The organism is Streptomyces echinatus, from assembly GCF_014203595.1.
Lineage (GTDB): Bacteria > Actinomycetota > Actinomycetes > Streptomycetales > Streptomycetaceae > Streptomyces > Streptomyces echinatus.
Genome location: NZ_JACHJK010000014.1, coordinates 1 through 57,671 on the forward strand (window position 1 = coordinate 1; position 57,671 = coordinate 57,671).

24 protein-coding genes and 2 pseudogenes (1 of these 26 running past the window's edge) are annotated in these 57,671 nt (G+C 74.4%); 14 read left to right on the plus strand and 12 right to left on the minus strand.

Annotated elements, in window-relative coordinates; translation table 11 throughout:
- Positions 1-210, plus strand: a pseudogene (locus tag FHS34_RS31620) (IS5/IS1182 family transposase); the annotation flags it as partial.
- Positions 211-680: 470 nt separating this feature from the next.
- Here the strand turns inward: FHS34_RS31620 and ku are convergent.
- Positions 681-1,589 (minus strand): non-homologous end joining protein Ku, encoded by a 909-nt coding sequence (gene ku / locus FHS34_RS31625; RefSeq protein ID WP_184971839.1) that lies wholly within the window; start codon positions 1,587-1,589, stop codon positions 681-683.
- Between the two features lie 431 nt (positions 1,590-2,020).
- Between ku and FHS34_RS42820 the strand changes: the two genes are divergently transcribed.
- Positions 2,021-2,992, plus strand: coding sequence for a hypothetical protein (locus tag FHS34_RS42820; protein WP_184971841.1), 972 nt, complete (start codon positions 2,021-2,023; stop codon positions 2,990-2,992).
- An 84-nt stretch (positions 2,993-3,076) separates the two neighbouring features.
- Here FHS34_RS42820 and FHS34_RS31635 read toward each other — a convergent pair.
- From FHS34_RS31635 to FHS34_RS31645, 3 genes and pseudogenes are all read right to left on the minus strand, one after another.
- Positions 3,077-3,608 (minus strand): annotated as a pseudogene (locus tag FHS34_RS31635) (GNAT family N-acetyltransferase).
- Positions 3,609-3,969: 361 nt separating this feature from the next.
- Positions 3,970-4,524 carry a PaaI family thioesterase gene (locus FHS34_RS31640; protein WP_184971843.1) on the minus strand — a complete coding sequence of 185 codons (555 nt, stop codon included), beginning with the start codon at positions 4,522-4,524 and terminating at the stop codon, positions 3,970-3,972.
- Between the two features lie 121 nt (positions 4,525-4,645).
- On the minus strand, positions 4,646-4,945 hold the full coding sequence (locus FHS34_RS31645; RefSeq protein ID WP_184971846.1) for a putative quinol monooxygenase: 300 nt from the start codon (positions 4,943-4,945) through the stop codon (positions 4,646-4,648).
- Positions 4,946-5,082: 137 nt separating this feature from the next.
- Here FHS34_RS31645 and FHS34_RS31650 point away from each other — a divergent pair, with 137 nt between their 5' ends.
- The 5 genes from FHS34_RS31650 (at position 5,083) to rox (ending at position 12,764) form a co-directional block, all read left to right on the plus strand.
- Positions 5,083-6,042 carry a GlxA family transcriptional regulator gene (locus FHS34_RS31650; RefSeq protein ID WP_184971847.1) on the plus strand — a complete coding sequence of 320 codons (960 nt, stop codon included), beginning with the start codon at positions 5,083-5,085 and terminating at the stop codon, positions 6,040-6,042.
- A 93-nt stretch (positions 6,043-6,135) separates the two neighbouring features.
- Positions 6,136-8,922: a SpoIIE family protein phosphatase gene (locus tag FHS34_RS31655; protein ID WP_184971849.1), complete on the plus strand. Its 2,787-nt coding sequence runs from the start codon at positions 6,136-6,138 to the stop codon at positions 8,920-8,922.
- A 123-nt stretch (positions 8,923-9,045) separates the two neighbouring features.
- Entirely contained in the window at positions 9,046-9,798 is a 753-nt protein-coding gene (locus FHS34_RS31660; protein ID WP_184971852.1) for a GntR family transcriptional regulator, read from the plus strand.
- Between the two features lie 53 nt (positions 9,799-9,851).
- Positions 9,852-11,129 carry an MFS transporter gene (locus FHS34_RS31665; protein ID WP_184971854.1) on the plus strand — a complete coding sequence of 426 codons (1,278 nt, stop codon included), beginning with the start codon at positions 9,852-9,854 and terminating at the stop codon, positions 11,127-11,129.
- 207 nt (positions 11,130-11,336) lie between these two features.
- On the plus strand, positions 11,337-12,764 hold the full coding sequence (gene rox / locus FHS34_RS31670) for a rifampin monooxygenase (RefSeq protein WP_184971856.1): 1,428 nt from the start codon (positions 11,337-11,339) through the stop codon (positions 12,762-12,764).
- 8 nt (positions 12,765-12,772) lie between these two features.
- Here rox and FHS34_RS31675 read toward each other — a convergent pair whose 3' ends face one another.
- Positions 12,773-14,977: an FUSC family protein gene (locus tag FHS34_RS31675; protein WP_225817649.1), complete on the minus strand. Its 2,205-nt coding sequence runs from the start codon at positions 14,975-14,977 to the stop codon at positions 12,773-12,775.
- 320 nt (positions 14,978-15,297) lie between these two features.
- Here FHS34_RS31675 and FHS34_RS31680 point away from each other — a divergent pair, with 320 nt between their 5' ends.
- The 3 genes from FHS34_RS31680 (at position 15,298) to FHS34_RS31690 (ending at position 19,672) form a co-directional block, all read left to right on the plus strand.
- Entirely contained in the window at positions 15,298-16,512 is a 1,215-nt protein-coding gene (locus tag FHS34_RS31680) for a glycosyltransferase (protein ID WP_184971860.1), read from the plus strand.
- Positions 16,513-16,649: 137 nt separating this feature from the next.
- Complete coding sequence (gene helR, locus FHS34_RS31685; protein ID WP_225817650.1) at positions 16,650-18,830, plus strand: RNA polymerase recycling motor ATPase HelR; 2,181 nt, start codon at positions 16,650-16,652, stop codon at positions 18,828-18,830.
- Between the two features lie 68 nt (positions 18,831-18,898).
- Positions 18,899-19,672, plus strand: a complete 774-nt coding sequence (locus FHS34_RS31690; RefSeq protein ID WP_184971862.1) for a class I SAM-dependent methyltransferase — start codon at positions 18,899-18,901, stop codon at positions 19,670-19,672.
- 24 nt (positions 19,673-19,696) lie between these two features.
- Here the strand turns inward: FHS34_RS31690 and FHS34_RS31695 are convergent, their stop codons facing one another.
- Positions 19,697-20,056 carry an excisionase gene (locus FHS34_RS31695; RefSeq protein ID WP_184971864.1) on the minus strand — a complete coding sequence of 120 codons (360 nt, stop codon included), beginning with the start codon at positions 20,054-20,056 and terminating at the stop codon, positions 19,697-19,699.
- A gap of 69 nt (positions 20,057-20,125) precedes the next feature.
- On the opposite strand from FHS34_RS31695, the gene FHS34_RS31700 reads away from it, so the two are divergent.
- Together FHS34_RS31700 and FHS34_RS31705 are read left to right on the plus strand one after the other, a co-directional pair.
- Positions 20,126-21,097 carry a Clp protease N-terminal domain-containing protein gene (locus FHS34_RS31700; RefSeq protein WP_184971866.1) on the plus strand — a complete coding sequence of 324 codons (972 nt, stop codon included), beginning with the start codon at positions 20,126-20,128 and terminating at the stop codon, positions 21,095-21,097.
- 13 nt (positions 21,098-21,110) lie between these two features.
- Positions 21,111-22,223 (plus strand): FAD-dependent oxidoreductase, encoded by a 1,113-nt coding sequence (locus FHS34_RS31705; RefSeq protein WP_184971868.1) that lies wholly within the window; start codon positions 21,111-21,113, stop codon positions 22,221-22,223.
- An 87-nt stretch (positions 22,224-22,310) separates the two neighbouring features.
- On the opposite strand, the gene FHS34_RS31710 is transcribed toward FHS34_RS31705, so the two are convergent.
- From FHS34_RS31710 to FHS34_RS31720, 3 genes are all read right to left on the minus strand, one after another.
- Positions 22,311-23,180 (minus strand): NlpC/P60 family protein, encoded by an 870-nt coding sequence (locus tag FHS34_RS31710; RefSeq protein ID WP_184971870.1) that lies wholly within the window; start codon positions 23,178-23,180, stop codon positions 22,311-22,313.
- A 166-nt stretch (positions 23,181-23,346) separates the two neighbouring features.
- Entirely contained in the window at positions 23,347-27,195 is a 3,849-nt protein-coding gene (locus tag FHS34_RS31715; RefSeq protein ID WP_184971872.1) for an nSTAND1 domain-containing NTPase, read from the minus strand.
- A 177-nt stretch (positions 27,196-27,372) separates the two neighbouring features.
- Positions 27,373-27,741, minus strand: coding sequence for a hypothetical protein (locus FHS34_RS31720; protein WP_184971874.1), 369 nt, complete (start codon positions 27,739-27,741; stop codon positions 27,373-27,375).
- Between the two features lie 466 nt (positions 27,742-28,207).
- Here FHS34_RS31720 and FHS34_RS31725 point away from each other — a divergent pair, with 466 nt between their 5' ends.
- Together FHS34_RS31725 and FHS34_RS31730 are read left to right on the plus strand one after the other, a co-directional pair.
- Complete coding sequence (locus tag FHS34_RS31725) at positions 28,208-29,002, plus strand: SDR family NAD(P)-dependent oxidoreductase (RefSeq protein ID WP_184971876.1); 795 nt, start codon at positions 28,208-28,210, stop codon at positions 29,000-29,002.
- A 668-nt stretch (positions 29,003-29,670) separates the two neighbouring features.
- Positions 29,671-32,457 carry a helix-turn-helix transcriptional regulator gene (locus FHS34_RS31730; protein ID WP_184971878.1) on the plus strand — a complete coding sequence of 929 codons (2,787 nt, stop codon included), beginning with the start codon at positions 29,671-29,673 and terminating at the stop codon, positions 32,455-32,457.
- Positions 32,458-32,813: 356 nt separating this feature from the next.
- Here FHS34_RS31730 and FHS34_RS31735 read toward each other — a convergent pair whose 3' ends face one another.
- The 3 genes from FHS34_RS31735 to FHS34_RS31745 all read right to left on the minus strand — a co-directional run.
- Positions 32,814-38,234, minus strand: a complete 5,421-nt coding sequence (locus tag FHS34_RS31735; protein ID WP_376773122.1) for a type I polyketide synthase — start codon at positions 38,232-38,234, stop codon at positions 32,814-32,816.
- 24 nt (positions 38,235-38,258) lie between these two features.
- Positions 38,259-53,720, minus strand: coding sequence for a type I polyketide synthase (locus tag FHS34_RS31740; protein ID WP_184971881.1), 15,462 nt, complete (start codon positions 53,718-53,720; stop codon positions 38,259-38,261).
- Positions 53,721-53,787: 67 nt separating this feature from the next.
- On the minus strand, positions 53,788-57,671 hold the 3' portion of the coding sequence (locus tag FHS34_RS31745; protein ID WP_184971883.1) for a type I polyketide synthase. The gene runs 865 nt beyond the window's last position; only the last 3,884 of its 4,749 coding nucleotides appear in the window; its start codon lies off the right edge, out of view; it ends in the stop codon at positions 53,788-53,790.

Here is a 57,671-nt window from a genome sequence, read left to right on the forward strand (position 1 = left end):
GACCAGCGCAGACACCGCCATGCCCGCGGTTCTCGCGGCGGCCGGCCCACCGGCTTCGACCGCGAGCGCTACAAGAAACGCAACACCGTCGAGCGGGCCATCAACCGCCTGAAAGGCTTCCGCGCCGTCGCCACACGCTACGAGAAACGGGCCTACACCTACCTCGGTACCGTCACCCTCGCAGCCCTGATCATCTGGCTTCGCACATGATCCGAGAAACAGCGCCTAGTCCACGAGGTCGCCGGCGTATCCGCGGCCGGCCCAGACCTGGGTGGTGACGTGGGGAGTCGAAGGTGCTTGCAAGGCGTTCGGACGACCGCCCGTGCCCGGGCACTCCGCCCGCTCTCCCCGCTGCATCGCTGCCACCCCCTGCCGGGTCCGCCAGAGCCTCCGACAACGCCGTGACCTGAACCGACCCGAGCGGAACAAGAACGCCCAGCAAGCTGGCGAGCACAGCCACTGGCAGCACCGCTCCGATCGCACCTGGCACGGGCCGGCGCCATCGGCGCCGACCGGGACAGCGCGCTTCGGACCCTCACCGAAGGGGCTCCCCTGCCCGCGCTATCGGCCAGACAACACAGCGGGGACACCTCAGCCGTCCCCGCTAGCATCCGGTCCACGGCAGGCGCGTCGTCCAAAGCCTCTCGGGCGGGTGGGGACACCCCCACGCCTGCCACATCTCAGGCAGTCCTCGGACGGCGTCCAGTCGTCTTCTTAGCCGTGGTCTTCTTGGCCGGCTGCTTCTTCGCGGCCGCCTTCCTCTTCGGCTTCGGCAACTCGTGCACCTCGGCAGGCCCGGCGTCGTCACCCCGGGACGCCCTGGCCTTCGACACCGACTCCTGCAGTGCGGCCATGAGGTCCAGGACCGGGGCCGGCTGCTCCGGCTCCGGCACCTCCGGCAGAGGCTTCTCCTCGCGCTTGGCCTCGATGATCTGCGCGACGGCCTCGGTGTAGCGGTCTCGGAACTCCTCCCCCTCGAGCCGATCGACGGTCATGGTGTCCATCAGGGCCAGTGCCCCCTCGATCTCGGCCTCGGACACCTCGGCCGGCGGCGGGAGCAGTTCAGCGGGGTCGCGGATCTCGTCGGGCCAGCGCATGGCGTGCAGGACCAGGACGTCGTCGCGGATGCGCAGCAGCCCGAGGCGCTCGCGGCCGGACCATGCGTACTTCGCGACGGCCACCTTGGCCGAACGGCCCAGCGCCTCCACGAGCAGCCTGTAGGGCTTCGCGGCGACCTGGCCGGCGGGCTGGAGGTAGTAGCCCTCGGCGATCCGGATCGGATCGATGCTGGCCAGGGGCACGAACGCGTCGATCTCGATCGCCTTCGCCGTCGGCAGAGGCAGGTTGCTCAGGTCCTCGTCCGTGATCGGGATGACCTGCGTCCTGGTCAGCTCATACCCCTTGCCGATCTCCTCCTGGGACACCTCGCGGTCCTCCAGTTCGCACACCTTGCGGTAGCGGACCCGGCCGCCGTCCTCCAGGTGGTACTGGTGGAAGTGGATCGAGTGGTCCTCGGTCGCCCCGACCACGTTGATCGGCACCGTGACCAGGCCAAAGGAGATCGCACCGGACCAGATCGTTCGGGGCATGGCACACCCTTTCGCACTCACCCCGAGCACCACCAGGCTATGAACGCCACAGGCCACCCGCACCCGCGGCGGCAGCCGCGTGTAACCCAAGCAAATCATTCGGGCGACCGACAGGAGCAGGAAGCCGGCCCCGTCAGTGCCGATCAGGCCCCACTCCCGTCGTCTGGACGTGAGACGTGCTGCCGGGGCCCGCGCACTTCACGAGCGGTAGGACGGCAGCCGGCTGACGTTCTCCAGGGACGGCCGGTTGCGGTTTCATGGTCGGTGATCGAGGCCTGTGCCCCTGCCGCATTCCCCCGGTGGGGGGAGGCGGATCGTTCAGGTGGTTGATGCCGCGCTGTCCCGGGTGGTGCGACGTTCGGAGCATGAGCGGAGACGGACTGGGATTGAGGGCGCTGTGGCGTGTGGGGTGGCAGGAATGGCCTCGTCGGGTGGGCCCGACGACCGTGGTCTGGGGGGGGGTGGCGTATTCCGCTTTCGGCCTCTCCTGTGCACTGAGCGGGACGCCGGTCTTCCATGGCGGTGGTGTCCCGGCGTCGTCCACGCTCAACTGGTTCGTTGTGGCGGTGGGAGCGGTGGCGGCTGTGGTCGGTGCTGCGGTGGTGCGGTACGGGCTGTCGCCATGGCTGCGGGTGTTGCTCTGGACGGTCTGCGTCCTGGCAGGGATCGCTGCGTTCAGCTTGCTGATGGACCTGATCACGCTGATGTTCGGTCAAGGCGTGGACAGTTGGGTTGCTGCCACGAACCATGCGCTGGCAGCCATCGGTGTGTTGCTGCTCACGGCAACCGCCCGCTCCCGCCATCGTTCACCCAACGGGGCCTGTGCGCCTGCGCCGTCCTGCGCTCCCGCGCGCGTCCAGATCGCTGCCGCCGCCGGAACGGTTGCCTTCGTGCCCTACAGCGCCATGAAGTTGTTCTGGGCGTTCGGAGGAACGTTCGCCGGGACGAGCATCGAGGAGATCCTCGTGATCTCCAAGCGCAACGGCGCCTCCGAGTTCTGGCTCACCCTCGAGTCCTGGGGCTTGGACGCCACCGTACTGCTGGCCGCACTCGGTGTCCTCCTCCTCTGGGGCCTGGTCCGCCCATGGGGGCAGGTCTTCCCGCGCTGGACGCTGCTCCTGCACGGCCGGCGCGTTCCCCGCTGGCTTCCCATGGCCCCGGCGCTGATCGGCGCCGCCACCCTCGCGCCGTACGGGCTGCTCGGGATCGGTTACTGCGCTCTGGCCACGGTCGGTGCGGTGACGATGCGGCCGGGCGACTTCCCCTCCTCGGGAGACGCCTTGTCGGTCAGCTGGATCGGCATGACCGCGTTTGCCGTGTACGGCGCTGCTCTGGCCATCGCCGCCCGCTCGTACTGGCTACGGACCCGTCCTGTCGGCCGGGTGCCTGCTCAGGCCGAGTGATCTCCGCGGGCGGCCGGCTCTTCGCCAACCGGCCGCCTCAGGGACAGTGGCCGGCTGTCTCATGGTGATCGACGGCTGGGCGGTTCATGCCTGGAACTCGGTGAGGTCGATGCGTGAATGCGCAGGGGGTAGCCGTACACCGGGTGTGTCGTCTCCCGCTCGGGCGCCATGCCGAGCTTGCGGATGACGTTCTCGGAGGCGTTGTCACCCACCCGATTGAGGCTGATGACGCGGTCCGGGCCGCGGTCCTGGAGGGCGAACTCCAGCGTGGCGTGGGCGGCTTCGGAGGCGTATCCCTGGCCCCAGAACTGTGAGCCGATCCGCCAGCTGATCGCCACGGCGGGCATCACCTCCGGCAGGAACTCGGGCACGGACAGTCCCGTGAAGCCGATCAGTTCGCCCGAGGCCGGCAGCTCGACGGCGAAGAGTCCGAAGCCTTCCTCGTCCCACTCCTGCTCCCACCGCTCGATGTCCTCGGCCGTGTGGTCCAGGTCGCGCACCGAGCCGTCGTCGATCCAGCGCATGACTCGGGGGTCCGCGTTGATGTCCGCCATCGGCACGAGATCGTCGTCGTGCCAGCTACGGAGGAGGAGGCGGGTGTGCGGGGTTCGGTCATGCGCCCGTCCTGCCGAAGGCAACGGCCTCATCGGTAATCCGGAGCTCCCGCGCTGCTGCTGAACCACACAGCGCGAAGCCGCCCGCACCGCGCACCGTGACCCCGACCAAGCGTCCGTACCAGCCGCCGTCACCAGCGCGGCCGCCCCGGACGACGCGCGCGCCACCACCGTCGGCGACTCGCTGACCGTCGCCCGGTACCACCCCCGGCGGGGTCGTGGACGCGGGAGGCGTTACCGCTCGTCTCGGACACCGGTGGGTGCGACGTACCCGCGGGCGGCGCGGCCGAATGGATCGACGTCCTCTTCCCACGGCCGGGTGCGGTGCCGGCCGGATGCCGTGCCGGTAGGGTGCCGTGCCGATCAGGCCGTGCCGGGGACCGTGAGGACGGCGCAGGTGGCCGTTCCGTGGGCGTACAGCTTGCCGTCGGCCGCCCCGACGATCCGGGCTTCGGCGGTTGCCGTCGTGCGGCCCACGTGAACGGCCCGGCCCTCACAGCGCAGCGTCGGCGTGGTGGCCGCCACCGGCCTGACGAGGTGCACGCCGAGCTGGACGGTGGTGTAGGCACGGCCGGCCGGCAGCGCGGTCAGCACGGCGGTGCCGAGGGCGGAGTCGAGGAGGGTGGCCATATAGCCTCCGTGGACCGTGCCCATGGGGTTGAGCAGGTGCTCCCCGGGCTCGCCCTCGAAGACCGCCAGCCCCTCCTCCACCGCCACGAGCCGGAAGCCGAGCGTCCCGCAGATCGGGGCTTCCGGCAGCCGTCCGTCCAGGCTCATGCCGGCCAGCTGGATGCCGGTGTGCCCTCCGGCGGCCGCGTAGCCCCGCTGGGGCTGCCAGGTGTGGGTGCGCGAGCGGGTTCCGGCGGGCGGCGTGGTGGCGGCGGGCGTTTCGGCGGTGAGGGCGCGGTGCTGCGTCATGGTGCGGTCCGTTCTTCGGCGGGCCCGTCGTCGGGCCGGGTGTCGTGCGGTGGGGGGCCGGGCGGCAGCACGCTGACCGTGTGCCGCCCGGCGGCGGGATCGGGACGCTCTGTCCCCCGGATCAGGGCAGCTTGACCGCGAGGAGATCGACCGGGCGGATGTCCGGTGCCTCGCTGAGCATGGTCGCCGCGGCCTCCGTCAGCGCGGCGGCGATCCTGCCCCGGAGGTGCCCCTGACGTCCCTCCTCGTCGTCGAACGTGTCGAAGACGCCGAAGGTGGTGGGGCCCTGCCGGAACGCGAACCAGGTGACGGTGTGCTCCTCCTGCCGTGCGAGCTGCAACGCGCCCCGCAGCAGGTCCTCCACCTTGTCGGCGTACTCAGGCCTGGCCTCGATCCTGGCCAGCAGTCCGAGCTGGGTCATGGCGCACTCCCGTGGTGTGTGGTCGTCGTGGGCGGTGCCGGTACCGGGCACCGGATCTTGTCCGGACACCGAGAATCTAGGCCGCCGCGACCGCCGCCCCCAGTGTCGCGAACGACGCATCCGATATCGTTTCCGTCATGGACGTGGCGGTGCTGGCATACGACGGTGTGTTCGACTCCGGACTCGCCGCCCTGCTCGACGTGCTCGACGGGGCGAACGCGATGCGCGGGGAGCTGCCCGAGCCCCCGCCCGCCTGGACGGTCACCAGGATCGGCTTCCGCCGACGGATCCGTACGGCCGCCGGGCATCTGGTCGAGACCGCACCGGTGGCCGCCGCGGAGGGCGCCGATCTGCTGCTGGTGCCCGCGCTGGCCGAGCGGCGGCCGGACGCGCTCATCGCCCATGTCTCCGGCCCGGACGCGATGCCCGTACGGAGGCTGGTGGCGGCCGCGCGTGAGCGCCGTACACCCGTCGCGTCCGCCTGTACGGGCACCTTCCTGCTCGCGGAGTCGGGGGTGCTGGACGGGCGGCGTGCCACGACCAGCTGGTGGCTCGCGCCCTACTTCCGCAAGCGCTACCCGGCGGTCACGGTCGACGAGACGCGTATGGTCACCGTCTCCGACGGCGTGACCACGGCAGGTGCGGCGTTCGGGCATGTCGACCTGGCGCTGGCGATCGTGCGGATGACGAGTCCGGCCCTGGCCGATCTGGTGGCCCGCTACCTGGTCGTCGACGAACGGCCCTCCCAGGCGGCGTACACCATCTCCGCGGCCCTCGCGCAGAGCGACCCGACCCTCGCGGCCTTCGAGCACTGGGCCCGCACCCATCTGGACCAGCCCATCTCGATCGCCGAGGGGGCGCGGGCGGTCGGCGTCAGCGAGCGCACGCTGCAGCGGGCCGTGCGCCGCACCCTGGGCACGTCGCCCGTCGGCTTCGTCCGGGACCTGCGGGTCGAGCGCGCCGCCCATCTGCTGCGGACCACCGATCTGCCGCTGGACGCGATCGCCCGCAAGGTCGGCTACGAGCACGCCAACACGCTGCGCATCCTGCTCCGTGAGCGCACCGGGGAGACGGCGAGCGCCCTGCGGCGGCGCTGAGGGCCGGCATGCCGGGGCACCCCGAGGGAACAATGCGGCCATCAGCGGTCATACCGGTCGCCCGTGACGGAGCTCCAGTGCTAGAAAAGGGAGATGAGCGGACGTTCCCGCCGCCCATGGGCGAGAGCGGCACCGCCGCCCGGCACACGGTGGCCATCCGAGCCGTCCCGTGGCCGAAGGCCGTGGCCGCTGCGCGGACGCCGCCTCAAGCCGTCCCTGAGCGTCCGCACGCTCGCCGCGCAGGTCTTCCTGTTCCAGGCACTGATCATGCTGATGCTGGTCGCGGTGGGCGCGGCCGCCCTGGTGGTGCAGGGGCGCTACGACGCCGAGCACAGTGCCATGGACCGGTCCCTGGCCGTGGCGGAGTCGTTCGCCCATGCCCCCGGTACGGCGGTCGCGCTGCGGTCCCCGGACGCCAGCGCCCTGCTGCAGCCGCAGGCGGAGCAGGTGAGGAAGGGATCCGGCGTCGACTTCGTCACCGTCCTGGACAGGCACGGCGTCCGGGTCACCGACCCCGACCCCGCCCTGATCGGCACGAAGGCCCAGGGCGTCGGCCGTGCCGCCGCAGGCGAGACGTTCACCGAGACGTTCCACGGCCGGCCCGCCGACGCCGTCCGCGCGGTCGTGCCCGTGAACGATCCGAGCCGGCGCGTGGTCGGCATGGTCACCGCCGGGATCGAGTACGCCAATGTGGGTGAGGTGCTGAACCGGCAGCTGCCGTTGCTGCTGGGCGCGGCGGCGGGAGCGCTCGTGCTGGCGATGGGCGGGGCGGCACTGGTCAGCCGGCGGTTGCTGCGGCAGACCCACGGCCTCGGCCCGGTCCAGATGACCCGGATGTACGAACACCACGACGCCGTGCTGCACGCGGTGCGCGAGGGGGTGCTGATCGTCGGCGGCGACGGGCGCGTCCTGCTCGCCAACGACGAGGCGCGCCGGCTGCTGGACCTCCCCGAGGACGCCGACCGGCGGCAGGTGCCCGAGCTCGGTCTGGGGCCGGTGCCGACGCGCTTGCTGGTGGCGGGCGAGGCCGTGTCCGACGAGGTCGTCCCGGTCGGGGACCGGCTGCTGGCCGTGAACGTCCGGCCCACCGCCCCGTACGGCGGCGGCCAGGGCCTGGTCGCCACCTTCCGCGACACCACGGAGCTGAGGGCCCTGTCCGGGCAGGCGGAGGTGGCGCGGGGCAGGCTGTCGTTCCTGTACGAGGCGGGCGTGCGGATCGGCACCACCCTCGACGTACGGCGGACGGCCGAGGAGCTGACCGAGGTGGCGGTCCCCCGCATGGCCGACGTCGTCTCCGTGGAACTCCTCGACGCCGTGCTGCGCGGTGAGGAACCCACGGGCGCGGTGCACGCGATGCGGCGTACCGCGGTGCGCGCGGTGCGGGCCGGACACCCCCTGCAGCCGGTGGGCGACGTGATCCGCTTCGTGATGGCCGACACGCCGATGGTGGCGGCCCTGCGCCGCGGCAAGGCCGTCCTGGTGCCGGACCTGGGCACCGCCCAGGACTGGCGGGCACAGGACCCCGAGGGGGCGCAGGCGGCGCTGCGCTACGGCATCCACTCGATGGTCTCGGTGCCGCTCCGGGCCCGCGGGGTGGTCCTCGGCATGGTCAACTTCTGGCGTGGTGCGGGCTCCCCCCGGTTCGAGGAGGAGGACGTCGCCGTGGCCGAGGAGCTGGTGGCCCGGGCCGCCGTCGCGATCGACAACGCGCGCCGGTACTCGCGCGAGCACGCGATGGCCGTGACGCTGCAGCGCAACCTGCTGCCGCTGGGCCTCCCGGAACAGGATGTGCTGGAGATCGCCTCGCGCTATCTGCCGGCGCAGTCCGGGGTGGGCGGCGACTGGTTCGACGTCATCCCGCTGCCCGGGTTCCGGGTGGCGCTCGTCGTCGGCGACATCGTGGGACACGGGATGCAGGCCGCGGTCACCATGGGCCGGCTGCGCACGGCCGTACTGAATTTCTCCTCACTGGACCTGGCCCCGGACGAGTTGCTCGGCCGCCTCGACGAGATGGTGACCCGGCTGGACACACAGTCCGCGGACGCCGACGACGACCGGGTCCCGCTCACCGGTGCCACCTGCCTCTACGTCGTCTACGACCCGGTCGGCGGGCACTGCACCCTCTCCCGTGCGGGGCACCTCGCGCCCGCCGTGGTGGATCCCGAGGGCGGGGTGTCCTTCCCCGACCTGCCCCTGGCGCCGCCGCTGGGCGTGGGCGGGCATCCCTTCGAGGCCGGCGAGCTGGACCTGCCGGAGGGCAGCCGTCTCGTCCTGTTCACCGACGGTCTGATCGAGAACCGGGGACGGGACATCGACGAGGGCATCGAGATGCTCTGCTCGACCGTCGCCCGGACGGACCGGACACCGGAGGAGACGTGCCGCGCCCTCGTGGAGAGGATGCTGCCCGAGCACCCCAGTGACGACGTGGCGCTGCTGGTCGCCCGCACCCGGCTGCTCAATCCCTCCTGCGTCGCGGCCTGGGACGTGCCGTTCGATGTGACGGCCGTGCCCCGGGTCCGCGGCGAGGTGACCCGGCGGCTCGCCGACTGGGGGCTGGAGGAGGTGTCGTTCACGACGGAGCTGATCCTCAGCGAGCTGCTCACCAACGCGATCCGCTACGGCGCCCCGCCGGTGCGGGTACGGCTGCTGCTGGGCCGCACCCTGGTCTGCGAGGTGTCGGACGGCAGCAACACCTCGCCCCGGCTGAGACAGGCGGCCACCACGGACGAGGGAGGCCGCGGCCTGTTCCTCGTGTCGCAGTTCGCGGACATGTGGGGGACCCGCTATGTGACCCGGGGCAAGGTCATCTGGGCCGAGCAGAGCCTGGACCGCGCCGCGGAACCGGACCCGGCGGTCCTGTTCGACGTCATGGGCCTCTGACCGGCCCGGCGCATGGGTGCCGAGCGTATTGCTGCTCCAGCAGCTTTTCCCCGGTGCAGTAGCTTGCCAACACCCCCTGGAGACACCAGGTGAGGGGCAGCAGAGCCACCGGAGGATCCGCCCATGACCCGCGAGGCACCGTACCTTGCCGTGGCCGGCGTGCTGCGCGCGCGGATCCTCGCGGGTGAGTGGGAGGTCGGCGGACGTCTGCCGTCCCGGGCGCGGTTCGCCGAGGAGTTCGGGGTCGGGCGCAACGTCCTGCAGAGGGCCATGGACCGTCTGATCAGCGAGGGTCTCCTCGAAGGGCGGGCCGGCTCGGGCACCTATGTGCGGGTGCCGCCCGAGCGTCTGCGGCTGATCCGCTCGCGGCACCGCGAACGCCGGGGCGTCTGCCGCCCGGACCCGAGGGAGCGGGGCAGGGCCGACGCCTGGGACGCGCACAGCCAGGTGCGGGTTCCCGCCCCGGAGGCGATCGCCGAGCGGCTGGCCGTCGGCCCCGGGGAGCTGTGCGTCACCACGTACTACGAGTTCCTCGCCGAGGGACACCCCGTCCAGCTCTCCGAATCCTGGGAGCCGATGGCGATCACCGGCGGCACGCCGATCGTGCTGCCCGAGACGGGCCCGCTGGCCGGCAAGGGGGTGGTCGAGCGCATGCGCTCCATCGGCGTGGTCGTCGAGACCGTGGCCGAGGTGCCGCGCCCGGCTCGTGCCACCCCGGCCCAGGCGAACCTTCTGGGGATCGGCGTCGGGGACCTGGTGCTGCGGATCGAGCGGACCCTCTACGACACGGACGGACGGCCCGTGGAAACCGCGGACATGGTCATTCCCGACGCGCGACGCGAAGTGGTCTACGAGTTCGGGGTCGACCGCCCGTAGCCCCCGGCGCCTTCACTCAAGTGACCTTTTGAGAACGGCAGTAGGAGACACGCATGTCCACATCGTCCCGGCCGGGACTCCTGCACGACCCGGACTTCGGGCGTCTGTTCGCCGCCACCGCGCTCGGCCGACTGGGCGATCGCATCCTCTTCCTGGCCCTGCCCCTGGTCGCCATCGAGGCGTTGGGCGCCGACGAGTTGCGGATCGGGGCACTGGCCGCGATGACCACGGCGGGCTCGCTCCTGGTCGGGCTGCCGGCCGGTGCGTGGGTGGACCGCGTGCGGAAACGGCCGGTGATGATCAGCACCGACCTCGTGCGCGCGCTGGTGCTCTCGACGATACCGGTGGCGTGGTGGGCGGGCCTGCTCACCATCTGGTGGCTGTACGCGGTCGCCCTGGTCCATGGCGTGCTGACCGTCTTCTTCGACGTCGCCTACGTCAGCTGTCTCCCGCACCTGGTGGGGCGCGACAAGCTGGTGGAGGCGAACTCGAAGCTCTCGGCGATACGTTCGGTGACCAGTATCAGCGGGCCGACGGTGGCAGGGCCCCTGGCCGGCCTGGTGGGAGCCCCCGCGACGGTCCTGGCGAGTGCGGCCGGGATGGCCGTGTCCGGGCTGCTCGCGCTCTCCATCCGCACCCGCGAGCCGAGGCCCGAGCCGGGTGAACACCCCCGGCTGGGGCGGGAGATCAGGGAGGGACTCCGTTTCGTCCTCCGGCACCCCGCCCTGCGTGCGGTCATGGTGGGGGACGCGATATTCAACCTCTTCCTGGTCATGTACCAGACCATGCTGCTGGTGTTCCTGGAGCGGGAGTTGGGCCTCCGGCCCTTCGGTGTCGGCCTGGTCCTGTCGGGAATGGGGTGTGGTGCCCTGGCGGGCGCGCTGCTGGCGAGGAGGGTCTCGGCCCGCGTCGGGCTTGGTCCGGTCATCTGGCTGGCGTCGCTGGTCACGTGTCCGCTGACCGCTCTGATGCCGTTGGCACGACCGGGCTGGAGCGTGTACGTGGCCGCGGTCGGGCTCGCGCCTCTGTCGCTGGGGGGAGTCGTCCGCGTCGTGGCCCAGTCGAGCCTGCAGCAGGCCCTGACGCCGGATCGGCTGCTGGGCCGGATGAGCGCGACGGCCCGGTTCGTGTCCTGGGGCGGCATCCCGCTGGGCGGACTCCTCGGCGGGGCCTCGGGCACCGCGTTCGGGGCGACGGCCACCCTGTGGGCCGGGGCCGCGGGAATGACGCTGAGCGCACTCCCCGCCTTCCTGTCGCCGCTGCGCACCATGCACACCTTGGCCACGGACAAGACAGACAAGGCGGACACAGCCCCGGAGTCCGTCCGCTGAGCACTGCCGCGGACCGAGGGCGGCACATGGAAAAGGCAAGGAGGGTGTCCGCTCCTTGCCACTCTCAACGTATAGCGCACGGGGGGCCTTGCGGCAAGGCCCGGGGCCTGCCGCACAATCTGCGGTCGAAGCCAGAACCTGCGGACATCAGGGATTCACGGAGCACCCGCGCCGGGTCGACGTGTGGGTCTCGGAACGGGCGTTGTGATGATTGACGTGATCGTGGTCGGCGGCGGACCGACCGGCTTGATGCTGGCCTGCGAGCTGCGGCTGCACGACGTGCATGTGGTCGTGCTGGAGAGGCTGACCGAGCCGACCGGGGAGTCCCGCGGACAAGGTCTGCACACCCGCAGCGTGGAGCTGATGGACCAGCGCGGCCTCCTGGACCGGTTCCTCGCGGTCAGTGAGAAGTTCCAGGTCGGCGGCCTCTTCGGCGGCGTCCAGAAGCCCTGGCCGGACCAGCTGGACACGGCGCACCCGTACGGCCTCGCCACCCCGCAGCCGGTCACCGAACGGCTGCTCCACGAGCGTGCCCTGGAACTGGGCGCCGAGATCCGGCGCGGCCGCGAAGTGGCCGGGCTCAGCCAGGACGAGGACGGGGTGACCGTCGAGCTGGCGGACGGCACGCATCTGCGCTCGCGCTATCTCGTCGGGTGCGACGGCGGCCGCAGCACGGTGCGCAAGCGACTCGGTGTCGCCTTCCCCGGCGAACCGGCCACGGTCGAGACGCTGCTGGGTGACATGGAGCTGACCGGGGACCCGGCGGCGATCGCCGCCGCCGTCGCGGAGGCCCGCAAGACCCAGCTCCGCTTCGGCGCCTCTCCGCTCGGGGACGGCAGGTACCGTCTCGTGGTGCCCGCCGACGGCGTGGCCGAGGACCGTGCGACCGCGCCGACCCTCGACGAGTTCAGGCAGCGGCTGCGGGACTTCGCCGGCACCGACTTCGGCGCGCACTCGCCGCGCTGGCTCTCCCGGTTCGGCGACGCCACCCGGCAGGCCGAGAGCTACCGGACCGGCCGTGTGCTGCTGGCCGGCGACGCGGCGCACATCCATCCGCCGACCGGTGGGCAGGGACTGAACCTCGGCGTCCAGGACGCGTTCAACCTGGGCTGGAAACTGGCCGCCGCGGTGAACGGCTGGGCGCCGGAGGGACTGCTCGACAGCTACCACACCGAACGGCACCCGGTGGCGGCCCGCGTGCTGGAGAACACCCGCGCGCAGATGACGCTGCTGGGTGCCGGCCCGGGGGCGACCGCGCTGCGCGAGTTGTTCTCCAGGCTGATGGACTTCGAGGAGGTGAACCGGTACGTGACCGGGCTGATCACCGCGGTCGGGGTCCGCTACGACCTCGGCGAGGGCCACGAACTGCTCGGCCGGCGCCTGCGGGACGTGCGGCTGAAGCGGGGGCGTCTCTACGAGCTGATGCACGGCGGACGCGGGCTGCTGCTCGACCAGACCGGCCGGCTGTCGGTGACGGGCTGGGCGGACCGGGTGGACCATGTCGTGGACGTCAGCGAGGAACTGGACGTGCCGGCGGTACTGCTGCGGCCGGACGGCCATGTCGCGTGGGTCGGCGACGAGCAGCGGGAGCTGCTCGGCCGACTGCCCGAGTGGTTCGGCGCCCCCGTCGGCTGAGCGCCCGGTCAACGCCCGTCGGCCCCTCCCGGGCCGGCCTCGGGGGTGTGGTCGGCGTGCGCGATGCGTCTCAGGTCGGTCATGAGCGAGCCCAGCCATGCCACGGTGGCGTAGTACCGTCGCGGAGCGCCGGGCGGCTCGGCGGAGAAGGCCGCCAGGGCCGGATCGATCAGCGGTACCGACGTGGCCGGGGTGTCCTCCCCCGGGTCCAGCGCCGCCGAGACCAGCAGCATCCGCCCCGCCACCCGTTCCCCCAGCGTGCCCGCGGACTCGGCCGCCGCCGGGCTCAACTCGGCGAGCGGCGGCTCCAGCATGCGGGCGCTGCCCCACAGGGCGTGGTGTCCGGTGATCAGCGTCTCCTGCCAGTCGACCACGTGTGGCGGCCCCGCCCGCCGCCCCCGCCCCCCGAGGGCCGGGGGCTCGCTCTGCAACTGTGCGTACGCGGACTCGGCGAGGATGACGGCACGTTGCAGCGACCGGCGCCCCGGCACTCCCGACGGGGCGGGCGACGCGGCGCCGCCCGCCACCGAGGCGCTGGTCGCGACCACGATCTCCGCCGCCCTGCGCAGGAGTTCCGCCCCTGCCCGGCGCATCTCGTCATGGGCGCCCCGAGGCCAGGCCAGCACGCCGAAGACGGCGCCGATCGCACTGCCGACCAGCACGTCGAGGATCCTGACCTCCGCCAGCCGCCACGTCGGCTGCGCCAGCTGCGCGAAGACCAGTGCCACGGTCACGGTGAACAGTCCCTGTGCCCAGCCCATGCCCTTGACCGGTCCCACGGTGAAGGCGAACAGCATCAGCAGCGGCAGCAGGACGGCGTAGACGGCGGTGCCGGAACCCGCCAGGATCAGTATTCCGGCGCTCACCAGGGCCCCGGCAAGCGTGCCGGCGAGCGCCAGACGGATGGTGCTCCACGTCGCGCCCAGCGTGGTGCGGGTGAGGGTGAGGGTCGCCAGCGTGGCCCAGAACCCGTGCGGCAGGGTGTCCACCCCGGCCACGAGCCTGGCCGCGGTCAGGGCCAGGGCCATGCGCACCGCGTTCTGGAAGAACACCGACCTGCGCCCGGCGTGGCCGTGCATCCGGTGCCACCACAGGACGGGGTCCGGGCTCCTGGCGTACCAGAAGTGGCCCACCGGCAGCTCCACCGTGGCGTGCCGGCCGCGCACCGCCAGATCGGCCGCCGCGCCCATCGCCAGCGCCGCGTCGGCGATCTCCAGCACGGCCGCGTGGCGTCGCAGGACGGCGGGCGGCAGGCCTGGCGCACACATGGTCCCCCCGGGCGGGAGCGAGCCGTGCGCCCTGGTGGCAGCCGTCCCGGCGGACGCCTCCGACAGCCGTTCGCGTGCCGCGGCCAGCGCCTCCTGCTCCGCCGAAGGGGAATCTCCGGCCCGCAGACAGGCCGCGGTCGCCGCCGCGAGTGCCGCCACGGCCCGCAGCACGGCGGTCACACCGAGTTCCGCTTCCCGCACCGGCCCGGCGGTCGCATCGGGTGCCGTCTCCTGCCTCGCCGCCGGCCCCGCCCCCGGCCCCGCGGGCAGCTGGGCCAGTCTGCTGAGCAGGGTGCGGATGGCCAGACCCGTGTGGGTGAGGGCGCGGTCGCGTACCCCGGGACCGGCCGGGCGTTCCGCCTCCGGCACGTTGAGCGGCCGAAGCGCCTGGCCCGCCGCCCGGGCCGCCCGGACGTCCGTGTCGGTCAGGGCGTAGGGGGGTGCCGCGAGCCGGGTGGCGCAGTGCTCGGCGTTCAGGGCCGTCCGTGCGGCCCGCTCCCGGTACGGGAGCGGGGCGGGCTCGCGGAAGAGCAGCGCCTCGGCGGCCACGAACAGCACCGCTCCCGTGGTCGTGCCGATCAGCCGGTCGCCGAGCGAGCCGGGATCGTAGGGCGGGAAGGACGGCAGGATGTAGAGGAGTTGAAGGCCGGGGGCCGCCCCGGCCAGGCGTGGCCCGCCCACGGCGGAGAAGGCCAGCGTGAAGCCGACCACCAGCATCCCGACGGCCGCGGTCCAGGTCCGCACCGACAGATAGGTGCCCACGGTCACCAGCACCCAGCACACCGGCAGCAGGCGGAGTATCACCGCCGCCTGCTGCCGCCCGGTACCGGGAATCCTGGAGAGACCGCCCAGCGCCACCACGGTGAACAGCGCGTAGATCGCCGCCACCGGGCGGTCGAAGCCGTAGCGGAAGAGATAGAAGCACCCTCCGGCGACAAGGGTCACACGCAGCGCACGACGGCCAGAGGCGGCGTACGCCGCCGGCAGCCGAGCACCTGGAACACCCCGCATCTCTTCAGGATCACCCACCACACGGCATCCGGCATTTCTGATCACCGGTGCGCGACGCGAAGGCGGAGCGTGAAGGCGGCCGTGAAGGCGGGACGAAGTCGCTCGGCACGGGACGAAAAACAAAAGGCAAGGAGGTAACCCACTCCTTGCCACTCTCAACTTATAGCGCACCGGGGGGCTTGCGGCAAGGCCCCCGTCGTACCGCAGAATCATCGGCCGAGGCCGGGAAATCGCAGAAATGGGGGCTTTACGACGTGCGTGTTCTTCTGTCGACGTATGGGTCGCGTGGGGACGTCGAACCGCTGGCGGGACTCGCGGTGCGCTTGCGGGAACTCGGCGCGGAGGTACGGGTGTGCGCGCCGCCGGACGAGGACTTCGCACAGCGGTTGGCCGGTGTCGGCGTGCCCCTGGTGCCGGTCGGCCCTTCGGCGCGCGCGCTGACGAACGCGGCACCGTCGCCCTCCTCCCTGCCCCGGCGCGCCGCCGAGCTGATCGCCGGTCAGCTGGACGGGGTCACGGCGGCGGCCGAGGGATGCGACGTGCTGGTGGCGACCGGTGTGCTGCCGGCCGCCGCGGGCGCGCTGTCGGTGGCCGAGAAGCTGGGCATCCGCTCCGTGTCCGTGACCTTCCAGCAACTCACCCTGCCCGCGCCGCACCGCCGGCCGCTGGCCTACCCGGGCCGGCCGCTCCCGCCGGAGGTCACCGACCCCCGGGTGCTGTGGGACCTGGACGCCCGGAGCGTCGACGCGCTGTTCGGTGAGGCGCTCAACACGAACCGGGCATCGATCGGCCTGCCACCGGTGGCCGGCGTCCGTGACTACGTCATCGGCGAGCGGCCGTGGCTGGCGACGGATCCGGTCCTGGACCCGTGGCACGAGACTCCGGACCTCGACGTCGTACAGACCGGCGCGTGGATCCTGCCCGACCCGCGGCCGCTGCCGGCCGGCCTGACGGCGTTCCTCGACGCGGGCGCGCCCCCGGTGTACGTGGGCTTCGGCAGCATGCCGATGCACGCGTCGCCGGACGTCGCCGAGGTCGCCATCGAGGCGGTCCGGGCGCAGGGCCGCCGCGCGGTCGTGGGGCGTGGCTGGGCGGACCTGTCCCGGATCGACGACCAGGACGACTGCTTCGTCGTCGGCGAGGTCAACCAGCAGGCGCTGTTCGGCCGGGTGGCCGCCGTCGTGCACCACGGGGGCGCGGGTACGACGACGACGGCCACGCGGGCCGGCGCGGCCCAGGTGGTGGTGCCCCAGGCGGCGGACCAGCCGTACTGGGCCGGCCGGGTGGCCGAGCTGGGCGTCGGCGTGGCGCACGACGGCCCCACTCCCACCCTGGCCTCCCTGACCGCGGCCCTTCGGGCGGCCCTCGCCCCCGGGACCCGCGCACGAGCGACCGCCGTGGCCGGCCGGGTCCGGGCCGACGGCGTGTCGGTGGCCGCTCGGCTGCTCCTCGACGGCGTGGGCCGGTAAGGCCCGCACGTGACGGCGTGAACAACTCCGCGCGAACCACCCCGCGTGAACCTCTCGCGCGAACCACCCGGGCGTGCCGAGCCACGACCCGGAACCCGTGACCTGAAACCGCGATCGGCCTCATCGGAGCCATTGACGTGCATCGTTCCCTGACCAGGACCAACCGTTCCCTGACCACCAGCGCCTTCGATCTTCCCGACCGCCTCTCCCCCAAGGCCGACCCCGCGCTCATCGCCGCCGACGAGAAACACTTCGCGGCCGTCGCGCAGTGTCTCGACGAGTCGATCGCCGAACTGGCCGGCCGCCTCGACGCCGAGCGCAGGGCACCCGGCGGGAAGGGCCGGCAGGCCATGGACCGGGACGCGGAGATCCACCGGCTGACCGCCCGGCTGCGCACCCTGCGCCGCTTCGGCCTGGACCTGTGCCTCGGACGCATGGTCACCGCGGACAGCCCCGAGCCCGTGTACGTCGGACGGCTCGGCCTCACGGACGGTACGGGGCGTCGGCTGCTGGTCGACTGGCGCTCGCCCGCGGCCGAGCCGTTCTTCGGGGCCACCCACGCCAACCCGATGGGGCTGGCGAGCCGCCGCAGGTACCGCTGGACGGACGGCCGGATCAGCGACTACTGGGACGAGGTGTTCACCGCCGACGGGCTGGTCGGGCACGCCGCGCTCGACGACCAGTCCGCCTTCATCGCCAGCCTGGGCGGCAACCGTTCACCGCGGATGCGGGACGTGCTCGGCACCATCCAGGCCGACCAGGACGCCATCATCCGGGCGGGATCCCACGGCGCCCTGGTCGTGGACGGCGGTCCGGGTACGGGGAAGACCGTGGTGGCCCTGCACCGCTCCGCCTACCTGCTGCACTCCGACCCCCGGCTCGGACACCGCCGGGGCGGCGTGCTGTTCGTCGGTCCGCACCGGCCGTACCTCGCCTACGTCGCCGATGTCCTGCCCAGCCTCGGGGAGGAGGGCGTGCAGACCTGCATCCTGCGGGACCTCGTCGCCGAGGGGGCCGGGGCGGCGGTCGAGGCCGACCCGGACGTGGCCCGCCTGAAGTCGTCCGCGGCGATGGTGAAGGCGATCGAGACGGCCGTGCGGTTCTACGAGGAGCCGCCCACCGAGGGCATGACGGTCACCACCCACTGGTCCGACATCTGGCTGAGCGCCGACGACTGGGCCGTGGCGTTCGAGGCGGCGGAGCCCGGTACCCCGCACAACGAGGCGCGCGACCAGGTCCTGGAGGAGCTGCTCACGATCCTGATGGACAAGCACGAAGGGGACGCCTCACCCGAGCTGCTGCGCAGGTCGCTGCTGCGGAACAGGGAACTGCTCACGGCCTTCGACCGGGCCTGGCCGCTGCTGGAGGCGGCCGACCTCGTGGGAGACCTGTGGTCGGTACCCGCCTACTTGCGGTTGTGTGCCCCCTGGCTCGGCCGTGACGACGTCCGGCTGTTGCAGCGTGCGGACGCCCGGGCGTGGACGGTGTCCGACCTGCCGCTGCTGGACGCGGCACGGCAGCGGCTCGGCGACCCGGAGGCGGCACGGCGCAAGCGCCGGCAGGAGGCCGTCCTCGCCGCGCAGCGCGACCGTATGGCGCAGGTCGTCGACGCGCTGATCCAGGCCGATGACGACGGTGAGGGCCTCGTGACGCAGCTGCGCCGGGAGGACCTGCGGCGCAACCTGGTCGACGAGTCCGAGTTGTCGGCGGTGTCGGCCGTCGAACCGGACCTGCTGGCGGGGCCGTTCGCGCACATCGTCGTGGACGAGGCGCAGGAACTGACCGACGCGGAATGGCAGATGCTGCTGCTCCGCTGCCCGTCCCGGAGCTTCACCATCGTCGGGGACCGCGCCCAGGCCAGGCACGGGTTCACGGAGTCATGGCGGGAACGGCTCGAACGGGTCGGGTTCGGCCGGATCGGCCTGGCCTCCCTGAGCGTCAACTACCGGACGCCGGAGGAGATCATGGCGGAGGCCGAGCCGGTCATCCGGGCCGTGCTGCCGGACGCCAACGTACCGGCGTCCATCCGTGGCAGCGGCGTTCCCGTCGTGCACGGGCCGGTCTCCGATCTGCGCCCGGTTCTCGACGGCTGGCTGGACGCCCATGCCGACGGGATCGCCTGTGTCATCGGCGATCCCGCGTTCCGCGGCACGTCACGTGTCCGTTCGCTGTCCCCGGAGCTGTCGAAGGGACTCGAGTTCGACCTGGTCGTCCTCGTCGACCCGGAGAAGTTCGGCGAAGGCGTGGAGGGAGCGGTGGACCGCTACGTCGCGATGACACGAGCGACCCGGCAACTCGTCGTCCTGCACAGCTCCTGACCGTCCACGAGGAAGAGCGGCCCCGCGAACGCTGCCCGGGTGGATCACTTGACGACTAGCCTGCGACGATGGAATGCGTCGGCGATGTACCCGAGAACTCCGTCCCGTCCCCGGGGCGGGACCAGGTGAACGACTACGACGGTTTCGCCGAGGCGTACTCGGCGGAGAACGAGAACAGCCTCGTGAACGCGTACTACGAGCGGCCGGCGATGCTGGCCCTCGCCGGAGACGTGGCCGGCCGTCGGATCCTGGACGCCGGCTGCGGCTCGGGCCCCCTGTCCGCCGCGCTGCGCGACCGTGGCGCGGTCGTGACCGGAATGGACGTCAGCGCCGGGATGCTGGCGCTGGCCAGGCGGCGGCTGGGTGACGACGTGGCCCTGCACCTGGCCGACCTGAGCGACCGTCTGCCGTTCGCCGACGGTGCGTTCGACGACGTGGTCGCGTCGCTGGTGCTGCACTACCTGGAGGACTGGGGGCCCGCGCTGGCCGAGTTGCGGCGGGTGCTCAGTCCCGGCGGCCGGCTGATCGCGTCGGTGGAGCACCCTTTCGTGGCCTACACGTTCACAGACCCCCGTCCCGACTACTTCGCGACCACCAGCTACACGTTTGACTGGACGCTCAACGGCCGGACCGCCCCCATGAGGTTCTGGCGCAAGCCGTTGCACGCGATGACCGACGCTTTCACCACCGCCGGCTTCCGCCTCGCCGCCCTCAGCGAGCCGCAGCCCGACCCGGCCGCCCGCGAACTGTTCCCCGACGGCTTCCACGACCTGGCGACCAGGACCTGCTTCCTGTTCTTCGTCCTGGAGGTGCCCCCGTCGGCCACCGGCTCCGACGACTAGCGCGGGGCATCGGCGGCGGTGACGTCACTTCCGCTCCAGCGCGGCCAGCCGCAGCTCGAGCTGGTCGACGCGGTGCCGTAGCAGGGTGACCTGGGCCTCCAGGCCGACTTCTCGTTCCGCCCTGCGCTGGATGCGCGGTGACGCGGCGGCGCGCTCGATCACCGCGTCCAACTGGACCAGCCGCTGCGGGCCGTTCGGGCCGTCCACCAGCCGGGACCGGATCTCGCCATTGCGGTACCAGGACCGCAACGCCGACCGGGAGACGCCGGTTTCGGCTTCCGCCTTCGCCAGCGTGACCCAGGGTGTCTCCTCCAGCCGCTCGAACAGCTCCAACTCCTCCCGCCAGCGCGCGAGTCGGTCCTCCCAGTTTGACGGTGTCTCCATCAGACCCCTCCCTCCGGCACGGTGACCCTGTCAATAACACTGTATTGACAGGGTTGCGAGCATGGAAGCATGACATTCGAGCGGTTCACGGTGAAGGCCCGCCGGGCGGTCGTCACGGCCCAGGAGCAGGCGAGGGAGCTCAAGCACGACCACATCGGCACGGAGCACCTCCTGTTGGGGCTGCTGGAGGTGCCGGACAGCACGGCGGCGAGGGTGCTGCACGGGCTCGGGTACGACAAGGAGACGGCGCGGGCCGACATCGCCGCGGTGGTCGAACCCGGTACGCGGGAACGGAGCGGCCACATCCCGTTCGCGCCGGGCGCTAAGAGGACGCTGGAGCTCGCCCTGCGCGAGGCGCAGCAGTTGCACCACACCGACATCGGTACGGAACACGTCCTGCTCGCCCTTGTCAGTGAGGGTGAGGGCGTCGGCGCCAAGGTGCTCGCCGAACGGATCGTTCCGGTCAGCAGGATCCGTGCGGCGGTGCTGGCCTCGTCGGAGGGATCGCAGGACGTCGCGGGCGGCCCGTGGCCGGCCGGCACGGCTGCCACCGAGGACACCCTGTCCGCCGCCGGCGCGCTCGCCGGTGGCGCGCCGGTGGGCAGCCATCACCTCCTGGAGGCGATGCTGCGGGCGGAGAACAGCATGGCGGCCAGGGTGCTGCGCGAACTCGGCGTCGACCCGGACGCGGTCGCCGCCAAGATCGACGAACTGGATCCGGAGACGACCACGGACGCGAACCCGGAGGAAGCCGCCGCGCGCGAGATGGAACTCCGGCTGGTCGACGGGGAGGTGCATCTGATCCTGCGGGACCCGGCGACGGTCACGATCGCCCAGCAGGTCACCGAACTGTCCGGCGGCCCGGTCACGGGCGTCGGGCCGGTCGCCGGCATGTTCGTCCCGCTCTGGCGGTCGACCAACCAACTGCTGCTGCAGATCCGGCGCGTGCTGCAACCGGAACCCGGAGCCGTGGACGGGCCCGCTGAGAGCAAGGCGGCCGAGATCGTGCGCACGGCGCTCGCGCCCCGGCTCCGCCGGTGAATCGGAGGCGACCATGACCATCAGCATCATCGGAGCCGGTCTGGGCGGCTTGGCCCTTGCCCGTGTGCTGCACCTGAACGGCATCGACGCCGTCGTGTACGAACGTGAGGCGTCGCGCGGCGCACGCGGTCAGGGCGGCATGCTCGACGTGCACTCGGGGACCGGGCAGCGGGCGTTGCGCGAGGCCGGCCTGATCGACCGGTTCCACGCGATCGCCCGTCGCGAAGGCCAGGACCTGCGCCTTCTGGAGCCGGACGGCACCCTGCTCCTCCAGGAGGACACTCCCGACGACGCCCCGGCGGATCGCCCCGAGGTCGACCGTGCCGATCTGCGCGACCTGCTGCTGGATGCGCTGCCCGGGCACGCGGTGCGCTGGGGACACGCGTTGGAGCACGCCGAGGACGGCCTGTTGCGTTTCGCCGACGGCAGCAGTGCGTCGTACGGCCTGCTGGTCGGTGCCGACGGCGCGGACTCCCGGGTCCGCCCGCTGCTCACCGACGCCCGGCCGGCGCACACCGGCCAGAACGTCGTCGAGCTCGGTATCCCCGACGTCGACCGCACCCGTCCCGATCTCGCGGCGATGGTCGGACGCGGCAACTACTGGGTGCTCGGCGACGGGCAGTCCCTGTCGGCGCAGCGCAACGGCGACGGCCGGGTACGCGTCTACCTCGGGTTCCGCACCGCCGAGGACTGGTTCGGGACCAGCGGAATCCCGTTCGACGACCCCGCCGCGGCCCGGGCGCGGCTGATCGAGCTTTTCGCCGGCTGGGACCCACGGTTCACCGCGCTGATCGCCGCCTGCGACGACACGGTCCTGCCACGGCCGATCACCACGCTCCCCGTCGGTCTGACCTGGCCGTCGCGGCCGGACGTCACGCTGCTCGGCGATGCCGCGCATCTGATGCCGCCGGTGGGTCAGGGCGCCAACATGGCGTTGCTCGACGGCGCGTTGCTCGGCCTCGCGCTCGCCGCGCACCCGGACGACCTTCCCGCCGCCGTCAAGGAGTACGAACGCGAGATGTTCGAACGCGCCGGCGCTGCCGGCCGGCAGTCCGCGCGCGTCCAGGAGATCCTGATGGCGCCGGACGCCGGCCGGAGAATGCTCGCGTTCTTCCAACCGGGCTGAAGACAACCGCGGACACCCGGGCGACCGGCTGCCCGGGCGGCGCGATCAACCGCCGTTCCGGGCCCCGGCCGTCTCACGGAACGTGTCTCAGGGCGCGCAGGTGGGTACGCCGTCCAGCCAGGCCGGGCCCTGGATGTAGATGTTGGTGACCCAGGCTCGGTAGTCGGGGAGGTAGGACCAGGCGTCGTTGGTGTAGCCCTCGGCGGTGACGACCTCGGCGTGCTTCTGGCAGGCGACCCGGACGGTGGTCGGGCCGGGGAAGGCGTAGACGCGGGCGGCCCTGACGGAGGGCTGGGCCTTGGTCCAGACGCCGGTGCCCCAGGTGCGGAAGACGGGTCCTTCGACGGTCCCGGTGTTGACGCGGACGGCTCCGAAGTAGTCCCCGCCGAGGCGTACGTCACTGACCATCAGCTTGGTGCCGGACTGCCGGGCCTCCACCATCTTTCCCGCGCCGAGGTAGAGGGCGATGTGGTGCAGGTCCGCCGCACTGCCGTAGGCGAGCAGGTCGCCGGGGCGCAGCGGGGCGAGGCCGTCGGCCGCGGTGAAGCGGTCGGCGGTGCGATGGGTGTAGTACTGGGCGCTCGCGTCGCCGTTGAGGATGTCGGCGCCGGTGGCCTGGGCGTAGGCGTAGCGGACCAGGCCGGAGCAGTCGAAGCCGAGGCGTTCGGGGTCGTGCTCGCTGGCGGGGTCGGTCGGGTCCACCTTGCCGTAGGTGGGGCCGGGCTGGGGGCCGTGGCCGCCGGCCCAGGTGTACCAGACGCCGGCGGCGACCTGCCGGCAGGCGGCGTCGACGGCGCGTTCGGCCGCCGCGGTGGCGCCCGGGGCGAGGACGCCGCAGCCGGCGTCCGCCGCCCGGGCCGGCCGGGCGAGGGGGTCGGCGGCGGTCGCCGACGTCGTGAGGAGAAGTGTGGTCAGCAGGGCGATGAGTGTGCCGATGGCGCCGGTTCGCCGGAGCATGGCGGAACCCCCGTTTTTCTGTGGTGAGGTCGTCCGGTGAAGCTGGGATGCGGTGGTGCGGGCACAGCCTGCCCGGCCGCGGTGCGCCGGTCCCCGGTGCCGCGGGGCCCTGTTCGGCCGGGCAACGGGCAACGCCCGGGAAACCGCGTCCGAGCAGGGCGGTTGCTCAGTGCGCCGGGGACGCCGGCCCGTCGGGTGCGGGCTCGCCGGGGAACAGGGCCCGGCGCGTCGCCGGGCCCATGTCCCGCTCCAGGCGGCAGATCTCCGTCAGCCGGGCCCGGGTGTCCAGGCTCCACAGCCGTACCGTGCCGTCGTTGCTGCTGCTCGCCACCGTCCGCCCGTCGGGTGCGAAGGCCACGCCCCACACCGCGTTGGTGTGCCCGGTGAGCGTGGCCCACGGCCGCCGTCCGGGCACGTCCCACAGCCGTACCGTACGGTCGTTGCCGCTGCTGGCGAGCAGCCTGCCGTCCGGTGAGAACGCCAGGCCGCGCACCGAGCCGGCGTGGCCCGTCAGCGAGACCAGGAGCCGGTGCCGGGCTGTGTCCCACAGGCGTACGATGCCGTCGTTGCCGCAACTGGCCAGCGTGTGGCCGTCGGGGCCGAAGGTGACGCCGCGGACGGCGCCGGTGTGACCGGTCAGCGTGGCCAGCCCGCGGTGCGTGCGCGCGTCCCACAGACGGACCGTCAGATCGTCGCCGGCGCTGGCCAGCGTGTGTCCGTCGGGACTGAACGCGACGTCGTTGACGTAGTCGGTGTGGCCGGTGAGGACGGCGAGCGTGCGGCGGCCGGGGACGTCCCAGAGGCGAAGGGTGCGGTCGGCGCCCGCGGAGGCGAGCGTACGGCCGTCCGGTGAGAACGCCAGCGCGAACACGGCTCCGCGGTGGCCGTGCAGCACGGCGCGCGGGCGACGGGCGGCCACGTCCCACAGCACGATCGTGCCGTCGGAGCCGGCGGAGGCGAGCGTGCCGCCGTCCGGTGTGAACGCCACGGTGGTGACGCTTCCGCGCGAGCCCGCCAGGGTCGTGGGCCGGCCACGGCCCCGGGCCGGATCCCACAGCCGCACGGTGTGATCCGCGTCTGCGGTGGCGAGCAGCCGCCCGTCGGGGCGGTAGGCGACGCCCGAGACCTCGGTGAAGGGGCGTGCCGCCAGGATCCGGCCGCGCAGGTCCCACAGGACCACGGACTGGTCGAACCCGCCGGTGGCGAGCAGGGTGCCGGTGGTGTCGACGGCCACGGACATCACGTAGTCGGTGTGGCCGGTCAGGGTCGTGACGAGCCGTCCGCTGCGGACGTCCCAGAGTCTGGTGGTGCCGTCGCCGCTCGCGCTGATCACCGTGGTGCCGTCGGGGGTGTAGGCCACGGCGTTGACGTCGTCGCTGTGCCCGGTGAGCGTCGCCGTGGCCCGGCGGCGCGCGACGTCCCACAGCCGTACCGTCCGGTCCACTCCCCCGCTGGCCAGGCCCTGGCCGTCGGGGGTGAAGGCCAGGCCGAGCACCTCGTCGGTGTGGCCGCGCAGGACGGCCGCCCGCCGGGCGCTGCCGGGGTCCCACAGCCGGACGGTCCGGTCCGCGCCGGCCGAGGCGAGCAGCCCTCCGTCCGGGGCGAACGCGAGCGCGTCGACCTGGCCGGAGTGGCCGGTGAGGCGGGCCGTCCGGCGGGGCGTCCCGGCCGTGTCCCAGAGCTGGACGGCTCCGTCGGCGGCGGCGACGGCGACGGTGTGGCCACGGGGGCCGAAGGCGACCGCGCGGGCCGCCCGGGTGTCCGCCGGCAGGAGGGTGGCCCGGGTGGAGCGGCCCGGCGACCACAGTCGTACCGGCCCGGCGGTCGCCGTGACGGCGAGGGTACGGCCGTCCGGGGCGAAGCTGATGGAGCGGATCCGGCCGGGGACGGTCAGCGTCGCGGTCGTCCGGTGGTCGGTCAGGCGCCACAGGCGGACCGTGCCGTCGGAGCTGCCGGTCGCCAGCAGGTGGCCGCCCGGCGCCAGGGCGACCGCGTTGACCGGGCCGTGGTGTCCGTCGAGCCGGGCCGCGAAGGGCTCGGCCTGGGTGCTCAGCAGGGCACCGCGGGCGGTGGCGGTCGGCTCCGTGCGGTAGGCCTCCGCGGCGAGCAGCATGGAGGCCTCGGGACGGCCCCCGGCCAGCAGGGTGGAGCGGGCGGCGAGGGCCTGGGAGCGGGCGAGGCGTTCCTGGGCGAGTGCGTCGGACCGCTGCCGGTAGGCGAGACCGCCGACGGCCAGGGCGCAGCCGAGCAGGACGACGAGGGTGGCCACCAGCGCCTGGCGCAGACGTACCTGACGCCGGGCCAGGCGCCGCCGGGTCTCCTCCTCCGCCCGGCTGGCGCCCAGGAACGCCTTCTCGACGGGGCCCAGCGGACCGAGGCCGTCCCGTTCTCCGGTCCAGGACCGTACGCTGTCCAGCCGTGTGCCGCGGTAGAGCGCGGACGGGTCGCGGCCCTCGCGCTCCCATTGGGCGGCGGCGTGGGCGAGTTGCTGGCGGACGAGGAGCCCGGCCCGGTCGGCGTCGATCCAGGCCCGCAGCCGGGGCCAGCTGTGCAGCAGGGCCTCGTGCGTGATCTCGACGCTGTCGCTGTCGACGGTGACGAGCCGGGCGCGGACGAACACGTCGAGGGCGGTGTCGGCGCCCTCCGCGTCGGCGAGCTGGCTCATGAGCGAGGCACGGCCGACCCGGCGCCGGGTGGTGCCGGTGCCGTCGGACACCCGCACGAGCCGGGACAGGATGCGCCGGATGGTCTGCTGCTCGGCGGGGTACAGCTGGGCGAAGGCGTCCTCGGCGGTGCGCGCCACGGCTCCCTGGATGCCGCCGGTGCTCTCGTACCCGGCGACGGTCAGTGTGTCGGCCTCGCGGTGGCGCCAGGTGGCCAGCAGGGCGTGGGAGACGAGGGGGAGCACGCCGGAGGGGATGCTCTGGGAGCCTGGTTCGCCGGTCAGCCCGGCGTCCCGCAGCAGCACGGGGATGAGGCCGGGTTCGAGGCCGATGCCGGCGAGTTCGGCGGGGCGGGTGATGGACTGGCACAGCTCGGCCGTGGTCATCGGCGGCAGTACGTGGAGTCCGTCGGCGAAGACGGGGGCGAGTTCCGGAAGGTCGAGACATCGGCCGGAGAAGTCGGCGCGTACGCCGAGGACGACGACCGCGGGGTCGTATCCGGGTGCCGGCGGCGGTGCCGCCAGGGTGCGCAGGACGCGAACGAAGGCGCGTCGTTCGGCCTCGTCGGGACAGAGGGTGAACAGTTCCTCGAACTGGTCGACGAGCAGGACGAGCCGGGGCGGGGGCGGTGGCCTGCGTCCGGCGGGGGCCGTGTCCGCGCGGGTGCGGGCGGCGGTCAGGAGGGTCTCGGGCCGCTCGCCCAGCCGGGCGGCGGTGAGGCCGAGGTCGCCGCCGAGGATCTTGGCGGTGCGTTCGAGCAGTTCGTCCAGCGGGTGGGCGGTGGGAGTGAGGGTGATCACCGGCCAGCGGTCGGCGCCCGCCATCGGAAAGCCGCCGGGGCGCCGGAGCGCGGGTACGAGACCGGCGTTGAGCAGGGAGGACTTGCCCGCGCCGGAGGGCGCGACGAGCAGCAGCGGCCCGTGTCCGATCCTGCCGAAGACCCGTTCCACGAGCGCGTCCGTGGCCCGCTCCCGGCCGAAGAACCGGCCGGCGTCCTGGGTGGTGTACGCGGACAGGCCGGGGTAGGGGCAGGCGGGGCCGGTGACATCGTTGCCGTCACCGGGCCGGGCCGGGCGCGGTGCCGCTACCAGGCGCAGCAACTCGCCCTCGGCGTCCAGGATCTGGTCGCAGCGGCGGGCGACGTCGACGGTGGCGCGCTTCGCGCCCGTCTCGATCTTGCTGAGATACCCCTTGCTGTAGTGGGTCTGTCTGGCCAGGTCGGCGAGCGACAGACCGCGTTGCTGCCTCAGTCGTCGTAGTTGTGCGGGGAAGGACGGTGTGGTCGGCACCGTCCGGTCCCCGTCGTTGTCGTTCCGGTTGCCGGTGTCGGCTCCCTGTTGCGGCTCCCCCAAGGCGTCCCCCATGGCAAGCGTGCCCAGGCCGTGAGACGGCGGAAGCCCAGGTTACTGCGGGGGTACGACAGGTGGCCCAGCCATCCGTACGGAGTGGCCGAAAACGAGCTTCCGGAACCGCGGTTGCGGTTCCGGAAGCTCTCCCCCGTGGCGCCCCTCAGTCAGCCGTGGGTGGGGTCACGGCCGGTTGAGGGTGATGGAGTTGATCGGCGTGAGGTCGGCGTACACGCCCGTGCTCTCGGCGATGGGGTTGCCGCAGCCGGCGCCGTTGTAGCCGGTGCACAGGCTGGCGGTCGCCCCGCCGTACTGGTTGTTGAGGACCCAGTGGCGGCCCACCTGGTTGCTGAGGTTGTGCGGGCCGTAGCTGTAGAGGACCAGGCTCGGCGACTGGGCCGGGTTCTGGTTCTGCGGGTAGACGCAGACCGCGCCGTCCGGGCAGCCCGCCCAGGGATCGCCCGCCGGCTTGGCGTGCGCCGCGCCGGTCATCGCCACCACCGCCGCCGCCGCGGTCGCGAACGCGGCAGCGCCGCGCGTCATCTTGCGCATGAGTTCCCCCTTGCAGTTCTCCTGCGTCGTCGCAGGTCGTGCTTGGCGTTGACGGCATCAGCGTGTCCGCCCGGGCCGCCGTGCGTCGACGGGTTTCCCGTCGCCCGTCGCCTCCGGTGCGGGGAAACCGTGTCCTACCAGGGAAGCCGGAGTGCTCGGGCAACCGGGTGAGGCGGGGGCGCCGTCGCTCTCCGGGGCCGCGCCGGCCCGACCGGGCGGGGCCGGCGACCGCGGGTCCGGCGTCCGCGGGTCCGACCCGGACGCGCCGTTTCCCGACTCGCGGGATGAACAATCACACGTGCACCCTGGTCCGGGCGGGGCCGCCGTCGGTCGTGGGCGGTCTCGCCGTCGGTGGACACGGCCGAACGGCCGATCGCGCTCGCGTCCGCCGCCCGTTCCGCGTGCCGGGCCGCCACACTTGACGGGCCGTGACACCCACGCGCCCACGAAGGGAACCCGTCCGCCCATGCAGATCGATCTGACAGGACGCACCGCGCTGGTCACCGGCTCGACCCAGGGCATCGGCGCGGCCATCGCCGTCGCCCTCGCCCGGGCCGGCGCCCGCGTGGGCGTCAACGGCCGGGACGAGCGGAGGGTGGCCGAGAGCGTCGAGAGGCTGGCGCGCCAGGCGCCCGGCGCGGAACTGGTGCCGGTGGCCGCCGATGTGTCCCACGACGAGGGTGCGGCCCGGGTGGCGGAGGTGCTGCCGCAGGTGGACGTCCTCGTCAACAATCTGGGTGTCTTCGGTGCCGCGGACCCATTGGAGATCACCGACGACGAGTGGCGGCGCTATTTCGAGGTGAACGTCCTCGCCGCCGTACGGCTCACCCGGCTGTATCTGCCGGGCATGACCGAGCGTGGCTGGGGGCGGATCCAGTACGTCGCCAGCGACTCGGCGGTCGTCATCCCCGCCGAGATGATCCATTACGGCATGTCGAAGACGGCACTGCTGGCCGTGAGCCGCGGCTTCGCCAAGAAGGCCGCGGGCACGGGCGTGACGGTGAACTCGGTCATCGCGGGACCCACGCACACCGGCGGCGTCGAGGACTTCGTATACGAGCTCGTCGACCGGGAACTGCCCTGGGAGCAGGCGCAGCGCACGTTCATGCGCGAGCACCGCCCGCAGTCGCTGCTGCAGCGGCTGATCGAGCCGGAGGAGATCGCCCACATGGTCGTGTACCTCAGCTCCGAGCAGGCGTCGGCCACGACCGGCGGAGCCCTGCGCGTCGACGGCGGGTACATCGACGCGATCCTGCCCTGACGGCCCCGGACCGCGCGGGTGCCCGAACGGGCACCACAAGCGCTTGCCCGTGACCGATGCCATGGCCCGTCATGCCCGGTTCCTTTCTTTAACCGTCCGGTAAATCAACGGACTGTAAAAGGACGCCTTGGCGGACGGGCCGGGCAGTAAGCAACGGACGTCACAAGGACGGCAGTTGACAACGTTGGCCTGGACAGATAGCGTTCCTAACTGCTATAGGAATCCAATCTTTATTCTCGCGACTTCACAGCAAAGCTCAGAACTCGATCAGCAAAACCGCGGAACGCCCCGAATCAATTTCAGCCAGTAATTGGCCGAAACTGTTCGCCCCATGGATTCCAGGCCTTCTCGCGGTCGTACCGTCGGTAAGCACCGGCACATCAATGCAAGGCGGCATTGGAGTCCGCCCACGGTACGCGGAAAAACGGGAGACCAGAGGATGCGACGCCTCTCGCGCGGAGCGGGCAGGACTCACGTCGGCCCACGCGCGAACACTGCGCCGCCGGTCAGGAGCCGTCCACCGAGGCCCGTACCGGTTCGGCGCGCCGCCTTTGCGGCGGCACCGTCGCCCTCACAGACTTTGCACGCACCGTCGCGCGACACCGACCCGTCACGCGGAAAACGGGGCACGATCCGGCTCGGCAGAAAGAATCCAGGGGGGATCCTCGATGCACCTTTTCGGCCGCACACGAGAACTGCAGGCCCTGACTGAGGCGTTCACCGACAGCACGCGGGGAAACGGCCGGCTCATGATCATCACGGGGGGTCCCGGATCCGGAAAGACCCAACTGGTCCACGAATTCCTCACCACACTGAACAGCACCGGCGCACGCATACTGACCGGTACGGCCTCCTGGGCGGAACGAGATCAGCCGCTGAGCCTGGTGGGCCAATTACTACGCAACGCCGAGGCGGAGTACGCGATATCACACCACGCCGCCCCGGCAGTGAACTCCTCGGCCAAAAACCGCCTCTCCCGGAACCCGGGGCCCCAGGCCCCGTCCGAGCCCTCCGAAGATGTGACGGCCGAGGCGCTCCAGCACCTCGTCCACGACGAACGGCCCCTGGTCATCGCCGTGGACGACGCCCACGCCATGGATGCGGCATCCGTGCGGACGCTCGTCCACCTGCTGCGCCGCAGCCGCTCCCGGCGGGTGCTGGTGGTGTGCGCGACCTCGGGGCATTTCGGCGAGATACGCTCGGCCGCGCACACCGAACTCCTCCGCCAGCCGCACCGCCGGGTACGGCTGGCTCCCCTGTCGGAGGCGAGTGTCGGCGAACTGCTCGCCGCCCAGGCCGGACGGGCCCTGCCGGGAAGCGTCCGCAGCGCCTACCACCGGGCCACCGCCGGCAGCCCCCTCCTCGTCCACGCCCTGCTGGACGACAGCACCGGCTTCGGGCCCGAGATCGGCCCACCCGTCGCCGGCACCGCCTACCGGCAGGCCGTGCTGTCGTTGCTCCGCCGCGGCGGGGCCGGCCACGCCCGGGTGGCCCGGGCACTGGCCGCGCTCGGCAGCCTGGCGGAGGCCGTACCCCTCGGAGAACTGGCCGGCACCACGCCCGTCGGCACCCAGGAAGCCGTGGACATCCTCAACTCCGCCGGACTCCTCGACGGTCACGCCTTCCGGCACCCGACCGCCGCCGCGGCCGTCCTGGAGGACATGGACGACGCCGCGCGCACCGGACTGCACGGCCGGATCGCCGACACGCTGTATCGTTCCGGCGCGCCCGCCGAAGAGGTGGCACGCCATCTCTCCGCCGCGGCTCTCGTCCCGGCGAGATGGGGCGCGGGCATCCTGCGCACCGCCGCGGAACAGGCGCTGGCCGCGGACGAGGTGGAACTCTGCACCGACTACCTCGGCCTGGTCCTGCGCGACTGCGCCGACGAACGCGAACGCCACGCCCTGTCCGTGGCCCTGGCACGCGCGCAGTGGCGCACCAACCCGGCGGCGGCCGGCCCCCATCTGGAACCGCTGCGCGAGGCCGCGCTGGACGGCGGCCTGAGCATGCGGGACACCGCCACCGTCCTGCGGTACATGCTCTGGCAGGGCGACACCGAGCTGGCCGCCCAGGCCGTGGCCACACTCGTGCACGCGCAGTCGCCTTCGGATGCCCAGATCATCGCCGAGGTGGAGTTCGTACGGCAGTGGTTCTACGGCGTCGCGCTGGCCGGCAAGGGCGCCCCGGCCGCCGGCCGCGACCCCCGCGGCCGCCATGTGCGCGCCGACGGCGGCGGACTGGCCGCGCGGGTCGCGGCGCTCATCGGCGGCGAGGCCACCGACGAGTCCGCGGCGGCCGTCGCCCAGGCTCTCCAGGGCCACCGACTGGACCATCTGAACCTGGAGTTGGTGGCGATGTCCCTGCTGGCGATCGCCCACGCGGACCGGCCCGCGGTCGCCGCCGACGCCTGTGACGCGCTGCTGGAGTGCGCCGGGCAGCGGCGCGCGACGACCTGGCAGGCCCTGCTCGGCGCGATCCGGGCGGAGATCGCCCTCCTGCAGGGGGACGTGGCCGCCGCCGCGCAGGGCGCGCTCGCCGCGCTCGGCATCCTGCGCGCGCAGAGCTGGGGGGTGCTCATCGGTCTCCCGCTGTCGACGGCGATCTCGGCGCTCACCGCCATGGGCTCCTGCGAGGAGGCCGAGGAACTGCTCAAGCACGATGTGCCCGAGCCGATGTTCCGCACCGTCTTCGGGATCCAGTACCTGCGCGCACGGGGTCACCACTACCTCGCCACCGACCGGCCCTTCGCGGCACTGGGCGACTTCGAGACCTGCGGGCGGCTGCTGCGGGAAGGCAACCCCAGCCTCCAGAAGGGCATCCCCTGGCGGTCCGACCTGGCCCTCGCCAACCTGCGGATCGGCAAGGCCCGCACGGCCCGGGAGTGGGCCGAGGAGCAGCTGCGGCTGCCCGGCGGTCACAGTTCCCGCGCCCGGGCCATGGCGCTGCGCCTGCTGGCCGCGACCTGCAAGCCGCACCGCAGGGCCTCGCTGCTGCGCGAGTCGATCGACCTGCTCAAGACGTGCGGCGACCGGTACGCGCTGGCCCAGGCGTACGCCGACCTGTCCGCGGCGCACTACGAGCTCGGCGAGTACGCCCGGGCCCGGCTGGTGGCGCGGCAGGCGGCACGGGAGGCGGAGGCCTGCCACATCGAGTCCCCGGTCGACGCGCACCTGCTGGAGGACCCGGCACGCCCCGAGACCACCGGGTCCGAGGGCGGCCCCGCCATCCTGAGCGACGCCGAGTGCCGGGTCGCCGGGCTGGCCGCGCTCGGGTACACCAACCGGGAGATCAGCAACCGCCTGCACGTCACCGTCAGCACCGTGGAACAGCACCTCACCCGGGTCTACCGCAAGCTCAACGTGGCCAGCCGTTCGGAGCTGCCGTCGAAGATGCTGGAGCACCGCATCCCGAAGCTCTCGGACCGCTGGGCCGGCACCCATTCGTCCGCGGGCTGAGCGCCCCGGGCGTCCCGTGGCCGACGTGCTCCCCCCGGGGGGGCTTCGTCGTCCGCGTGACGCCCGTCGCCGCGTCGTCCACGCACCCCAGGACGCCCCGTCGTCCACGCGAGCCAGGTGTCGCGTGGACCGCGCACACGGCGCGGCCCCGCGGTGACACCCCCGAGGGGGCCGCGCCGTGGCCGCCGTGGACACGGCGGGGTCCGGGGCACCCGGCGGATGTGCCGGGCCGCCCCGGGCCTCCCGTCCGGAGCAGGCGGGGCTCGCGGGGTGGGGCATCGCACCCCCTCCGGCCTGATCCGGCCTGATCCGGCCTGGTCCGAACGCAAGGCCCTGACCGGTCCGGGGTGGGCGGCTCAGCCGAGGCTGCCGAGTTCGTCGTCCAGGATGCCGAAGAGCTCGTCGGCCGTGGCCGTCTCCAGCCCCGCCCCGCCCGTGCCCCCGGTCCCGGCCTCGCGCCACTCCCCGGTGCCGTCCCAGCGCGCGCTGAGGGTGCGCAGCCGGGCGGCCACCCGGGCCCGCTGTTCCCCGTCCAGCGCTGCCGAGTCCAGCGCGGCACCCAGCAGCGCCTCCAGGCGCACCACTTCGGCCTCGACGTCGGCCAGGTCACCGGTGGTGTCGCCGCCCAGCTCCGCGAGGAGGTACCGGGCGAGGGCGTCGGCGGTCGGGTGGTCGAAGGTGAGGGTGGTGGACAGCCTGAGGCCGGTGTCGGCGCCGAGCCGGTTGCGCAGCTCCAGGGCGGCCAGCGAGTCCACCCCCAGGTCGCCCAGGGGGCGCTGCGGGTCGACGGCGCTGCCCGAACCATGTCCCAGGACGTCGGCGACATGTCCGCACACCGTCTCCACCAGCAGCCGGAGCCCGTCGGCCGCGCCCAGCCGGGCCAGCCGCCCGGGGAGCGGCTCCGCGGACGCCGGCGTCCCGGTCGCCGTGCGGGCGGTGCGTCGTACGGCGGTGGGGGCGAGGGCCCGTACCAGGGCGGGGGCGTCCGCGGTGACCTGGACCCGGACCGGCAGCAGCAGGGCCCGGTCGGCGGCGCGGGCGGCACCGGCGGTCAGCGCCCGGTCGAACAGGTCCAGGGCGCGGTCGGCCGGCAACGGCAGGATTCCGTCGCGGGCCAGCCGGCGCAGCTCGGTCTCGCCGAGCCCCGCCGCCATGCCCTCCCCCGTGTCCCACAGCCCCCAGCCCAGCGAGAGGGCCGGCAGGCCCTCGGCCCGGCGCCGCGCGGCCAGAGCGTCCAGGAAGGCGTTCCCCGCCGCGTAGTTGGCCTGCCCCGCCGCGCCCAGGGTGCCGGCGGCGGAGGAGAACAGGACGAACGCGGCGAGGCCGAGACCGCGGGTCAGCTCGTGCAGATGCCAGGCGGCGTCGGTCTTGGGGCGCATCACCGCCTCCAGCCGCTCGGGCGTGAGGTCGGTGAGGAGCCCGTCGTCCAGAACGCCCGCGGCGTGCACCACGGCGGTCAGCGGGTGTCCGGCCGGTACGGACGCCAGCAGGGCGGCCAGCTCGGCGCGGTCGGTCACATCGCACGCGGCGACGGTCACCGTGGCGCCCAGGGCGGCCAGCTCGTCCAGGACGCTGGGCTCGGGGACGCGCCCGCCGCGGCCGGCCAGCAGGAGGTGGCGTACGCCGTGCCGGGTGACCAGGTGCCGGGCCAGCAGCCGGCCGAGGCTGCCGGTGCCGCCGGTGACGAGGACGGTCCCCTCCGGGTCGAGGGCGGGCGCCGGGCCCGGCTCCGGATCGGTGACCGGGGCCAGTTCCGGCACGTGCACCGTGCCCGCCCGCAGGGCGAGTTCGGGGGCACCGGTGGCGACGGCGGCCGGGAGGGCGGCGGCCGAGGCCGGGGCGTCGTCGGTGTCGACGAGCACGAACCGGCCGGGGTGCTCGACCTCCGCCGCCCGCACCAGGCCCCAGATCACGGCCTGCGCCGGGTCCGGTGCCGTGTCGGCGTGCACGGCGACGGCGGACCGGGTGAGGACCACCAGCGGCGCGCCGTCCGGCGGGCCGGCCAGATGCTGCCGCAGGGCGCCGAGTGCCTGTGCGGCGGTCTCGCGGGCCTGGACGGGCGGTTCGGCGCCGGGCCCGTGCGCCGCGGTCACGGCCCCGGCCACGGTCAGCGTGCGGGGGGCCGGGAGGGGTCCGTCGGCGGTGACCGGGAGCGCGGTCCACCGTACGCGGTACAGGTCGCCGGGCGCGGGCGCCGCCGCGGCCAGCTGCTCGGCGGTCACCTGACGGATGCGCAGCGCGGCCACCTCGGCCACGGGCGCGCCCGTGCCGTCGTAGAGGCGCAGGGTCATGCGGTCGGCGCCGTGCGGGGTCAGGCGCAGCCGTACCGCCGTGGCCCCCGTCGCGTACAGGGTGACGCCCTCCCAGGAGAAGGGCAGGGTCATCACCTCCGGGTCCTGGCCGTCGAGCAGGTCGATGGCGTGCAGCGCCGAGTCGAGCAGCGCCGGGTGCAGTGCGAAGCCGTCGTCGGTGCCGGCGTCGGTGCCGGCGTCGGGCAGGGCGAGTTCGGCGCAGACCTCCTCGCCGAGCCGCCACGCGCCGCGCAGGCAGCGGAACGACGGGCCGTAGTGGTACCCCTGGTCGGCGAGGTGATCGTACGTGCCGGTGACATCGACGGGTACGGCGCCCGCGGGCGGCCAGTCGGTCGCGGCCGCCGGTTCGGGCGCGGTGCGCGGGGCGAGGACGCCGGTGGCGTGCCGGGTCCACTCGCCGTCCGTGCCTTCCTGGCGGGCGTGCACGGTGAGCCGCCGGCGCCCGTCGGCGTCCGGGGCGGCGGCGGCCACCTGGAGGTGGACGGCGCCCTGCCCGGGCAGGACCAGGGGCCGTTCCAGGGTGAGTTCCTCCAGCCGCGGGCAGTGGGTGCGGTCGCCGGCCTGGACGGCCAGTTCGACGAAGGCGCTGCCCGGCACGAGGACGACGCCCGCCACGGCGTGGTCCGCCAGCCAGGGGTGGGTGGCGAGCGAGAGGCGGCCGGTCAGGGCCATCCGGTCGTCGCCGGCCAGCTCCAGGGCCGCGCCGAGCATCGGGTGCCCGGCCGGCGCCTGGCCGAGTCCGGCCGCGTCCACGACCGCGCCGGGCTCGTCGTCCAGCCACAGCCGCCGGCGCTGGAAGGCGTAGGTCGGCAGGTCGGTGCGGCGGGCGCCGGTGCCGGCGAAGACCCGCCGCCAGTCGACGGGCACGCCGCGTACCTGGGCGGTGCCCAGCAGCATCGCGAAGGTCTGCTCCTCGTCGCGGTCGCGGCGCAGTGCCGGGACGAACGCCGACCGTTCGGCGTCGGCGACGGCGTGCGTCCCCATGGCCGACAGGACGGCGTCGGGGCCGAGTTCGAGGAAGGTGCGCACTCCGTCGGCCTCCAGTGCGCGGACGCCGTCGCCGAACCGGACCGCTTCGCGGACGTGCCGGACCCAGTACTCGGGGTCGCCCAGCTCGTCCTCGCCGGCGCGGGCCCCGGTCACGTTGGAGACGACGGGGATCGCGGGCGGTGCGTAGCGCAGCTCGCGGGCGGTCTTCTCGAACTCCGCCAGCATGGGGTCCATCAGCGGGGAGTGGAAGGCGTGGCTGACCCTGAGCCGCCTGGTGCGGCGGCCGGAGAAGGCCTCGGCCACGGCCTCCACGGCGGCCTCGGTGCCGGAGACGACGACGGCGCGGGGCCCGTTGACGGCGGCGACGGACACCTCGGGGCCGAGGTGGGGCAGCACCTCGTCCTCGGTGGCGTCGACGGCGAGCATCGCGCCCCCGGCGGGCAGCGCCTGCATCAGCCGGCCGCGCGCGGTGACCAGCCGGGCGGCGTCGGCGAGGTCCCAGACCCCGGCGACGTGCGCGGCCGTCAGTTCGCCGATGGAGTGGCCGGCCAGCCCGTCGGGGCGGACACCGTAGGACTCCAGGAGCCGGTACAGGGCGCTCTCCACGGCGAACAGGGCGCTCTGCGTGTAGAGGGTCTGGTCGAGCAGGGCGGCCTCCTCGGTGCCGGGCTCGGCCCACATCACGTCCTTCAGCGGACGGTCGAGGTGGGCGTCGAGCGCCTGGCAGGCCTCGTCCAGTGCCCGCCGGAAGGCGGGGTGGGCGGCGTGCAGGGCGCGGCCCATGCCGGGGCGCTGGGCGCCCTGTCCGGTGAAGAGGAAGGCGGTCCTGCCTCCGGCGGGCCGGCCGCGGACCACGGTGTCGGCGGCGGAGCCGTCGGTCAGCGCGGCGAGACCGGCCAGGAGTTCGTCGTGGTCGCGGGCGACGACCGCGCCGCGGTGGGTGAGGGCGGCACGGCCCAGGGCCAGGGAGCGGGCGACGTCGGGCAGGGGCCGGTCCGCGATCTCGCGCAGCCGTGCGGCCTGGGCGGCCAGTGCCTCGGGGGTGGCGCCGGAGAGCACGAGCGGCAGCAGGGGTGCCGGGGCCGGCTCCGGGCCGGGTGCCGGCTCCTCGGCCGGTGCCTCCTCGATGATCGCGTGCACGTTGGTGCCGCTGATGCCGAAGGAGGAGACGCCGGCCCGGCGCGGGCGGTCCGTGGCCGGCCAGGCCCGTTCCTCCGTCAGCAGCCGCACGTTCCCGCTCTCCCAGTCGACCTTCGTGGACGGCGCGTCCACGTGCAGCGTCCTGGGCAGCACGCCGTGGCGCATGGCCATCACCATCTTGATGACACCCGCGACACCGGCGGCGGCCTGGGTGTGCCCGATGTTGGACTTCACCGACCCCAGCCAGAGCGGCTCCTCGCGGTCCTGGCCGTAGGTGGCCAGCAGCGCCTGCGCCTCGATCGGATCCCCCAGCGTCGTACCGGTGCCGTGCGCCTCCACCACGTCCACGTCGGCGGCCGACAACCGCGCCGCCGCCAGCGCCTGCCGGATCACCCGCTGCTGCGACGGACCGTTCGGCGCCGTCAGCCCGTTCGACGCACCGTCCTGGTTCACCGCCGAACCACGCAGGACCGCCAGCACCTCGTGCCCGTTGCGCCGCGCGTCCGACAACCGCTCCAGCACGAGGACGCCCAGTCCCTCGGAGAACCCGGTGCCGGCCGCGTCGTCGGCGAAGGAGCGGCAGCGGCCGTCCGGGGACAGGGCGCCCTGCCGGCTGAACTCGACATAGGTGCCCGGTGAGGCCATCACCGTCACTCCCCCGGCCAGCGCCAGGGTGCACTCGCCCTGCCGCAGCGCCTGCGCGGCCAGGTGCAGCGTGACCAGCGAGGAGGAGCAGGCGGTGTCCACGCTGAGCGTGGGGCCCTCCAGGCCGAGGGTGTAGGCGACGCGGCCGGAGACGATGCTGCCGGAGCCGAAGCTGCCGAAGTAGTCGTGGTACATGACGCCCGCGAAGACACCGGTACGGCTGCCGCGCAGCGCGGCGGGGTCGATGCCGGCGTTCTCCAGCGCCTCCCAGGAGCCTTCGAGCAGCAGCCGCTGCTGCGGGTCCATGACGAGGGCGTCGTGCGGAGCGATACCGAAGAACGCGGCGTCGAACTCGCCCGCGTCGTGCAGGAATCCGCCCTCGCGGGTGTAGGAGCGGCCGGGCGTGCCCGGGGTCGGGTCGTACAGGTCCGGGTCCCAGCCGCGGTCGTCGGGGAACCCGGTGATGCCCTCCCCGCCGTCCGCGACCAGCCGCCACAGCTCCTCGGGAGACCGGACACCGCCCGGGTAGCGGCAGGCCATCCCGACGATCGCGACCGGTTCCCGGGCGGCCGCGGTCAGCGCGCGATTGCGTTCCCGCAGCCGCTCGATCTCCTTCAGCGAGGCGCGCAGCGCCTCGACCATCCTGGTGTCCGGCTTCTCGGACTCGGCCATGGTCCTCTTCCTTGTCACGGGCGTTGTCGGAGGGCGTCGTCGTCACAGGGCGTCGTCGTCGCCGACGAGGTCGTCGAGCGCCATGCTGATCAGGCTCTCGGCGTCCATCGCGTCGATCGGCGCGCCACCGGGTCCGCCGGCCGCCGCCGGCTGTGCCGCGGGCCGCAGTCCGGCGAGTTCGAGCAGGCTGTCCAGCAGCCCGGCCTCGCGCAGCCGCCCCACCGGGACGGCGGCGAGCGCGGCGCGCACGGTGTCCTCCTCGTCGCGCGGGCCGTCGCCGGTGCGCGGGGCCAGCTCGGCGGCGAGGTGCTCGGCGAGCGCGGCCGGCGTCGGGTGGTCGAAGACGAGCGTGGCGGTCAGCCTCAGCCCGGTGGCCTCGTTGAGCCGGTTGCGGAACTCGACGGCGGTCAGCGAGTCGAAGCCGAGGTCCTTGAAGGGCAGCTCGTTCTCGAACTCCTCGGCCCCGAGGACCGACCGTGCCTCGTCCCGCACCAGTGCCAGCAGCCGGCCGCCGCGGTCCTCGGGGGCGAGCCCGGCCAGTTCGCGGCGCAGCGCGGTGGCCGCGGCCGACGTCCCGGGTCCGGTACGTCGCGGCGTGCGCACCAGGGAGCGCAGCAGCGGGGCGACCCGGGCGGCCTCGCGCGGGGCGAGGTCGAGGCGGGCCGGCAGCAGGACCGGCTCGTCGCGGCCCACCGCGGTGTCGAACAGGGCGAGCCCGGCAGCCGCGTCGAGGGCCGGGACACCGGCGGAGGCGATGCGGCGGGCGTCGGTGTCGCCGAGCCGGTCGGCCATGCCGCCGCTGCCCGTCCAGGCGCCCCAGGCGAGCGAGATCCCGGGCAGGCCGAGCGAGCGGCGGTGTGCGGCGAGGGCGTCGAGGAAGGTGTTGCCGGCGGCGTAGCCGGACTGACCGGGGCTGCCGAGCAGTCCGGCCGCGGAGGAGAACAGGACGAACGCCGTCAGGGGCCGCTCGCGGGTCAGTTCGTGCAGGTGCCAGGCGGCGTCCAGCTTCGGCCGCAGCACGGCGTCCAGCCTCTCGGGGGTGAGCGAGGTGAGGACGGCGTCGGCGAGCACGCCCGCGGTGTGCACCACCGCGGAGACCGGGTGCTCGTCCAGGACGCGGGCGAGGGCGGCGCGGTCGGCGGCGTCGCAGGCGACGACGGTCACCCGCGCGCCGAGCGCGGTGAGTTCCTCGCACAGCTCGGCCGCACCGGGCGCCTCGGGCCCGCCGCGGCTGAGCAGCACCAGCCGCTCGGCGCCGTGCGCGGTGACCAGGTGCCGGGCGACCAGCCGGCCCAGGGCGCCGGTGCCGCCGGTGACGAGGACGTCGCCGGAGAGGACGGCCGGGGCGGGCTCGGCATGGCGCGGGGCCCGCACCAGCCGGGGGGCGCTCACCGCGCCGTCCCGCAGCGCCAGTTGCGGCTCACCGGTGGCGACGGCGGACGGCAGCAGGCGCCGGGAGGCGTCCGTGCCGTCCAGGTCGGCGAGGACCAGGCGGTCGGGGTGCTCGGACTGCGCGGAGCGGATCAGGCCCCACGCGGCGGCGGCACCGGGGTCGGTGACGTCCCCCGGGCCGGCCGCTCCGCGCGTCGCCACCACCAGTGCGGTGGCGGCGAACCGGGCGTCCGCCAGCCAGTCCTGCACCAGGGCGAGCAGCTCGCCGACGCCCTTCCGGGCCGCGTCCGCCCCCTCACCGGCGGCATGGGCCACGACCAGCGTGTCCGGAGCCTGCCCGGCGACCTCGGACAGGTCGGCGGCGACGCCGGTCCGCGCGACCTCGCCGGCCAGAGCGGCCGCCAGCTCGTCACGGCCGGCGCCGAGCACGGTCCACCGGCCGGCTCGTGGCGCCGCGGGCACCGGGACGGGCACCCAGTCGACGGCGAACAGGTCGTCGTGTCCGCCCGCCGCGGCCGCGGCGATCCGCTCCGGGCTCACCTCCCGCAGCGTCAGCGACGCCACCCGGGCCACCGGCCGGCCGGTCCCGTCGGCGGCCTCGACGCGCACCGCGTCGGTGCCGGCCGGGGCGATCCGCACCCTTAGGGCCGTCGCGCCCCGCTCGTACAGCTCCACGCCGTTCCAGGAGAAGGGCAGCGTCATGCGCTCCTCGGCACCCGCGCGCAGCCCGATGGTGTGCAGGGCGGCGTCGAACAGGGCCGGGTGCAGTCCGTACGCGCCGGTGTCGGCGGGGACGGCGACCTCGGCGTACGCCTCGTCACCGCGCCGCCAGACCGCGCGCAGGCCCTGGAAACGGGGGCCGTACTCCGCACCCAGCTCCGCCAGCCGCTCGTAGACGCCGTCCAGGTCGACCGGTTCGGCGCCGGGCGGCGGCCAGGTGGTGAGGTCGTGGCCCGGAGCCCGCTCGGCGGGTCGCAGCAGGCCGGTGGCGTGGGTGGTCCACGGGTCCCCGTCCGCCGCGGCGGCGTACACGCGGAAGGCGCGGGCGCCGGTCGCGTCGGGCTCGCCGACGGTGCACTGGAGGCGTACGGCGCCGTCCTCGGGCAGTACCAGCGGTTCGGTGACGGTCAGCTCCTCCACCGAGCCGCAGCCGGCCCGGGCCCCGGCGGCGAGGGCCATCTCGGCGAAGGCGGTGCCCGGCAGCAGCGGCACGCCGCCCACGCTGTGATCGGCGAGCCACGGGTGTTCGGCGAGGGAGAGGCGGCCCGTGTACAGGGTGCCGTCGGCGCCGGCGAGTTCGACGGCGGTGCCGAGCAGCGGGTGGTCGGCGGCCGGGCGCGGCAGAGCGAGGTCGCCGGTCATCCAGTAGCGGGAGCGCCGGAAGGCGTAGGTGGGCAGGTCCGAGCCGTCGCGGTGGGGCAGCAGGGCCGTCCAGTCGACGGCTCGGCCGTGCACGTGGAGGGCGGCGAGCCCGCTGAGCAGGGCCTCGGTCTCCGCGCGGTCCTTGCGCAGCAGCGGTACGACGGCCGTCCCCTCGGGCAGGCACTCGCCGGCCGCCGCGGTCAGCGCGCTGCCCGGGCCGACCTCCGCGAAGTGCCGGGCGCCGGCCTCGTGGAGGGCGGTGACGGCGTCGGCGAAGCGGACGGCCTCGCGGGCGTGGCGCACCCAGTACCCGGGCGTGGACAGTTCGCCGGGGCCGGCCGGCGCGCCGGTCAGGGTGGACACCAGCGGGATCCGCGGCGTGCCGTAGGTCACCGACGCGGCGATCTCGCGGAACTCCTCCAGCATCGGCTCCATCAGGGCCGAGTGGAAGGCGTGGCTGACGGCCAGTTCCCTGGTGCGTTCGAAGCGGGCGGCCAGCGCCCGGGCCGGGCCGGCGGGGCCCGAGACGACGACGGAGGAGGGCCCGTTGACGGCGGCGATCCCCACGCCGTCGGCCAGCAGGGGCACGACCTCGTCCTCGCCGGCATGTACCGCGATCATGGCGCCGCCCTCGGGCAGGGCCTGCATCAGGCGTCCCCGGGCGGCGACGAGGGCGCAGGCGTCCCGCAGTCCGAGGACGCCCGCGGCATGGGCGGCGGCGAACTCGCCCACGGAGTGCCCGGCGAGCAGGTCGGGCCGCACGCCGAACGACTCCAGCAGCCGGTACAGGGCCACTTCCACGGCGAACAGCGCGGGCTGGGTGTACTCGGTGCGCTCCAGCAGCTCGGCGGAGTCCAGGACCTCGGCCAGCGGCCGGTCGAGCAGCGGGTCCAGGTGGGCGCGGACCTCGTCGAAGGCGGCGGCGAAGGCGGGGAAGGCGGCGGCGAGCCGGGTGCCCATGCCCGGCAGCTGCGCGCCCTGGCCGGAGAAGAGGAAGGCCAGCCGGCCGTCGGTGGCGGTGCCGAGGACACCACTCGGCGGGGTGCGGCCCTCCGCCACCGCCCGGACCCCCGCCGTCAGTTCGTCCATGGTGCGGCCGAGGACGGCGGCGCGGTGGCCGAGCCGGGTGCGGGTGTGGGCGAGCGCGCCGGCGAGGCGGTGCGGATCGGTGTCCGGGGCGGTGGACAGGTGCGCCAGCAGCCGGGCGGCCTGGGCGCGCAGGGCGTCCGGGGTGTGGCCGGAGAGCAGCCACGGCACGGTGCCGGTGGTGGGGGCGCCGGCCTGTGCGGCGGGTTCTCCGGCGGGCGGCTCCTCGACGATCACATGGGCGTTGGTGCCGGAGATGCCGAAGGAGGAGATGCCGGCGCGGCGCGGGCGGCCCGGGTCGGGCCAGGGGCGGTTCTCCGTGAGCAGCCGGACGTTGCTGCCGTCCCAGGCGACGTGCCGGGAGGGCCGGTCGATGCCGAGGCTGGCCGGCAGGGTCTCGTGGCGGAGGGCCTCGACCATCTTGATGACACCGGCGACACCGGCGGCGGCCTGGGTGTGGCCCAGGTTGGACTTGACCGAGCCGAGCCACAGCGGCTGGTCCTCGGTGTGCTCGGCGCCGTAGGTGGCGATCAGGGCCTGGGCCTCGATGGGGTCGCCGAGGGTGGTGCCGGTGCCGTGGGCCTCGACGACGTCGACGTCGGCGGCCCGGACGCCGGCGGTCTCCAGGGCCCGGCGGATGACCCGCTGCTGGGCGGGGCCGCTGGGGGCGCTGATGCCGTTGGAGGCGCCGTCCTGGTTGACGGCGGTGCCGCGCAGCACGGCGAGGATCCTGCGGCCGTTGCGGCGGGCGTCGGAGAGCCGTTCCAGCAGCAGCACGCCCGCACCCTCGCCGAAGCCGGTGCCGTCGGCGGCGTCCGCGAAGGGCCTGCAGCGGCCGTCCCGGGACAGGCCGCGGTGCCGGCTGAACTCCACGAAGGTGCCCGGGGTGGCCATGACGGTCACTCCGCCGGCCAGCGCCAGCGAGCAGTCCCCCTGCCGCAGCGACTGTGCGGCCAGGTGCAGCGCGACCAGCGAGGAGGAGCAGGCCGTGTCGACGGACAGCGTCGGCCCCTCCAGGCCCAGGGTGTACGCGACCCGGCCGGAGACCACGCTGCCGGATCCGAAGCTGCCGAAGTAGTCGTGGTACATGACGCCCGCGAACACGCCGGTGTCGGAGCCGCGCAGGGCGGCCGGGTCGATGGAGGCGCGTTCCAGCGCCTCCCAGGAGGTCTCCAGGAGCAGGCGCTGCTGGGGGTCGGTGACCAGGGCCTCCTCGTCGTCCATGGCGAAGAAGGCGGGGTCGAAGTCGGCGGCGTCGTGGAGGAAGGCGCCGTGCCGGGTGTAGCTGGTGCCGGGCCGGTCCAGGGTCGGGTCGTAGAGGTTCTCGACGTCCCAGCCGCGGTCGGCGGGGAACTCGCCGACCGCGTCCCGGCCTTCGGCCACCAGCCGCCACAGGTCCTCCGGCGAGGCGATGCCGCCGGGGAAGCGGCAGGCCATGCCGATGACCGCGATCGGATCGTCGTCCGCGGCGGGGCGGGGAGCGGTGCGGGCCGGTGCCTCGGCGGGTCCGCCGGTGAGTCCGCCGGTGAGTTCGCCGAGCAGGTGGCGGGCGAGTTCGGCGGGGGTGGGGTGGTCGAACACGAGGGTGGCGGGCAGCCGGAGGCCGGTCGCGGTGGTGAGCCGGTTGCGCAGTTCCACGGCCGCCAGGGAGTCGAAGCCGAGTTCCCGGAAGGCCAGGGTGCGGCCGACGTCCTCGGCGGAGCGGTGGCCGAGGATGGTCGCGACATGGCTGCGCACGAGTTCGGTGAGGAACGGTTCGCGCTCGGGCTCCAGCAGCCCGGCGAGCCGGTCCCGCAGGGCGTCGGCGCCGCCCGTCGCGCCCGCGCCGGTGGCCGCGCCGGCCCGGCGCACGGGCACGAGGGCGCGGAACAGCGGGGCCAGGTCCTGGCCCTGGGCGCGCAGGGAGGCCATGTCCAGCTTCACCGGCAGTACGGCGGGGTCGGCTCCGCGCACGGCGGCGTCGAAGAGGGCGACGCCCTCCTCGGTCTCCAGCGGGGCGACACCGCCGCGGGCGATGCGGGTGCGGTCCGTCTCGTCGAGGGTGCCGGTCATGCCGCCGGCCCGCGCCCACAGCCCCCAGGCCAGGGAGTGCGCGGGCAGCCCGAGGGAGCGGCGGTGTACGGCGAGCGCGTCGAGGTAGGCGTTGGCGGCGGCGTAGTTGGCCTGACCCGGTGAGCCGAGGGTGGCGGCGGACGAGGAGAACAGCACGAACGCGGACAGGTCCAGGTGCGCGGTGAGTTCGTGCAGGTTCCAGGCGGCGTCGGCCTTCGGCCGGAACACCGTGTCGAGGCGGTCCGGGGTCAGGGAGGTGAGCACGCCGTCGGCGAGCACGCCGGCCGCGTGGAGCACGGCGGTCAGCGGCCGGTCGGCCGGTACGGCGTCCAGCACGGCGGCGAGCGCGGCGCGGTCGGCGACGTCGCAGGCGACGCTCGTCACCTCGGCGCCGAGGGCGGTGAGTTCGGCGACGAGGTCGTCGTCGGCACCGCCGCGGCTGAGCAGCAGCAGACGCCGGACGTTCCGCTCGGCCACCAGATGCCGGGCGAGGATCCGTCCGAGGGCACCGGTGGCCCCGGTGAGCAGGACGGTGCCGGAGCCGAGCCCGCCGCCCTCGTCGCCCGACGCGGACGCGTCGACCGCCGGACCGGCTCCCTCCGTGCCGCGCACAGGCCCGCCGGTCCCCTCGGTGGCGGCGGCCGGGGCCTCGGTGGGGACGCGGACGAGCCGCGGGGCCAGCCAGGTGCCGTCGCGGAGGGCCAGGTGTGGTTCCCCGGTGGTCACGGCCTCGGCGAGGCGTTCGGGGGCCGGCTCCTCCTCGGCCTCGACCAGCACGATGCGGCCGGGGTTCTCCGACTGGGCCGAGCGGACCAGGCCGCCGGCCGCGGCCCCGGCCGGGTCGGTGCCGGTGACGACGACGAGGGTGGTGTCGGCCAGGCGTTCGTCGGCGAGCCGGGAGCGCAGCGCGTCGAGCACCGTGCCGACGGCGGCCCTGGCCTCGGCCGCGCTCGCCCCGGCCGGGGCCCGCAGCACCTCCGGTGCGGGAGCGGATCCGGCCGCCGCCGGGGCCGGCACCCAGTCGACCCGGTACAGGAAGCCCGCGCGGGCGGCGGCCGTCGCCTCGGTCCGCAGGGGCCGCAGGGTGAGCGACTCGACGGCGGCGACGGGCGCGCCCGCGGGGTCGGCGAGCGTGAGGGCGACGGTGCCCTCACCGGCCGGCCGGACCCGGACGCGCAGCGCGGTCGCGCCGGTGGCGTACAGCCGTACCCCGGACCAGGCGAACGGCAGCAGGGCCTCGTCGCCCGCCGCGTCGGTCAGGCCGATGGTGTGCAGGGCGGCGTCCGACAGGGCCGGGTGCAGTCCGAAGCCGTCGGGCGTCGCGTCGGTGGCGACTTCCGCGTACAGGCCGTCCTCGGTGCGCCAGGCGGCACGCAGCCCCTGGAACAGCGGCCCGTAGCCGAGGCCGAGGGCGGCGAGTTCGTCGTAGAGGCCGTCGAGCGGGACGGGTTCGCCGCCCCGTGGAGGCCATGTGGTGAGCAGGTCGGCGGTCGCCGGGAGGGTTCCGGTCGGTGCGAGCAGACCGTCGGCGTGCCGGGTCCACGGCAGTTCCTCGTCGGGGCCCTCCGGACGCGACCAGATGGTGACCGGGCGGGTGGGCCCGTCGGGTGCCCCGACGACGACCTGGAGCTGGACGGCTCCGTGGTCGGGCAGCACCAGCGGCGCGTGCAGGGTGAGTTCGGCGATGTCGCCGCAGCCGACCTCGTCGCCCGCGCGCAGCGCGAGTTCCAGGTGCCCGGTGCCGGGGAAGAGCAGCCGGCCGCCGACACGGTGGTCCTCCAGCCAGGGCTGGGTGCCCGGGGAGAGCCGTCCGGTGAGGACGGCGCCCTCGCTGTCGGCGCGCACCATCGCGGCGCCGAGCAGCGCGTGGTCGGTCCGGGCGAGGCCGGCGAAGGTGACGTCGGCGCCGTTCGTGGTGCTGTCGAGCCAGTACCAGTCGCGCCGGAAGGCGTAGCCGGGCAGCGGGATCCGGCGCGGGCGGCGGCCCTCGACGACGGCCGTCCAGTCGACGCCCGCGCCGTGGGTGAAGGCCTCGCCCAGCGCGGTCAGCAGCCGGTCCCGGCCGCCCTCGTCGCGGCGCAGGGAACCGACGGCGGCCACGGCGTCGTCGGTCTCCTGGATGCCGACGGTCAGCACCGGGTGCGGGCTGGACTCGATGAACAGCTGGTGCCCGTCGGCGACGGCGGCGCGCACCGCCTGCTCGAACAGCACGGTGCCCCGCAGGTTGGTGTACCAGTAGGCGGCGTCGAGCTCCGTGGTGTCGAGCGGGCCGCCGGTGACGGTGGAGTAGAACGGCACCTGGGTGGCACGCGGCTCGATGCCGTCGAGGACCTCGGCGAGGCGCTCGCGCAGGGCCTCGACGTGGGCGCTGTGGGAGGCGTAGTCCACGGGCAGGCGCTTGGCGCGGACCTTCTCCGCCCTCAGCCGGCCGTAGAGTTCGTCGAGGGCGTCGGAGTCGCCGGAGACCACCGTGGAGGCGGCGCCGTTGACGGCGGCGACCGACAGCCGGCCGTCCCGGTCGGCGAGCCGGGCGCGGACCGCGTCGGCGCCCTCGCCGACGGACAGCATGCCGCCCGAGCCGGACAGCAGCTCGGCGATGGCCCGGGAGCGCAGCGCGACGACACGGGCGCCGTCCTGGAGCGACAGGGCGCCGACCGCGCAGGCGGCCGCGATCTCGCCCTGGGAGTGGCCGATCACGGCGGCCGGGGTGACGCCGTACGCGCTCCAGGTGTGCGCCAGGGACACCATGACGGCCCACAGCAGCGGCTGGACGACGTCCACGCGGTCCAGCGCGCCGCGCAGTTCCGTGGGGAAGTCCCAGTCGGTGTACGGCGCCAGGGCCGCGGCGCACTCGGCCATGCGGGCGGCGAACACCGGGGACTCGTCCAGGAGCCGGGTGGCCATGCCGGACCACTGGGAGCCCTGGCCCGGGAAGACGAACACGGGCCGGGCGCGGCCGGCCGCGGTGCCCTGGGCGAGCGTGCGGGCGGTGGTGCCGTAGGCCAGGGCGGCCAGGGCGGCGCGCAGTTCGGCCGGGTCGGCTCCGGTGACCGAGGCTCGGTGTGCGAAGCGGGCGCGGGTGGTGGCCAGCGACCAGCCGACGTCGGACGGGTCGAGCCCGGGATGGGTGTCGAGGTGGCCGAGGAGGGCGGCGGCCTGGTCCGCGAGCGCGGCGGGTGACTTGGCGCTGAGCAGCCACGGGACGGCGAGGTCCCGGGGTGCGGCGGGTTCCGGCTCGGCGGGGGCGGGCGGGGCCTGTTCGAGGATGACGTGGGCGTTGGTGCCGGAGATGCCGAAGGAGGACACACCGGCCCGGCGCGGGCGGTCCTGCCGCGGCCAGTCCCGCTGCTCGGTGAGCAGCCGTACCTTCCCGGCGTCCCAGTCGACCTTGGTGGAGGGCGCGTCGACGTGCAGGGTCTGCGGCAGCACGCCGTGGCGCATGGCCATCACCATCTTGATGACCCCCGCGACACCGGCGGCGGCCTGGGTGTGCCCGATGTTGGACTTCACCGAGCCGAGCCAGAGCGGCTCCTCGCGGTCCTGGCCGTAGGTGGCCAGCAGCGCCTGCGCCTCGATCGGATCCCCCAGCGTCGTACCGGTGCCGTGCGCCTCCACCACGTCCACGTCGGCGGTGGTGAGGCGGGCGTTGTCCAGCGCCTCCCGGATGACGCGTTCCTGGGAGGGGCCGTTGGGGGCGGTGAGGCCGTTGGAGGCGCCGTCCTGGTTGACCGCGGTGCCGCGGACGACGGCGAGGACCTCGTGGCCGTTGCGGCGGGCGTCGGAGAGCCGTTCCACGACGAGCACGCCGACGCCCTCGCCCCACACGGTCCCGCCCGCCGCGTCGGCGAACGCGCGGGTACGGGCGTCGGGGGCGAGCGCGCCCTGCCTGCTGAACTCGATGAACGTCTCCGGGGTGGCCATGACGGCGACACCGCCGACCAGGGCGAGGCTGGACTCGCCCTGCCGGAGCGACTGGGCGGCCAGGTGAAGTGCCACCAGCGAGGAGGAGCAGGCCGTGTCGACGGAGAGCGACGGGCCCTCCAGGCCGAGGGTGTAGGCGACGCGGCCGGAGATGATGCTGCCGGAGCCGAAGCTGCCGAAGTAGTCGTGGTACTGGACGCCGGCGAACACACCGGTGCGGCTGCCCTTGAGGCTGTGCGGGTCGATGCCGGCGCGCTCCAGCGCCGCCCAGGAGGTCTCCAGCAGCAGCCGCTGCTGCGGATCCATGACGAGGGCTTCCTTCGGGCTGATGCCGAAGAACGCGGCGTCGAACTCGCCCGCGTCGTGCAGGAATCCGCCCTCGCCGACGTAGGAGGTGTCGGGCCGCCGCCGGGCGGGGTCGACGACGCGGTCCACGTCCCAGCCCCGGTTGAGGGGGAACGGGGTGATCGCGTCGGTGCCGTCGGCGACGAGCCGCCACAGGTCCTCGGGGGTGCGGACGTCGCCCGGGTAGCGGCAGGCGAGGCCCACGATCGCCAGCGGCTCGTCCGCGCGGGCCGTCACCGTGCGGCGGTCGCGGCGGGCTCCGCCGCGGGCGCCGTCGACCAGGGTGCCGAGGTGGGCGGCGAGCGCCTCGGGTGACGGGTGGTCGAAGACCAGGGTGGCGCTCAGCCGCCGGCCCAGCTCGGCGGAGAGCGAGTTGCGCAGCTCGATGGCGGCCAGCGAGTCGAAGCCGAGGTCCTTGAAGGCCCGGTCGGTCTCGACGGTGTCCGGGTTCGCGTGTCCGAGCACGGCGGCGACATGGCCGCGCACGGTGTGCAGCAGCGCCTGTGCGCGGTCCTCGGCCGCGAGGGCGGCCAGGCGCTCGGCGAAGCCGGTGCCGGCCTCCTCGGCGGCTGCCTCCCGCCGCACCGGCCGGCCCGCCAGCGCGCGGAAGACCGGGGCCAGGCCGCTGCCCTGGGCGCGCAGTGCGGGCAGGCCGATCCGCACCGGTGCCAGGGCGGGCCGGCCGGCGCGCACGGCCCGGTCGAACAGGGCGGTGCCCTCGTCGGCGGAGAGCGCGGTCATGCCGCCGCGCGTCATCCGGGTGCGGTCGGCCTCGTCGAGGGAGCTGGTCATGCCGCCGGACGGGGCCCACGGTCCCCACGCCAGGGCCAGCGCGTGGGCGCCCCGGGCGTGCCGGTGGGCGGCGAGGGCGTCCAGCAGGGCGTTGGCGGCGGCGTAGTTGCCCTGCCCCGGGGCGCCGACGGTGCCGGCGACGGACGAGAACAGCACGAACGCCGTGCTGTCCGGGATCAGTTCGTGCAGGTGGAGGGCGCCGACTGCCTTCGGTGCGAGGACGGTGTCGAGCCGCTCGGGGGTGAGCGAGGAGACCACACCGTCGTCGAGGACGCCGGCGGCGTGGACGACCGCGGTCAGCGGACGGTCGGCCGGAATGCCGGCCAGGACGGCGGCGACAGCGTCTCGGTCGGCGACGTCACAGGCGTGCGCGGTCGCCGTGGCGCCGAGGCCGGCGAGTTCGTCGACCAGTGCGCCGGCGGCACCGGAGCGGCTGACGAGCGCGAGGTGACGGACGCCGTACGCGGTGACCAGATGGCGGGCGAGCACCGGTCCGAGGCCGCCGGTGGCGCCGGTGAGCAGCACCGTGCCCCCGGGGTCGAGGGTGAACGCGGCCGCGCGGTCGGGGACTTCGGCGCGGGTCAGCCGGGGGACGCGGGCGGTGCCGGCGCGCATCGCGAGCTGCGGTTCGCCCGAGGCGAGGGCGGCGGGCAGTACGGTGCCGGCGTCCGCGCCCGGTTCGAGGTCGAGCAGCACGAACCGGTCGGGGTTCTCCGTCTGCGCGGAGCGCACCAGACCCCATACGGCCGCCCCGGCCAGGTCCGGCACGTCCTCCCCCGCGACGCTCACCGCGCCCTCGGTGACGACGGCGAGCGGGCGGGGGTCGTCGTCCTGGAGGGCCGAGAGCGCGGTGTGCAGCGCCTCCCGAACGGCGGCGGCGTCCGTGCCGGGCGCGGTGCGCAGGATCCGGTGGCCGCTGTCGGGGGCGTCGGTGTCCAGGGGCAGCGGCTGCCAGTCGAGGGCGAACAGGGCGTCCGCACCCGGGCCGCGGGCCTCGCGCAGGCCGGTGAGCGGGCGGGAGGCGAGGGAGGTGACCGTGGCGACGGGCGCCCCGGTGGCGTCGGCCAGGTCGACGGCGAAGGCGTGCGGGCCGGTGGGCACGAGCCGGGCGCGCAGCACGGAGGCGCCGACGGCGTGCAGGGTGACTCCCGCGAACATGAAGGGCAGTCGGGCGGTGTCGTCGGCGGATCCGTCGCCGAGCAGGGCAAGGGAGTGCAGGGCAGCGTCGAAGGCGGCCGGGTGCAGGCCGAAGCGGGGCGCGTCGGCGGCGGGCCGCTCGGGCAGCCGCACCTCGGCGAACACCTCCTCGCCGCGCCGCCAGGCGGCCGTCAGGGCCCGGAAGACGGGCCCGTACTCCAGTCCGGCGGCGGCGTGCCGCTCGTACAGGCCGTCCGTGTCGAGGGGTTCGGCGTCCTCGGGGGGCCAGACGTCCAGGCGGGCGCCCGGGGTGCCGCCACCGGCGGCGAGGAGACCGGAGGCGTGCAGTGTCCAGGGCTCCTCGGCGGGCAGGCTCTCGGCACGGGCGTACACCTGCACCGTACGGGCGCCGGACGCGTCGGGTGCCCCGACGGCGACCTGGACACGCACGCCGTCGTCCGGGGGCAGCACCAGCGGTACTTCCAGGGCGAGTTCCTCCAGGTGGCCGCAGCCGACCTGGTCGCCGGCGCGGACGGCCAGTTCGACCATGGCGGTGCCGGGGACGACGACCGAGCCGCCGACCACGTGGTCGGCGAGCCAGGGGTGGGTGCGCACCGAGAGCCGGCCGGTGAGCACGGCGCCGGCGGAGTCGGCCAGCACGGTGGCCGCGCCGAGCAGCGGGTGGTCGGCGGAGTCCAGGCCGGCGGAGCCGACGTCGCCGGCCGGTGCGAGCGTGTCGGGCCAGAACGGCTCGCGCTGGAAGGCGGTGGTGGGCAGGTCGACGGTGCGGGCGCCGGTGAACAGCGCGGTCCAGTCCACGGCGGCCCCGCCGGTGTACAGCTGGGCGACGGCGGTGAGCAGGGTCTCGGTCTCGTCACGTTCACGGCGTCCGGCGGCGGCCAGGACGGCGTCGGTGTCGGTGCCGTCGGCGGCCAGGCATTCGCGGGCCATGGCGGTCAGCACGGCGTCCGGGCCGAGTTCGAGGTAGCGGGTGACGCCCGCGGCGGCGAGGGCGCGTATCTGGTCGTGGAAGCGGACCGCCTCGCGCACGTGCCGCACCCAGTGGCCGGGCGTGGCGATCTCCTGGCCGGCGAGGGCACCGGTGACGTTGGAGACCACGGGGACGGTGGCCGGGTGGAAGGTCAGGGACTCCACGACCGACCGGAACTCGGCCAGCATCGGTTCCATGAGCGGCGAGTGGAAGGCGTGCGAGACCTTCAGCCGCCGGCTCTTGTCGAAGCGGGCGGCGACCGCCTCCGCCTCGGCGGCGTCGCCGGAGATCACCACGGAGGCGGGGCCGTTGACGGCGGCGATGCCGATCCGCTCGGTGAGCAGCGGCCGGACCTCGTCCTCGCCGGCGCGCAGGGCGATCATCGCGCCGCCCTCGGGGAGGGCCTGCATGAGCCGGCCGCGCGCGGCCACCAGTGTGGCCGCGTCCTCGAGGTCCAGGACGCCCGCGACATGGGCGGCGGCGATCTCGCCGACGGAGTGCCCGGCCAGGTGGTCGGGGGTGACGCCCCAGGACTCCACCAGCCGGTACAGGGCCACCTCGTAGGCGAACAGCGCGGTCTGGGTGCGGGCGGTGCGGTTCAGCGGCTCGGGGTCGTCGCCGAGGACGAGGTCGCGCAGTTCGTCGTCGCCGTACAACGCGCAGATCTCGTCGAAGACGCGGGCGAACACCGGGAAGTGCGCGTACAGCTCCCGGCCCATGCCGGCGCGCTGCGCTCCCTGCCCGGTGAACAGGAAGGCGGTCTGTCCCTTGCGGACCCGGCCCGAGGCAGCGCCCTGACCGCCCTCGGCGACCCGGGCCATGGCGGTCACGAGCGCGTCGCGGCTGTCGCCGAGGACCACGGCCCGGTACCGGTGGGCGGTGCGGGTGGCGGCCAGGGAGTGCGCCACGTCCACCGGGTCCGCCTCGCCGGCGGTGGCGGCCAGGCGGGCGGCCTGGTCGCGCAGGGCACGCTCGGTACGGCCGGAGACCACCCACGGCACCAGTGGCGGCGCGGTGCGCGGTCCGGGTTCGGCCGGTTCCTCGGCGGGGGCCTCCTCCAGGATGGTGTGCGCGTTGGTGCCGCTGGCACCGAAGGAGGACACGGCGGCCCGGCGCGGGCGGCCGGGGTCGGTCCAGGGCCGGTTCTCGGTCAGCAGCCGGACCTGGCCCCGGCCCCAGTCGACCTTGGTGGACGGCTCACCGGCGTGCAGCGACCTGGGCAGCACGCGGTGCCGTAGCGCCATGACCGCCTTGATGATGCCGGCGACGCCCGCCGCGGCCTGGGTGTGCCCGATGTTGGACTTCACCGATCCGAGCCACAGCGGGGTGTCGGCGGGCCGGTCCTGTCCGTAGGTGGCGAGCAGTGCCTGGGCCTCGATCGGGTCGCCCAGGGTGGTGCCGGTGCCGTGCGCCTCCAGCAGGTCCACGTCGGCCGGGCCGAGCCGCGCCCCGGCCAGCGCGGCCCGGATGACGCGCTGCTGGGACGGCCCGTTCGGGGCGGTCAGGCCGTTGGAGGCGCCGTCCTGGTTGACGGCGGAGCCGCGGACGACGGCCAGCACCTCGTGGCCGTTGCGGCGGGCGTCGGAGAGCCGTTCCAGCACGAGCATGCCGGCGCCCTCGCTCCAGCCGGTGCCGTCGGCGGCGTCCGCGAAGGACTTGCAGCGCCCGTCCGGGGCGAGGCCGCGCTGCCGGGAGAAGGCGATGAAGTTGCCCGGCGTGGACATCACGGTCGCGCCGCCCGCCAGGGCGAGGGTGCACTCCTTGTCGCGCAGTGCCTGGACGGCGAGGTGCACCGCGACGAGCGCCGAGGAGCAGGCGGTGTCGATGGTGACGGCCGGGCCCTCCAGGCCCAGGGTGTAGGAGACGCGGCCGGAGATCACGGCGGCGAGCACGCCGGTGCCGAGTGCGGCCTCGCTGTCCGGTGTCCGTGCCAACAGGTCCTTGTAGTCCTGGCCGTTGGTGCCGGCGAACACCCCGATCCGGGCGCCGTGCGCCGAGTCGGGGGCGATCCGGGCCCGTTCCAGGGCCTCCCACGACACCTCCAGGAGCAGCCGCTGCTGGGGGTCCATCGCGACCGCCTCGCGGGGGCTGATGCCGAAGAAGTCCGGCTCGAACCCGGCCGCGTCGGCGAGGAACCCGCCGCGTCGGACGTAGGTCCTGCCGGTGGCGTCCGGGTCGGGGTCGTAGAGCGCGTCGACGTCCCAGCCCCGGTCGTCGGGGAAGTCACCGATGGCGTCGGTGCCGTCGTGGACGAGCCGCCAGAACTCCTCCGGGGTGCTCACGCCGCCGGGGAAGCGGCAGCTCATCCCGACGATGGCGATGGGTTCCCGGTCCTGGGTCTCCACCTCGCGCAGCCGCTGACGGGTCTGGGCCAGATCGGCGGAGACCCGCTTGAGGTAGGAGAGCAGCTTTTCGTCGTTGGTCATCGGGTGTCGCCACTCCTGTGCGAAGAGGTGGACTGCGGTGGGGCCGGGGTGTCGTGGGAGGGCCGCCTCACGCCGGGCCGAGTTCGTTGTCGATGAAGGCGAAGACGTCGTCGGCGGAGGCGTCTTCGAGCCGTCCGGCGACGACGTCGGCGTCCTGGCCGAGGGTCTTGTTCAGCTCGGTGAGCAGCGACTGGAGGCGGGTGGTGACGCGGCCCCGCTCGATGTCCTCGGCGGTGAGGCCGCCGAGCCGGGCCGCGACCCGGTCGAGTTCGGCGACGACGGAGTCGACGGAGGTGTCGGCGCCCGCGAGTTCGGTGCCCAGGTGCTTGGCGAGCGCGGCGGGGGTGGCGTAGTCGAAAATGAGCGTGGCCGGCAGCGGCACCCCGGCGGCGCCGCTGATGCGGTTGCGCAGGTCGACGGAGGTGAGGGAGTCGAAGCCGAGGTCGCGGAAGGCGGTGGCCGGCTCGACGGCGTCGGCGCCTGTGTAGCCGAGGACGGCGGCGGCCTGGCCGCACACCAGGTCCTGCAGGGCGCGCTCGCGCTCGCCGCCGGTGAGGGCGGCGAGTTTCTCGGCGAAGCCGTCGACGGCACCCGCCGCGGCGGGCCCGCCGGTGCCGCTCCGCGCCTCGGGCAGCGAGGACAGCAGGGCGCTCGGCCGGGACGAGGTGAACGCGGGCGCGAACGCGGACCAGTCGACGTCGGCGACGGTGACGGTGGTGTCGCCGCCGTCCAGGGCGCGTCGCAGCGCGGTGAGTGCGCGGCCGGGGTCGAGGAGGGACATGCCCATCGCGCGGGCGGCCGACCGGACGGTGCCGTGGGCGGCCATGCCGTCGCCGCCCCACGGCCCCCAGGCCACCGAGGTGGCGGGCAGCCCGGCCGCGCGCCGGTGTTCGGCGAGGGCGTCGAGGCAGGCGTTGGCGGCGGCGTAGTTGGCCTGTCCGGCGCCGCCCACGGTGGCGGTCAGGGAGGAGAACAGCACGAACGCCGACAGGTCGAGGTCCTTGGTGAGTTCGTGCAGGTGGCGGGCGGCGTCGGCCTTGGGGGCGAGGACGCCGGTGAACCGTTCGGGGGTGAGCGCGTCGAGGACGCCGTCGTCGAGCACGCCGGCCAGGTGCATGACGGCGGTGAGCGGGTGCTCCTCGGGTACGGAGTCCAGCAGTGCGGCCAGCGCCCGGCGGTCGGCGACGTCGCAGGCGGCCAGGGTCACCTCGGTCCCCGTGCCGGTGAGTTCGCGGACGAGATCGGCGGCGCCGGGCGCGTCCGTGCCGCGGCGGGAGACCAGCAGCAGGTGGTCGGCGCCCTCGGCGGCGAGCCACCGGGCGACGGCCGTGCCGACGGCGCCGGTGGCGCCGGTGACCAGGACCGTGCCGGACGGCTTCCAGGGGGTGCCGGCGCGGGCCGGCGCATGCTCCAGCCGCCGGCCGTAGGCGCCGGACTCGCGGATGACGACCTGGTCCTCGCCGCCGGCCCCGCCGAGCAGTTCGGCCAGCCGGGCGACGGCCCCGGGGCCGGCCTCGGCGGGCAGGTCGACCAGGCCGCCCCAGCGGTCGGGGTGCTCCAGGGCGGCCACCCGGCCGAGGCCCCACACCGGGGCCTGGGCGAAACCGGTGACGGGGGCGGCGGTTCCGTGGGCGACGGCGTCGCGGGTGACGCACCACAGCGGGGCGGTGATCCCGGCGTCCCCGAGGGCCTGGACGAGGGTCGCGGTGGCGGCCGGTTCGGTGCCGGGCGCCAGCAGGGACAGGACGCCGTCGACGCCGTCCCGGCCGGCGAGCAGAGCGGTCAGCCCGGCGCGGTCGGCGGTCTCGGGCACCGTGCGGGTGTCGAGGCGCAGTCCCCGGTCGGTGAGCCCGGTCAGGACGGTGGTCGTCCACGGGTCGTCGCCGGCGGGGACGACGGCCAGCCAGTGGCCGCCGGCCGCCGGGGTGGCGGCGGGCGCCAGCGGCTCCCAGGCGACGCGGTAACGCCAGCCGTCGGCGGCGGCGTTGGCCTGCCGCCGCCCGTGCCAGGCCGCGAGGCCGGGGACGACGGCGGCGACGGAGGTCTCGTCGGCGACACCGAGCGTGGCGGCGACGGCGCTCACGTCCTGCTCCCGTACCAGCTCCCAGAACGGGTCGGCCGCGTCACCGCCCGCGCGGGCCGCCGCGGAGCGCTCGGCCTGCAGGATGGGGGCGTCCTCCCAGTGCCGGTCGCGGCGGAACGGGTAGGTGGGCAGGTCGACCTTGCGGCCCCCGGCGAACACCACCGCCCAGTCGGGGCCGGTGCCGGTCAGGTGCAGGCGGCAGAGGGCCTCGACGAGTGCGGTGTCCTCGGCGCGGTCGCGCCGCTGGGTGCCGATGACGTCGGGTACGACGTCCTGCGCCAGGTTGGTGAGGACCGAGTCGGGGCCGACCTCCAGGAAGCGGGTGGCGCCCTCGGCGGCCAGCGCGGTGAGCCCGTCGTGGAAGCGGACGGCCTCGCGGACGTGCCGTACCCAGTAGTCGGGCGAGGTGAGTTCGTCGGCCGGGCGCCCGGTGACGTTGGAGACGACCGGCAGGGCGGGCTCGTGGAAGGTGAGGCCGGCGAGGACCTCGCGGAAGGCGTCGAGCATGGGGTCCATGCGGTGCGAGTGGAAGGCGTGCGACACCTTCAGCCGGGTGGTCTTCTCCACCTTGGCGGCGACGGCGAGGACGGCCTCCTCGTCGCCGGAGATCACCACCGCGCGGGGTCCGTTGACGGCGGCGATGCCGACGCCGTCGGTGAGCAGCGCAGCGACCTCGGCCTCCGAGGCCAGCAGGGACACCATCGCGCCGCCCGGGGGCAGTTCCTGCATCAGCCGGCCGCGGGCGGCGACCAGGGCAACCGCGTCCTTCAGGTCCAGCACTCCGGCGGCGTGCGCGGCGACGACCTCGCCGATGGAGTGTCCGGCGAGCAGGTCCGGGCGGATGCCCCAGTGCTCCAGCAGCCGGTACAGGGCGGTCTCGAAGGTGAAGAGGGCCGCCTGCGTGTACACCGTCCGGTGGAGGGGGCTGGGCTCGGTGTCCTCGTCGAACATCACCTCGCGCAGGGGACGGTCCAGGTGTGCGTCGAAGGCGGCGCAGATCTCGTCGAAGGCGGCGGCGAACACCGGGAACGCGGTGTGCAGGGTGCGGCCCATGCCGGGGCGCTGGGAGCCCTGGCCGGAGAACAGCAGGCCGAGCCGGCCGGGCTCGGGGACGGCCACGGCGGGCCGGCTGCCCTCGGCGACGGCGCGCAGACCGGCCAGCAGCTCGTCCCGGTCGCGGCCGGTGACGGTGGCGCGGTGCGGGAAGACGGCGCGCGTGGTGGCCAGCGAGTGGCCGACGTCGTACGGGTCGAGGTCGCCGGCGACCGCGAGGAGCCGCTCCGCCTGCCGCCGGACGGCGTCGGAGCCCTTGCCGGACAGCACCCACGGAACGACGGGCAGCGCGGCGCGCTCCGGTGCGGCCGGCCCGGTCCCGACGGGCGGGGCCTGCTCCAGGACGGTGTGGGCGTTGGTGCCGGAGATGCCGAAGGAGGACACGCCGGCGCGCCGCGGGCGGCCGTCGGGGGTGTCCCAGGGCTGGGCCTCGGTGAGCAGCCGGACGTCGCCCGCGCTCCAGTCGACGGCGGCGGAGGGCTTCTCGACGTGCAGGGTGCGGGGCAGGGTGCCGTGGCGCATCGCCATCACCATCTTGATGACGGCGCCGACGCCGGCCGCGGCCTGCGGGTGGCCCATGTTGGACTTGATGGAGCCGAGCCAGAGCGGCCGGTTCTCCGGCCGGTCCTGACCGTAGGCGGCGATGACGGCCTGGGCCTCGATGGGGTCGCCGAGGGTGGTGCCCGTGCCGTGCGCCTCCACGGCGTCGATGTGGTGCGGGGCGAGCTGGGCGTCGGCGAGGGCCTGCCGGATCACTCGGATCTGGGCCGGGCCGCTGGGCGCGGTGAGTCCGTTGGAGGCGCCGTCCTGGTTGA

What these genes read in the sequence shown, in the direction of transcription:
- ku (WP_184971839.1), bottom strand. Translation starts at nt 1,589, where the DNA reads ATGCCCCGAACGATCTGGTCCGGTGCGATCTCCTTTGGCCTGGTCACG.
- FHS34_RS31640 (WP_184971843.1), bottom strand. Translation starts at nt 4,524, where the DNA reads ATGACGCAGCACCGCGCCCTCACCGCCGAAACGCCCGCCGCCACCACG.
- FHS34_RS31645 (WP_184971846.1), bottom strand. Translation starts at nt 4,945, where the DNA reads ATGACCCAGCTCGGACTGCTGGCCAGGATCGAGGCCAGGCCTGAGTAC.
- FHS34_RS31650 (WP_184971847.1), top strand. Translation starts at nt 5,083, where the DNA reads ATGGACGTGGCGGTGCTGGCATACGACGGTGTGTTCGACTCCGGACTC.
- FHS34_RS31655 (WP_184971849.1), top strand. Translation starts at nt 6,136, where the DNA reads ATGAGCGGACGTTCCCGCCGCCCATGGGCGAGAGCGGCACCGCCGCCC.
- FHS34_RS31660 (WP_184971852.1), top strand. Translation starts at nt 9,046, where the DNA reads ATGACCCGCGAGGCACCGTACCTTGCCGTGGCCGGCGTGCTGCGCGCG.
- FHS34_RS31665 (WP_184971854.1), top strand. Translation starts at nt 9,852, where the DNA reads ATGTCCACATCGTCCCGGCCGGGACTCCTGCACGACCCGGACTTCGGG.
- rox (WP_184971856.1), top strand. Translation starts at nt 11,337, where the DNA reads ATGATTGACGTGATCGTGGTCGGCGGCGGACCGACCGGCTTGATGCTG.
- FHS34_RS31690 (WP_184971862.1), top strand. Translation starts at nt 18,899, where the DNA reads ATGGAATGCGTCGGCGATGTACCCGAGAACTCCGTCCCGTCCCCGGGG.
- FHS34_RS31695 (WP_184971864.1), bottom strand. Translation starts at nt 20,056, where the DNA reads ATGGAGACACCGTCAAACTGGGAGGACCGACTCGCGCGCTGGCGGGAG.
- FHS34_RS31700 (WP_184971866.1), top strand. Translation starts at nt 20,126, where the DNA reads ATGACATTCGAGCGGTTCACGGTGAAGGCCCGCCGGGCGGTCGTCACG.
- FHS34_RS31705 (WP_184971868.1), top strand. Translation starts at nt 21,111, where the DNA reads ATGACCATCAGCATCATCGGAGCCGGTCTGGGCGGCTTGGCCCTTGCC.
- FHS34_RS31710 (WP_184971870.1), bottom strand. Translation starts at nt 23,180, where the DNA reads ATGCTCCGGCGAACCGGCGCCATCGGCACACTCATCGCCCTGCTGACC.
- FHS34_RS31720 (WP_184971874.1), bottom strand. Translation starts at nt 27,741, where the DNA reads ATGCGCAAGATGACGCGCGGCGCTGCCGCGTTCGCGACCGCGGCGGCG.
- FHS34_RS31725 (WP_184971876.1), top strand. Translation starts at nt 28,208, where the DNA reads ATGCAGATCGATCTGACAGGACGCACCGCGCTGGTCACCGGCTCGACC.
- FHS34_RS31730 (WP_184971878.1), top strand. Translation starts at nt 29,671, where the DNA reads ATGCACCTTTTCGGCCGCACACGAGAACTGCAGGCCCTGACTGAGGCG.
- FHS34_RS31740 (WP_184971881.1), bottom strand. Translation starts at nt 53,720, where the DNA reads ATGACCAACGACGAAAAGCTGCTCTCCTACCTCAAGCGGGTCTCCGCC.